This window comes from Brevibacterium moorei (genome assembly GCF_024580735.1).
GTDB classification, from domain to species: Bacteria; Actinomycetota; Actinomycetes; order Actinomycetales; family Brevibacteriaceae; genus Brevibacterium; species Brevibacterium moorei.
In genome coordinates this window covers 55,792-107,238 of sequence record NZ_JANIJX010000013.1, presented here as the reverse complement: position 1 = coordinate 107,238, position 51,447 = coordinate 55,792, and the positions used below count along the sequence as shown (strand labels likewise).

42 protein-coding genes (1 of these 42 only partly in view) are annotated in these 51,447 nt (G+C 65.9%); 17 read left to right on the top strand and 25 right to left on the bottom strand.

The window, feature by feature from the left end; all coding sequences use genetic code 11:
• Positions 1 to 102 precede the first annotated feature (102 nt).
• On the bottom strand, positions 103 to 2,196 hold the full coding sequence (locus NQ034_RS09995) for an alpha/beta hydrolase family protein (protein WP_257048629.1): 2,094 nt from the start codon (positions 2,194 to 2,196) through the stop codon (positions 103 to 105).
• 137 nt (positions 2,197 to 2,333) lie between these two features.
• Between NQ034_RS09995 and NQ034_RS09990 the strand changes: the two genes are divergently transcribed.
• Positions 2,334 to 3,428, top strand: a complete 1,095-nt coding sequence (locus NQ034_RS09990) for a glutathione S-transferase family protein (protein ID WP_257048628.1) — start codon at positions 2,334 to 2,336, stop codon at positions 3,426 to 3,428.
• A 99-nt stretch (positions 3,429 to 3,527) separates the two neighbouring features.
• Here NQ034_RS09990 and NQ034_RS09985 read toward each other — a convergent pair whose 3' ends face one another.
• The 3 genes from NQ034_RS09985 to sucC form a co-directional block, all read right to left on the bottom strand.
• Positions 3,528 to 4,724: a class I SAM-dependent methyltransferase gene (locus NQ034_RS09985; protein WP_257048627.1), complete on the bottom strand. Its 1,197-nt coding sequence runs from the start codon at positions 4,722 to 4,724 to the stop codon at positions 3,528 to 3,530.
• Between the two features lie 154 nt (positions 4,725 to 4,878).
• Positions 4,879 to 5,778: a succinate--CoA ligase subunit alpha gene (gene sucD, locus NQ034_RS09980; RefSeq protein ID WP_257048626.1), complete on the bottom strand. Its 900-nt coding sequence runs from the start codon at positions 5,776 to 5,778 to the stop codon at positions 4,879 to 4,881.
• A gap of 22 nt (positions 5,779 to 5,800) precedes the next feature.
• Positions 5,801 to 6,967, bottom strand: a complete 1,167-nt coding sequence (gene sucC, locus NQ034_RS09975; RefSeq protein ID WP_257048625.1) for an ADP-forming succinate--CoA ligase subunit beta — start codon at positions 6,965 to 6,967, stop codon at positions 5,801 to 5,803.
• 221 nt (positions 6,968 to 7,188) lie between these two features.
• On the opposite strand from sucC, the gene NQ034_RS09970 reads away from it, so the two are divergent.
• Together NQ034_RS09970 and NQ034_RS09965 are read left to right on the top strand one after the other, a co-directional pair.
• Positions 7,189 to 7,698, top strand: coding sequence for a MarR family winged helix-turn-helix transcriptional regulator (locus NQ034_RS09970; protein ID WP_257048624.1), 510 nt, complete (start codon positions 7,189 to 7,191; stop codon positions 7,696 to 7,698).
• 133 nt (positions 7,699 to 7,831) lie between these two features.
• The gene (locus NQ034_RS09965; RefSeq protein WP_257048623.1) at positions 7,832 to 8,629 is read left to right on the top strand and encodes a hypothetical protein; all 798 of its coding nucleotides are present in this window, start codon (positions 7,832 to 7,834) and stop codon (positions 8,627 to 8,629) included.
• A gap of 67 nt (positions 8,630 to 8,696) precedes the next feature.
• On the opposite strand, the gene NQ034_RS09960 is transcribed toward NQ034_RS09965, so the two are convergent.
• The 4 genes from NQ034_RS09960 to NQ034_RS09945 form a co-directional block, all read right to left on the bottom strand.
• The gene (locus NQ034_RS09960; RefSeq protein ID WP_257048622.1) at positions 8,697 to 9,305 is read right to left on the bottom strand and encodes a hypothetical protein; all 609 of its coding nucleotides are present in this window, start codon (positions 9,303 to 9,305) and stop codon (positions 8,697 to 8,699) included.
• Positions 9,302 to 10,408 carry an adenosine deaminase gene (locus NQ034_RS09955; protein ID WP_257048621.1) on the bottom strand — a complete coding sequence of 369 codons (1,107 nt, stop codon included), beginning with the start codon at positions 10,406 to 10,408 and terminating at the stop codon, positions 9,302 to 9,304. The genes NQ034_RS09960 and NQ034_RS09955 overlap by 4 nt, the downstream gene beginning before the upstream one ends.
• A 28-nt stretch (positions 10,409 to 10,436) precedes the next feature.
• The gene (locus tag NQ034_RS09950) at positions 10,437 to 11,603 is read right to left on the bottom strand and encodes an amidohydrolase (protein WP_257048620.1); all 1,167 of its coding nucleotides are present in this window, start codon (positions 11,601 to 11,603) and stop codon (positions 10,437 to 10,439) included.
• Between the two features lie 182 nt (positions 11,604 to 11,785).
• On the bottom strand, positions 11,786 to 12,901 hold the full coding sequence (locus NQ034_RS09945) for a mannose-1-phosphate guanylyltransferase (RefSeq protein WP_257048619.1): 1,116 nt from the start codon (positions 12,899 to 12,901) through the stop codon (positions 11,786 to 11,788).
• 391 nt (positions 12,902 to 13,292) lie between these two features.
• Here NQ034_RS09945 and sdhC point away from each other — a divergent pair, with 391 nt between their 5' ends.
• From sdhC to NQ034_RS09915, 6 genes are all read left to right on the top strand, one after another.
• Positions 13,293 to 13,670, top strand: coding sequence for a succinate dehydrogenase, cytochrome b556 subunit (sdhC, locus tag NQ034_RS09940; RefSeq protein WP_257048618.1), 378 nt, complete (start codon positions 13,293 to 13,295; stop codon positions 13,668 to 13,670).
• On the top strand, positions 13,670 to 14,122 hold the full coding sequence (locus NQ034_RS09935) for a succinate dehydrogenase hydrophobic membrane anchor subunit (RefSeq protein ID WP_257048633.1): 453 nt from the start codon (positions 13,670 to 13,672) through the stop codon (positions 14,120 to 14,122). Before sdhC ends, NQ034_RS09935 begins: the two co-directional genes overlap by 1 nt.
• 37 nt (positions 14,123 to 14,159) lie before the next feature.
• Positions 14,160 to 15,920 carry a succinate dehydrogenase flavoprotein subunit gene (gene sdhA / locus NQ034_RS09930; RefSeq protein ID WP_257048617.1) on the top strand — a complete coding sequence of 587 codons (1,761 nt, stop codon included), beginning with the start codon at positions 14,160 to 14,162 and terminating at the stop codon, positions 15,918 to 15,920.
• Positions 15,920 to 16,717, top strand: a complete 798-nt coding sequence (locus NQ034_RS09925) for a succinate dehydrogenase iron-sulfur subunit (RefSeq protein WP_257048615.1) — start codon at positions 15,920 to 15,922, stop codon at positions 16,715 to 16,717. Before sdhA ends, NQ034_RS09925 begins: the two co-directional genes overlap by 1 nt.
• A 191-nt stretch (positions 16,718 to 16,908) precedes the next feature.
• Entirely contained in the window at positions 16,909 to 18,090 is a 1,182-nt protein-coding gene (locus NQ034_RS09920; RefSeq protein WP_257048614.1) for a D-alanyl-D-alanine carboxypeptidase family protein, read from the top strand.
• A 25-nt stretch (positions 18,091 to 18,115) separates the two neighbouring features.
• A complete protein-coding gene (locus NQ034_RS09915; RefSeq protein WP_257048613.1) occupies positions 18,116 to 19,411 on the top strand; it encodes a D-alanyl-D-alanine carboxypeptidase family protein in 1,296 nt (431 codons plus the stop codon).
• 61 nt (positions 19,412 to 19,472) lie between these two features.
• On the opposite strand, the gene NQ034_RS09910 is transcribed toward NQ034_RS09915, so the two are convergent.
• Positions 19,473 to 20,624, bottom strand: a complete 1,152-nt coding sequence (locus NQ034_RS09910) for an App1 family protein phosphatidate phosphatase (protein ID WP_257048612.1) — start codon at positions 20,622 to 20,624, stop codon at positions 19,473 to 19,475.
• Between the two features lie 46 nt (positions 20,625 to 20,670).
• Positions 20,671 to 21,678, bottom strand: a complete 1,008-nt coding sequence (trpS, locus tag NQ034_RS09905; protein WP_257048611.1) for a tryptophan--tRNA ligase — start codon at positions 21,676 to 21,678, stop codon at positions 20,671 to 20,673.
• Positions 21,679 to 21,932: 254 nt separating this feature from the next.
• Between trpS and NQ034_RS09900 the strand changes: the two genes are divergently transcribed.
• The 7 genes from NQ034_RS09900 to NQ034_RS09870 all read left to right on the top strand — a co-directional run bounded on the left by NQ034_RS09900 (position 21,933) and on the right by NQ034_RS09870 (position 29,644).
• Positions 21,933 to 24,182, top strand: a complete 2,250-nt coding sequence (locus NQ034_RS09900; RefSeq protein WP_257048610.1) for a carbon starvation CstA family protein — start codon at positions 21,933 to 21,935, stop codon at positions 24,180 to 24,182.
• On the top strand, positions 24,179 to 24,421 hold the full coding sequence (locus NQ034_RS09895) for a CstA-like transporter-associated (seleno)protein (RefSeq protein WP_257048609.1): 243 nt from the start codon (positions 24,179 to 24,181) through the stop codon (positions 24,419 to 24,421). Before NQ034_RS09900 ends, NQ034_RS09895 begins: the two co-directional genes overlap by 4 nt.
• Before the next feature lie 128 nt (positions 24,422 to 24,549).
• Positions 24,550 to 25,587, top strand: a complete 1,038-nt coding sequence (locus NQ034_RS09890; RefSeq protein WP_257048608.1) for a nucleoside hydrolase — start codon at positions 24,550 to 24,552, stop codon at positions 25,585 to 25,587.
• Between the two features lie 98 nt (positions 25,588 to 25,685).
• Complete coding sequence (locus tag NQ034_RS09885; protein WP_257048607.1) at positions 25,686 to 26,516, top strand: histidine kinase; 831 nt, start codon at positions 25,686 to 25,688, stop codon at positions 26,514 to 26,516.
• On the top strand, positions 26,513 to 27,352 hold the full coding sequence (locus NQ034_RS09880) for an energy-coupling factor transporter transmembrane component T family protein (RefSeq protein ID WP_257048606.1): 840 nt from the start codon (positions 26,513 to 26,515) through the stop codon (positions 27,350 to 27,352). The genes NQ034_RS09885 and NQ034_RS09880 overlap by 4 nt, the downstream gene beginning before the upstream one ends.
• On the top strand, positions 27,345 to 28,856 hold the full coding sequence (locus tag NQ034_RS09875; protein ID WP_257048605.1) for an ATP-binding cassette domain-containing protein: 1,512 nt from the start codon (positions 27,345 to 27,347) through the stop codon (positions 28,854 to 28,856). The genes NQ034_RS09880 and NQ034_RS09875 overlap by 8 nt, the downstream gene beginning before the upstream one ends.
• Positions 28,857 to 28,906: 50 nt before the next feature.
• The gene (locus tag NQ034_RS09870) at positions 28,907 to 29,644 is read left to right on the top strand and encodes an ABC transporter permease (protein ID WP_257048604.1); all 738 of its coding nucleotides are present in this window, start codon (positions 28,907 to 28,909) and stop codon (positions 29,642 to 29,644) included.
• Positions 29,645 to 29,648: 4 nt separating this feature from the next.
• Here NQ034_RS09870 and NQ034_RS09865 read toward each other — a convergent pair whose 3' ends face one another.
• From NQ034_RS09865 to NQ034_RS09820, 10 genes are all read right to left on the bottom strand, one after another.
• The gene (locus NQ034_RS09865; protein WP_257048603.1) at positions 29,649 to 31,415 is read right to left on the bottom strand and encodes an LPXTG cell wall anchor domain-containing protein; all 1,767 of its coding nucleotides are present in this window, start codon (positions 31,413 to 31,415) and stop codon (positions 29,649 to 29,651) included.
• Positions 31,416 to 31,458: 43 nt separating this feature from the next.
• On the bottom strand, positions 31,459 to 32,868 hold the full coding sequence (locus tag NQ034_RS09860; protein ID WP_257048602.1) for an LPXTG cell wall anchor domain-containing protein: 1,410 nt from the start codon (positions 32,866 to 32,868) through the stop codon (positions 31,459 to 31,461).
• Positions 32,869 to 32,986: 118 nt separating this feature from the next.
• The gene (locus NQ034_RS09855; protein WP_257048601.1) at positions 32,987 to 36,550 is read right to left on the bottom strand and encodes a YncE family protein; all 3,564 of its coding nucleotides are present in this window, start codon (positions 36,548 to 36,550) and stop codon (positions 32,987 to 32,989) included.
• Positions 36,551 to 36,810: 260 nt separating this feature from the next.
• A complete protein-coding gene (locus NQ034_RS09850; protein WP_257048600.1) occupies positions 36,811 to 37,692 on the bottom strand; it encodes an ABC transporter ATP-binding protein in 882 nt (293 codons plus the stop codon).
• A complete protein-coding gene (locus tag NQ034_RS09845; RefSeq protein ID WP_257048599.1) occupies positions 37,689 to 38,789 on the bottom strand; it encodes a FecCD family ABC transporter permease in 1,101 nt (366 codons plus the stop codon). The genes NQ034_RS09850 and NQ034_RS09845 overlap by 4 nt, the downstream gene beginning before the upstream one ends.
• Positions 38,786 to 39,775: a FecCD family ABC transporter permease gene (locus NQ034_RS09840; RefSeq protein WP_257048598.1), complete on the bottom strand. Its 990-nt coding sequence runs from the start codon at positions 39,773 to 39,775 to the stop codon at positions 38,786 to 38,788. The genes NQ034_RS09845 and NQ034_RS09840 overlap by 4 nt, the downstream gene beginning before the upstream one ends.
• 68 nt (positions 39,776 to 39,843) lie before the next feature.
• The gene (locus tag NQ034_RS09835) at positions 39,844 to 40,893 is read right to left on the bottom strand and encodes a hypothetical protein (protein ID WP_257048597.1); all 1,050 of its coding nucleotides are present in this window, start codon (positions 40,891 to 40,893) and stop codon (positions 39,844 to 39,846) included.
• 5 nt (positions 40,894 to 40,898) lie between these two features.
• Positions 40,899 to 43,676 (bottom strand): hypothetical protein, encoded by a 2,778-nt coding sequence (locus tag NQ034_RS09830; RefSeq protein WP_257048596.1) that lies wholly within the window; start codon positions 43,674 to 43,676, stop codon positions 40,899 to 40,901.
• Between the two features lie 21 nt (positions 43,677 to 43,697).
• Positions 43,698 to 44,972 (bottom strand): ABC transporter substrate-binding protein, encoded by a 1,275-nt coding sequence (locus tag NQ034_RS09825; RefSeq protein WP_257048595.1) that lies wholly within the window; start codon positions 44,970 to 44,972, stop codon positions 43,698 to 43,700.
• Positions 44,973 to 45,235: 263 nt separating this feature from the next.
• The gene (locus NQ034_RS09820) at positions 45,236 to 46,057 is read right to left on the bottom strand and encodes an exodeoxyribonuclease III (protein ID WP_257048594.1); all 822 of its coding nucleotides are present in this window, start codon (positions 46,055 to 46,057) and stop codon (positions 45,236 to 45,238) included.
• 210 nt (positions 46,058 to 46,267) lie between these two features.
• Here NQ034_RS09820 and NQ034_RS09815 point away from each other — a divergent pair, with 210 nt between their 5' ends.
• Entirely contained in the window at positions 46,268 to 46,759 is a 492-nt protein-coding gene (locus NQ034_RS09815) for a GNAT family N-acetyltransferase (RefSeq protein ID WP_257048593.1), read from the top strand.
• A gap of 61 nt (positions 46,760 to 46,820) precedes the next feature.
• On the opposite strand, the gene NQ034_RS09810 is transcribed toward NQ034_RS09815, so the two are convergent.
• From NQ034_RS09810 to NQ034_RS09790, 5 genes are all read right to left on the bottom strand, one after another.
• Positions 46,821 to 48,161, bottom strand: coding sequence for an alpha/beta hydrolase (locus tag NQ034_RS09810; protein WP_257048592.1), 1,341 nt, complete (start codon positions 48,159 to 48,161; stop codon positions 46,821 to 46,823).
• Between the two features lie 10 nt (positions 48,162 to 48,171).
• Positions 48,172 to 48,963, bottom strand: a complete 792-nt coding sequence (locus NQ034_RS09805) for a heme ABC transporter ATP-binding protein (protein WP_257048591.1) — start codon at positions 48,961 to 48,963, stop codon at positions 48,172 to 48,174.
• Entirely contained in the window at positions 48,960 to 50,066 is a 1,107-nt protein-coding gene (locus NQ034_RS09800) for a FecCD family ABC transporter permease (protein ID WP_257048590.1), read from the bottom strand. The genes NQ034_RS09805 and NQ034_RS09800 overlap by 4 nt, the downstream gene beginning before the upstream one ends.
• A complete protein-coding gene (locus NQ034_RS09795; RefSeq protein ID WP_257048589.1) occupies positions 50,053 to 51,135 on the bottom strand; it encodes an ABC transporter substrate-binding protein in 1,083 nt (360 codons plus the stop codon). The genes NQ034_RS09800 and NQ034_RS09795 overlap by 14 nt, the downstream gene beginning before the upstream one ends.
• A gap of 186 nt (positions 51,136 to 51,321) precedes the next feature.
• Positions 51,322 to 51,447: the final stretch of a biliverdin-producing heme oxygenase gene (locus NQ034_RS09790; RefSeq protein WP_257048588.1), read on the bottom strand. Its footprint extends 447 nt past the window's final position; 126 of the gene's 573 nt are visible here — the last part of the coding sequence; its start codon lies beyond the right edge, outside the window; the stop codon is at positions 51,322 to 51,324.

The window sequence follows — 51,447 nt, the reverse complement described above, 5'->3', positions numbered from 1 at the left end:
GCTTTGAGGCAACGATCCCGAACCGGAACCACGACGGACCAGTCCATCGGCCGGCCGCCAGCACTCAACCAGGCAGCGCTCAGCCGCTCAGCCCGCCATTGCTCACCCCAGGGTCGCGGGCCTGTCCCAGGCGTACCCCAGCACGTGCTGGTCGACGAAACCCAGCACCGTCTCGTACCAGACCTGCGCATTGCCGCGGCCCATGATCCAGTGCGCCTCATCGGGGAAGAACAGGAAGCGGTGCTGTGTCTTCCCGGTCGCGTCCAGCGGCGTCCGCGATTTCGTCAGCAGATCGAACCACAGTTCCTGACCCTGGGCGATCGGCACCCGGTAGTCCCGGTTGCCGTGCGTGATGAGCATCGGCACCTCGATCCGCTCGCAGTACCGGTCGGCCGAGTACGTCTCGTACTGCTCACCCATCCCCCGGTCCCAACTCGAATTGTCCGAGGTCCGCGACTTGTGCTTGGCGCTCCACTGCGCGGCGTGGGTGACGATGCACTTGAACCTGTCCCCCGTCTGCCCTGCCACCCAGTTGGCCATATAGCCGCCGTAGGAACCGCCCAGCAGAGCTGTGGCGACCGAGTCGACATCCGGGCGGTCCCAGGCCGCCTGTGCCAGGGCCATGATGTCGGTGAACGGGCTCCCGCCGATCTCCTGCTGGCCACGGTCGATGAAGTCCTGGCCGTACCCGGTGGAGATCGCGGGGTCCGGCAGCAGCACCGCGTATCCGGCGGCCAGGAAGGGGCCCGGATTCCAGCGGAAGGACCAGGCGTTCCACGAACCCCACGGTCCACCGTGGACGAAGACCAGCAGCGGGTGCGGGCCGGCGCCCTCCGGCAATGCCAGCCAGGCCCTGATCGTGGTCCCGTCGGCCGCCGTCGCCCGGACCTCGTCCAGGGCACCGGGCAGGCGCAGGGCGGTGGCGGGGTTCGGCAGCCGGGTCACGGCACCCGTCGCCGGGTCGATGCGCACGGGCAGCGGCGCCTCGTCCACGGCCGAGGCCGCTGCCACCAGGGACGCCCCGTCGCCTGCCGCGGTCGCCGGCAGAACCTCCAGCCCGGAAAACGAGTGCCGCCCCTCTGGCCCTCCTGCCAACCGGCGCGGCGCTTCCTCGTCCACCCCGCCGATCCACACGCTGCCGCGCCCGTGATCGTCACTTGTGGCGACCAGCGTGTGCTCGTCGAGCCACACCGGATCGAACCAGAAATCGTGTGCCGGCCACAGCGGGGCCACAGCTGCCGTTTCCAGGTCCGCGAGCAGCACCTGCGCGCCCAGGCTCTGGTCCGGCGTCCAGCGCGATTCCAGCGTGAGCACGGCGCGGGTGCCAGCGAGTGAGATCTCCCCGGCCTGCACCGCATGGGTCGAGTCCCCGGCCAGCAGTAGCCGCGGCCGTGCGGCACCGGTCAGATCGACCAGGTGGACCTCGGAGGACTGCAAGTCGGTACCGCCGGTGGCCGCGCTGCCGATCGTGCGCTCCACCGTCACGAGCGCGCGGGTTCCGTCTGGGGCGGCCTTCCAGTTCAGCATCCGCCCGTGCGGCATCTGCGGATAGCTCAGCCGCGACACCTCGGGCGCAGCGGGGTCGATGACGGCCAGGACCTGGCGCGCGGGCCCCAGATCGGCGTTCCAGTAACGGGTCGGGAAGCCCTCGTGCATGATCGCCGAGACCTTCGCGTCCTTGCGCTCGGCACTCAGCGCCACGTGCTGCTCCTCGGTGGACGCCCCGGTGTGCAGCGGAACCTCGGCGATCACGGAGTCCCCGCGCACCTGCAGTGCGGTGAACCCGCCGGGGTGCACTGCCACGAGCCGGGCCTCGCCCCTGGCGGGCAGGACGAACAAGGCCGGATCGTCCGGCGTCGTGCCATCGGCGCCCTGGCGCTTGGCGGTGAAGTAAACCAGTCCGTCCGCGCCCGCTGCGACGGCTCCGACCGAGGCCGGGGGCCGGACCAGCGCGCGCACGCCGGTCGTCGCGGCGGCATCACCCCTACCGGACGGGGCTGCGGGAGCCGGGGCGGGGTGCTCGATGGTGCCGGCCACGGCCTCGGGGTCGATCTCGACCAGCCGGGTGGCATAGGCGGAACCGGCGGCGTCGAGCCCGGTGACGGTCGCATAGAGGCGGCCGTCGGGGCCGGCGATGAGCCCGCCCAGCCGGTCCGCATCGAGCATCCGGGTCAGGTTCGCGAGCGCTCCGGGCACCGGCGACGTATTCTGTGAGCTATCAGGCATGTGATTCGAATCATCTGACATACTGCGAGCCTATCCCGGAGCACCCACCGCGGCTTTAATTTAGGCTTGAACTATATTTGCGACAGTCCGAAGTCCGAGGAGGAACCATGGCAAACGGCGCATACGTCGAACCCGAATACAAACGCGATATGTCCTACATCACCGACCGGATCGTCACGGCCGACACCGCCGCGGACCTACAGGCCGACCCCGCCGCAGCCTTCGCGGACCCGGAGTCCAGCCACCTCTGGCCCGTCGCGGCCGGCCGCTACCGCCTCGTGGCCGCCCGCGCCTGCCCCTGGGCCAACCGCACCATCATCGTGCGCCGCCTACTGGGCTTGGAGGACGCCATCTCCCTGGGCATGCCGGGGCCCACCCACGACGCGGATTCCTGGACCTTCGATCTGGACCCGGGCGGTCTGGACCCCGTGCTGCGAATCCCCCGCCTCAAGGACGCCTACGAGGCCAGGCAGCAGGGCTATCCGCGCGGCATCACCGTGCCCGCCCTGGTCGAGGTGTCAAGCGGCAAGGTCGTGACCAACGACTTCCCGCAGATCACCGTGGACTTCTCCACCCAATGGCGCGAGTTCCACCGCACCGGCGCCCCCGATCTGCTGCCGGAGGAATCCGCTGCGGAAATGCTCGAGATCAACGACAGGGTGTTCCGCGATGTCAACAACGGGGTCTACCGCTGCGGGTTCTCCGGCTCCCAGGCAGCCTACGAGTCCGCCTATCAGCGCCTGTTCGCGGCCCTGGACTGGCTGGAGGAGCTCCTGGGCGAACGCCGCTATCTGCTGGGCCATCACATCACGGAGGCCGATGTCCGCCTCTTCACCACCCTGGTTCGCTTCGACCCGGTGTACCACGGACACTTCAAGTGCAATCGGCAGAAGCTCAGCGAATTCGACAATCTGTGGGCCTACGCCCGCGATCTGTTCCAGACCCCGGGCTTCGGCGACACGATCGACTTCGTGCAGATCAAACGGCACTATTACATCGTCCACACGGACATCAATCCCACTGGGATCGTGCCGGCCGGACCCGATCTGTCCAATTGGGGCGAGCCCCATGGCCGGCAGGCCCTGGGCGGTTCGCCCTTCGCACCGGGGGCCTCGGCTCCGGGACCCGTGCCGGAGGGCGAACGCGTCGATCCCGCACACAATCCGTTCATCGACCCGGCCACCGGCCTGGTCTCCCTTTAAAAAGTTCCACTACGACCCGAAATGTCGATATATCGGCATTTTCGGCCAAAATCGACAATTCAGGTTGTAGTGGAACTCTCCAGAACAGCGCAGATCGGCTCAGCGGCGGGCGGTGACCACCGTGAAACGCCGGTCGCGGGCCCACTGATCGGCCTGGCCGAATACCCGCGTGATCACAGCGCGGTGGCGCAGCACCGAGTTGAACACGCAGACCAGGGTGCCACCGGGCTTGAGCAGGCGGTGGGCGGATTCGATCATCCGCCGGGCCGGGTCGACGGTGAGCTTGGCCCCGTCGTGGAACGGCGGGTTGAGCAGCACCAGGTCGAAGGACCCGTCGGCCAGATCCGCGCCCGCGTCACTCTGCACGACCCGCGCGGCAACCCCGTTGGCGGCCAGCGTCGCCCTGGTCGATTCCACCGCGAATTCGGAGATATCCACGCCCACGGGTTCCCTGGGGTCCAGCAGCCGGGTGGCCGAGGCCAGCAGCCAGCCATTGCCACAGCCCAGATCCAGCATCCGGTCCTTGCCGCGTTCGGCCAGGTCCGCGCGGTGATCTGCCAGGGCCTGCACCAGCAGAGCCGAACCGGCATCGACCGAGGTCCCGCCGAAGGTGGCGCCGTGCGCCAGGACCGTGAAATCGCCCAGTTCCTCGGTCGGGCTGCGGCGCACCGACGACTGCGGGAACTCGGTGGGCGCCGGCAGTCTGTCGGCGGGCTTGGGATCGGAGCCCACCAGCATGCGCGACTTCGCCACGCCCGGGACCACGTCAACGGTGTCGAAGAACTTCCCGAGTTCGGTGTTCAGGGTCCGGCTCATGTGCTTCTCGCGGCCCACCAACATGAGTTCGAGGGCCACCGGAACCACCAGCTGCAGGTATTCGCGCAGCGCCAGCAGGGCCTTGGGTGCGGTCATCAACACCCGGTAGCGGGTGGGGCCAGCGGCTGCCACGAAGGACTTCAGGTCCTCCACGCTTTCGATCCGATGGGCGTCGACCAGGGGGAAGTCGGAGACTTCGTCCTGGAATACCGACACATCGGTCTTGCCCAATACCTGGGCCACACGGATCAGCGCACCGTCCTCATCGTCGTCGATGACCAGGAAGGGGTGCGATTGCCATTCGGCCTGCCGGGAGCCGGGGCGGCCGGACAGATCCAGCTGTCCGCTGGTCCGGCCGGCCAGGTATTCCTGGGTCAGTCGCGCCTTGGGGTATCCCGCCGGCCATTCCGGGTACGCCCTGCCCATGGCGAAGCTACTGGCTCCGAGGATTTTCGGTTCGGGAAGAAGAGACTGCGGCATACGACCATGGTAATCAGGCCCCCTACCTGGGGAAACCAAGGCAAGGAGCCGCTACGGCATATTGCCAAGCCTTTTGCGATAAAACAGAACGCCCCGGAAGGTACGGGACCCGTAGGGGTTCCGCACCTTCCGGGGCGCGCCGGGCTGCCGGGACTCAGGCGTCCAGCAGCTGCAGCATCAGCTGCGCGGTTTCGGACGGGGTCTTGCCGACCTTGACGCCCGCGGCCTCGAGGGCCTCCTTCTTCGCTGCGGCGGTGCCCGAGGAGCCGGAGACGATGGCGCCGGCGTGGCCCATGGTCTTGCCCTCCGGAGCGGTGAAGCCCGCAACGTAGCCGACGACCGGCTTCGTGACGTTCTCCTTGATGTACGCAGCGGCGCGTTCCTCGGCGTCGCCGCCGATTTCGCCGATCATCACGATGGCCTCGGTCTCAGGATCGTCCTGGAAGGCCTGCAGCGCATCGATGTGCGTGGTGCCGATGACCGGGTCCCCGCCGATGCCGATCGCGGTGGTGAAGCCCAGGTCCTTGAGCTCGTACATCATCTGGTAGGTCAGCGTGCCGGACTTGGAGACCAGGCCCAGCTTGCCCTTCTTGGTGATGGTCGCCGGGATGATGCCGGCCAGGGATGCCTCCGGCGAGATGATGCCGGGGCAGTTCGGGCCGATGATGCGGGTCTTGTTGCCGGCCTTCTGGGCGTACGACCAGATCTGCGCGGAGTCCTGCACCGGGATGCCCTCGGTGATGATGACCAGCAGGCCGATGCCCGCGTCGATGGCCTCGAAGGCGGCGTCCTTGGAGAACGCCGGCGGCACGAAGGCAACCGACACGTCGGCACCCGTGGCCGCCATGGCCTCGGCCACGGAGGCGAACACCGGGAGTTCGACGTCGGCGCCCGTTGCGTCCTTGTGGCTGACGGTCGTGCCGGCCTTGCGGGCGTTGACGCCGCCTACGACCTTGGCACCGGCGGCCAGCATCCGCGCGGTGTGCTTGGAGCCCTCGCCGCCGGTGATGCCCTGGACGATGATTGTGGAATCCTCGTTAAGGAAAATCGACATGTTTTCTTCCTCTTCTCAGGTCTTACTTGGCGGCCAGTTCGGCGGCCTTGTCGGCGCCGCCGTCCATCGTGTCGACCAGGGTGACCAGGGGGTTGTTGGCGTCGGCCAGGATCTTGCGGCCCTCATCGACCGCATTGCCGTCCAGGCGCACGACCAGCGGCTTGGTGGCCGCGTCGCCCAGGATCTCCAGGGCCTTGACGATGCCCTTGGCGACCTCGTCACAGGCGGTGATGCCGCCGAAGACGTTGACGAACACGCTACGCACCTGCTCGTCGCCCAGGATGACGTCCAGCCCGTTGGCCATGACCTCGGCATTGGCGCCGCCGCCGATGTCCAGGAAGTTCGCCGGCTTCACGCCGCCGTGCTTCTCGCCCGCGGAGGCGACGACGTCCAAGGTGGACATGACCAGGCCCGCGCCGTTGCCGATGATGCCGACCTGGCCGTCGAGCTTGACGTAGTTGAGGTCCAGCTTCTTGGCCTTGAGCTCCAGCGGGTTCTCCGCGGAGATGTCGCGCAATTCCTCGTGGTCGGGGTGGCGGAACGCTGCGTTGTCGTCCAGCGACACCTTGCCGTCGAGCGCAACGATGTCACCGGCGCCGGTCTTGACCAGCGGGTTGACCTCGACCAGGGTGGCGTCTTCGCCCACGAAGACGATCCACAGGCTCTGCAGCACAGGGATCAGCTTGGCGACGGTGTCCGCGTCGAAGCCGGCCGTCTCTGCGATTTCCCGGGCCTTGGCCTCGTCGATGCCGTCGATCGGGTCGACCGCCACGCGGGCCAGGGCCTCCGGGCGCTCTACCGCCAGCTGCTCGATCTCCATGCCGCCCTCTTTGGAGCACATGGCCAGGTACGTGCGGTTCGCACGGTCGAGCAGGACCGAGAAGTAGTATTCCTCGGCGATGTCGGCACCTTCGGCGATCATGACCTTGTGGGTCGTGTGGCCCTTGATGTCCATGCCCAGGATGTCCGTGGCGCGCGCCTCGGCCTCCTCCGGGGACTTTGCGACCTTCACGCCGCCGGCCTTGCCACGGCCGCCGATCTTGACCTGGGCCTTGACGACGACAACGCCGCCACCCAGTTCTTCGGCTGCCGACTTCGCTTCGGCGGGGGTGGTGGCGACCTTTCCGCGTAGCACGGGCACGCCGTGCTTTTCGAAGAGGTCGCGGGCCTGATACTCAAAAAGATCCACGTGTCTTCCTTACGTTTAGACGTCGGTGGGTATCACCTACCGGGTAATACTCTAAGCCCTTGGGCGCGCGGGCCAGGAGTCCGGCCCGTGAGCCGGACCACTACATCCCGTAGAATAGTCGGAGTCTCCCTGAAGCTTCATATACGAACATTCGATCAGCAAAGGGATTTCATCAAGATTCTTTGTTGGCAAGTATCTTGATCACAAGATACTATTTCCCCATGGAATCCACGCAGGACGAGGTCGATCGCATTGTCGGATCCTGGCGCCGCGAGGCACCGGGATTGGACGTCACACCCATGGAGGTGCTCTCCCGGGTGTCCCGCCTGGCCCGCCAGCTGGACCTGGCGCGCAAGTCGACCTTCGCCGCCTACGGTCTGGAGCTGTGGGGCTTCGACGTGCTGTCCGCCCTGCGTCGTTCCGGTTCCCCCTATGAGCTGTCGCCGTCGGCTCTGATCGGCGAGATGATGGTGACGTCGGGGACCATGACCAACCGGATCGACCGGCTGGTCTCCCTGGGCCTGGTCGAACGCCGCCGCTCCCCCCATGATCGACGCGGGGTCCTGGTGCGCCTGACGCCGGCCGGACTGGAACGCGCCGAACACGCCCTGGCCGATCTACTGGTCCAGGAGACCGCGCTGCTCGACGACCTCACGCCCGCCCAGCAGGCCAAGCTGGCAAGCCTGCTGAAGACCCTGGCCCTGGGCTTCGAACGCCCGGCCGAGGACTGACTCCGCTGGGATCCACCACCTCCGCGGGCACACGCCCCGCGGGCCCCGTAACCGGGCCGGGACCTCGCGGTCGGCGGGCGGATAGACTTGGCCCCGACCCAGCTCCGCACTTCCCCTAGGTTGAAGGTTTCTCATGTTGCGCTCCACCTCGTCGGCACAGACCGGCCGCCTCACCCGGGTGCTGGCCGCCTGCACCCTGGGCCTGTCCATCTGGGCCCTGGCCGGCTGCCAGACCGCCGCGGGCGAACGCCCCAAGGGTCAGCCGACCCCCGTCGTCGACGACACGATCTCGGTCAGCCCCGAACCGGCGCAGACCGTCGCCAAGCCCTCCGGCACCCCGGAGGTGGCCCTGGTCGACACCACCCCGGGCGGGGCGCAGAAGTCCGATCCACTGTGGCAGGCCCTGGCCAAGGCCGCCGAATCCGGGAATCCGGCCTATTTCAAGGTCTATGTCCACGTCGGCAATCCCCCGGCGGCCAAGGGTTCCGTGACACTCACCTCCGATACCCCAGACAGCGTCAGCGTCACCGTCGACGCCGCCGCCGTGCACAAGCAAAAGGCCGCGCAGTTCTACCTGTTGCAGGGCACCTTCGACGTGTCCAAGACCGCGGAATCGGCCTACTCACTCAAGACCAAGAGCACCGATGAGATCAAGGGGCTCAACCCTTCGGGGCCGGCCGCAGCCGAACGCTGCAGCAGCGACGATGCGATCGACCGGATCCAGCAGGCGGCGGACACTCTGGCGGACAATCCCTCCAAGCGCGAGGAACTGCGCCTGCAGTGGGCCGCCTCCCCCGAGGTCTGGTGGGGTATCCAGCTGACCGCCGAGAGCCTGCGGGATTCCAATGGCGATGCCGCGGGCGACTATCTGACCGAGGCCTGCGAACCCTATCTGCCCGACGACGAGGGCGGCGAACAGGGCGAGGACTAGCCGCGCCCGGCACAGCTGCAGGCGATACGGCTAGGGGCGGCACAGCTGCGGGCGACGCCCGGCCCCGCTAGCCCCGCTGTGCCGCTTCGTCCTGGCGGGCCAGTTCCGCCTCGTAATAGCGCAGCGTGGCCGGCAGGAAGGTGCCGACGAGCACCAGTGCCGCCGGCACGATGACGATCAGGCCCGCTGCAAGATTGCCCAGCACTCCGGAGAACCCGGTGAGCACCAGTAGCACCTGCCAGGCGGTCGAGGCCGGACGGGCCCAGCGGGCACAGCGGGAGAAGGCCCTGGCCATCGCGGCGATACCGGCGCCCAGGATGATGAATATCATGGCCAGGGCCAGCGTGCTCGCCAGGTTCTGCGCTCCAGTGGCCAACTCCAGGACGATCAGCGCGATGGCGAACACGATCATCTCGGCGGCCTCGAGCAGCAGTCCGGTCAGGGCCAGCCTGGCGGTGCCGGGCAGCCGGCGGCGCACCCGGGCGTCCGCGGCCCGCTTCGCCTGCTTGCCGGCGTGCACCTGGGCCGGCGTCCGAGTGGCCGCCGTCGCCTTCTTCCGCAGTTCGAGCCGGCGGATCCGCTCCGCACGACTCAGCCCGGGCTCATCGGGGTCCGGCAGACTGGCCGGATCCTGCGGGTCGGACGGCTCCTGCGGGCCGGCGGGATCGGAACTCACAGCTCCACCCGTTCGAACCCGGGGATGACGACGTCCTCGAGCAGCCGCTCCCTTTCGTCCAGCGGGGCGAAGGCGGCCGAAAGCGCGTTGGCGGTGGCCCATTCGAGGTCGTCGAGGTCCCAGCCGGCGTGATCGACCAGCCCGCGCATCTCGCGGGAGACCGAGGTGGCCGACATCAGGCGGTTGTCCGGATTGATCGTCACCGCATACCCCAGGTCCTTCAGGCCCGTGACCGGGTGCGACGAGATGGACCGAGCGGCACCGGTCTGCACATTGGACCGCGGGCAGACCTCCAACGGAATCTGCTGGTCGAGCACCCAGGCGGCCAGCCGGCCCAGGGAGCCCTGGCCGTCGACGACGTCCATGTCCTCGACGATGCGCACCCCGTGGCCGATCCGCTGGGCGTGGCAGGCGGTGATGGCCGAGTGCAGGCTGTCGAGGCCCGCGGCCTCACCGGCGTGGATCGTCACCGGCATGCACTCGGAGTGGAGGTAGTCGAAGGCGCGCCGGTGGTCCGCCGGCGGGAAGCCGTCCTCGGGCCCGGCTATGTCGAACCCGGCCACCCCGGTGTCGCGATGGCGCACGGCCAGTTCCGCGATCGCCAGGGAATTGTCGTTCTGGCGCAGCGCGGTGAGGACCTGGACGGTGTTGAGCACGCGGCCGGCCTCGGCCACGATCGCCTCTCCCTCGTCCAGGCCCCGTTCCACGGCGGCCACCGCGGCGTCCAGGTCCAGGCCCGCGCGCAGGTGCTGTTCGGGTGCCCACCGGACCTCGGCATAGCAGCAGCCGTCCGCGGCGGCGTCGATGACGTATTCGCGGGCCACCCGGGTCAGCGCATCGGCCGTCTGCATGACCGCCACCGTGTGCTCGAAGGTCTGCAGGTACTTCACCAAGTCGCCGGAGTCGGCCGTCTTGCGGAACCACTGGCCCAGTGCGGGCGCATCCGCGGTGGGCAGTTCGTGGTCCACCGCCGCGGCCAGTTCGATGATGGTCTGCGGTCGCAGGGCCCCATCCAGGTGGTCGTGCAACGACACCTTGGGCAGGGCCAGGATCGGGTCGTGCGCGTCTACGCCGGACGGCGCGGGAAATAGCTCGGTATCCACATCCCCAACTCTAGCCGCCTCGGCCCGCTCAGCTGCCCAGGTGGGCCAGGGCGATCGCCGTATAGACCCGGACGGCCACGGGAAGGGCCGCCTCGTCGACCAGGTAGTCGCCCTGGTGGATGTCGAAGGTGTGCCCGCCGGGGGTGCGCGTGCCCAGGCGGATCAGCGCGCCGGGGCAGTGCGTGAGGTACCACGCGAAGTCCTCCCCGCCCATGGACTGCGGGGTCAACTGCACGCTGGACGAGCCCAGTTCGGCGCGGATCGCGGCCTCGGCCACGGTCACCTCGTCCTCGGTGTTGACGGTGGGGGGCGAACCGCGGCGGTGCTCCAGGTGGACGGTGACGCCGTAGGGCCCGGCGATCCGTTCGACCAGCTCGGGCAGGACCTCGGCGACCTGGTTCCAGCCGTCCACGTCCAGGGCCCGCAGGGTGCCGTTGAGGGTGCCCTCGTCCGGGATCGCGTTCGGCGCGTGGCCGGCTTCGATATGGCCCCACACCAGGGAGATCGCATGGCGCGGGTCGATCAGCCGCGACAGGGTCGAGGGCAGGTCGGTGACCAGTTTGCCCAGTGCGTAGACCAGGTCCTCGGTCAGATGCGGGCGCGAGGTGTGGCCCCCGCGGCCATTCAACCGGATGTTGACGGTGTCACCGGCGGCCGTGATCGGGCCGATCCGCGAGCCGACCTTGCCCACGTCGACATTGGGGTCGCAGTGCAGGGCATAGCAGCAGGGCACATCGTCCAGAACGCCCTGTTCGATCACCCGCATCGCACCCGAGGGAGTGACCTCCTCGGCCGGCTGGAAGATCAGGCGCACCCGCCCGCCCAGGCCGCCGGGCCGGCTCCGCTCGATGCGATCCAGCACCAGGGCAGTGCCCAGCAGACTGGTCAGATGGACGTCGTGGCCGCAGGCGTGGGTCACGCCGGGGGTGGTCGAGGCGAAGGGCGTCCCGGTCAGATCGTCCAGCGGCAGCGCGTCGATATCGGCGCGCAGTGCCACCTTGAGTTCGCCGGTTCCCACCTCGACCACGGCGCCGGTGGGCTCGAGCCGACGCGGGGACAGCCCGGCGGCCTCGAGCCGGGCGACGATCGCGTCCGTCGTGGCGAATTCCTGAAAGGACAGTTCCGGATGGGCGTGGACGTTGCGGCGGAACTCCACCAGCTCGTCGAGCAGGGGCGCCAGCTCTTCTTCAATCAATGCGTTCGGTCCTGTGGGGCTATCGGGGGCGGCGGGGCGCACGGGGTGCGCTGGATATTCCGATCCTACGCCGAGGCCGCGCCCGGGTGCCCCGGTGCTGTCACCGGGCGCAACCTCGGCCCGGGGCGCTCGCGCCCGCGAGTTACCGACCCGCCGGGCGGCGGGTCGGAGCGCCACGGCGGCTACAGCACGTCCGGGCGGCCGGTTTCGCGCAGCGTCTCGACGACGCGTTTAACACTCTGCGCGTGCGTGCGCGAGGCGACCAGCAGGGCATCGCCGGTGTCCACGACGACCACGCCCTCGAGGCCGACCACGGCCACCACCTTGGGCTGGTCGGTCATCACGATGCCCGAGGACTCGACCTCGACGACCTGCGCGCCGGTCTGAGAGGAGATGAGTTCGACCTTCGTCTGCTCGCCGGCGATCGGCTGGCGCAGCTTGGCCACCGAGTCGAAATCACCGACGTCGTCCCATCCGAAGTCACCCGGCACCACGATCACGCGGCCGGCCGCGGCGGCCGGCTCGGCCACCACGTAGTCGATCGACTTCTTCTCCAGCCCGGGCCAGACCTCGGCCAGTACCGCCGTGCGCTCCGGGGTGTCCCAGGCATCGGCGATTCGACGCAGGGCCATGTGCAGGTCCGGCGCGTGTTCGGCGAACAGGTGCAGCAGCGCATCGGCGCGGGCGATGAACATTCCGGCGTTCCAGCGGTACCGCCCGGAATAGGTGTACTTGCGGGCCACGGAGGCGTTGGGCTTCTCCACGAAGGCCTTGGCCCGCCGTGCGGTCGGGGCGCCGGGCAGGTCCAGCACGGGGCCCGTCTGAATGTAGCCGTAGGCCGTCGAGGGGAAGGTGGGCGTGATCCCGATCGTCACGATGTCCCCGGTGGCGGCCGCCGCGACGGCCTGTTCGATCACGTGCTGGAATTCGCAGGCGTTGGTGATCGAGTGGTCGGCGGAGAAGGATCCGACCACCGCGTCGGGGTCGAGGTCGTGGATGAGCATCGCCGCCAGGCCGATCGCGGCCGCCGAGTCCCGGGGCGAGGGCTCGCTGACGACCCGGTCCGCGCGCAGGCCGGGCAGCTGCTCGCGCACCGCGGCCACATGCGCATCCCCGGTGACGACCCAGGTGTGCGCGGGATCGACCAGCGGCTCCACCCGGTCCCAGGTCGCCTGCAGCAGGCTGCGGCCGGTCCCCAGCAGATCGTGGAGGAACTTCGGCGAGGACTGGCGCGAGAGCGGCCACAGGCGCGTGCCCGACCCGCCGGCCGGGATGATGGCATGAAGATTGGCGATCATAAGTCCATCCTTACACACGTGAATACGTAAGATCCCGGAATGCCGCGCGCCCCGGTCCGCCGGGCCCCGGCCCGATACCTCTGCAGGGTGATTTGGACAGCTGAATTCGACGCGTTGTAGAATTACGGCACAGCCCGAGCACGCCCCGGATCACAGCCCTCGCAACACACGCCGACGGGTACACGGGCGGCGTCCGAGCGCATTTAGAGAACTGGTTCGTGCGCTATTTATGGTTTTGAGACGATCCGTCTTAAGAAACCAAGCAAACACCCAGCGTTTTCGCAGTTGGCAGGCGACGCAGATCTCCTTTGGCTCCGCTAACTGGAATGCGCTAAACCCAGGGCGTACCTTCACGGAGTAACCAACCTTTCTGACTCTCCTGGAGGATCCCGTGGCTAAAGCGTCGACGGGCACCCTGTACCGAGGACATGAGGGGATGTGGTCCTGGGTCGCACATCGCGTCACGGGCGTCGGCATCTTCTTCTTCCTGCTGGTCCACGTGCTCGACACTGCACTCGTTCGCGTCTCGCCTGAGGCATACAACGCCGTTATCGGCACCTATAAGACCCCGTTGATGGGTCTGGGCGAAATCGTTCTTGTCGCAGCCATCGCATACCACGCGTTCAACGGCCTGCGCGTCATCATCGTCGACTTCTGGAAGGGCGGCCCCAAGAACCAGAAGAAGCTCTTCTGGATCATGATGGTCGTTTGGCTGATCATCATGATCGGCTTCGTTCCCCGCCAGCTCATCCACACGTTCGGAGGCTGATCCACGTGACGACGACAATTCCGGCACCGCGGACCGAGTACAACCGCCACAAGGCAACCCGCAGCAAGTTCGAGATGTTCGCATGGCTGTTCATGCGCGTCTCCGGCGTGCTGCTGATCGTCCTGATCTTCGGCCACCTCTTCGTCAACCTCTGGATGGGCGAGGGCGTTCACGCCATCGACTTCGGCTTCGTCGGCGGCAAGTGGGCCAATCCGTTCTGGCAGATCTGGGATCTGGCCATGCTGTGGCTGGCCATGCTCCACGGCGCCAACGGTGTGCGCACCATCATCAACGACTATGCGGAACACACCGGCACCCGGAATGCACTGCAGATCATCCTGGTGGTCGCCGCGGCGATCATCCTCATCCTGGGCACGCTCGTGATCTTCACGTTCGATCCGTGCCCCGCCGGTGCCGATCCCAGCCTCGTCGCCAGCTTCTGCAAGGCCTGAGGCCCGGACCAAAGTTTCGCAAGGAGAATAATCACCTATGCAGGTACATGACTACGACGTCGTGATCGTCGGTGCAGGTGGCGCCGGCATGCGTGCGGCCATCGAATCGGGGCAGCGGGCGCGCACGGCGGTTCTGACGAAGCTCTACCCCACGCGTTCGCACACCGGCGCGGCCCAGGGCGGCATGTGCGCCGCGCTGGCCAACGTCGAAGAGGACAACTGGGAATGGCACACCTACGACACCATCAAGGGCGGTGACTACCTGGTCGACCAGGACGCCGCCGAGGTCATGGCCAAAGAGGCCATCGACGCGGTTCTCGACCTGGAGAAGATGGGCCTGCCCTTCAACCGCACCCCTGAGGGCAAGATCGATCAGCGCCGCTTCGGCGGCCACACCCGCGAACACGGCAAGTCGCCCGTGCGCCGCGCCTGCTACGCCGCGGACCGCACCGGTCACATGATTCTGCAGACGCTGTACCAAAACTGCGTCAAGCACGGCGTGGAGTTCTACAACGAGTACTACGTGCTCGACCTGATCATGACCGAGGTCGACGGCGTCAAGCGCCCCGCCGGCGTCGTGTCCTATGAACTGGCCACCGGCGAAGTCCAGATCTTCCGTGCCAAGTCCGTGGTCTTCGCCACCGGCGGCTTCGGCAAGATCTTCAAGACCACCTCGAACGCCCACACCCTGACCGGTGACGGCGTGGGCGTGGTCTACCGCAAGGGCCTGCCCCTGGAGGACATGGAATTCTTCCAGTTCCATCCGACGGGCCTGGCCGGCCTGGGCATTCTGCTGTCCGAGGCCGCCCGCGGTGAGGGCGCCGTGCTGCGCAACTCGGACGGTGAGCGCTTCATGGAGCGCTACGCCCCCACCATCAAGGACCTCGCCCCGCGTGACATCGTGGCCCGGTCCATCGCCAACGAGGTCCGCGAGGGCCGCGGCTGTGGTCCCAACAAGGACTATGTGCTGCTGGACCTGACCCACCTGGAGCCCGCGCACATCGACGCGAAGCTGCCGGACATCACGGAGTTCGCCCGCACCTACCTGGGCGTGGAGCCCTACACGGAGCCCGTCCCCGTGTTCCCCACCGCTCACTACGGTATGGGCGGCATCCCGACCAACATCGGCGCCGAGGTCCTGCAGAACGCCACCGACATCGTCCCCGGCCTCTACGCCGCCGGCGAATGCGCCTGCGTGTCCGTGCACGGCTCGAACCGCCTGGGCACGAACTCGCTGCTGGACATCAACGTGTTCGGCAAGCGCGCCGGCGTGGCCGCAGCGGAATACTCCAAGACCGCCGATATGCCGGAGCTGCCCGAAGGCGCCGCCGACTTCGTCATCGACATGGTCGAATCCATGCGGACGTCCAACGGCACCGAATCGGTCGGCCAGATCCGCCGCGAACTGCAGGAGACCATGGACACCAACGTCCAGGTGTTCCGCACCGACGAATCTCTGCGCACCGCGCTGGCCGACATCGAGGCCCTGCGCGAACGCTACAAGAGCGTCGGCATCCAGGACCGCGGCAAGCGCTACAACCTGGACATGCTCGAGGGCGTCGAACTGGGCTTCCTGCTGCAGATCGCCGAGGTCGTCATCGTTGCAGCCCTGCACCGCAAGGAATCGCGTGGCGGTCACGCCCGCGAGGACTTCCCCAAGCGTGATGACGTCAACTTCCTCAACCACACCATGACCTACCGGGATGAGGATTCCGTGGCCGAAGGGGTACCCGGCATGCGCCTGGGCACCAAGCCCGTCGTCATCACCCGGTACCAGCCGAAGGAGCGTAAGTACTGATGACTGCAAATCCTGAATCCGCGATCGCGGAGCCGGCTTCCAAGATCGAGCTGCCCTCCCACGTCTCCGGTGAGGGCGGCGAGATCCCGTCGTTCGACTGCACCTTCAAGATCGCCCGGTTCGATCCCGAACAGGATTCGGAACCGCACTGGGAAGAGTACAAGGTCACAATGTACGGCACGGACCGCGTGCTGGACGCCCTGCACAAGATCAAGTGGGACATGGACGGTTCGCTGACCTTCCGCCGGTCCTGCGCGCACGGCGTGTGCGGCTCCGATGCCATGCGCATCAACGGCCGCAACCGCCTGGCCTGCAAGACCCTGCTGAAGGACCTGGACACGTCCAAGACCATCACGGTCGAGGCCATCAAGGGCCTGCCGCTGGAAAAGGACCTGATCGTGGACATGGAACCGTTCTTCCAGTCCTACCGCGAGATCATGCCCTTCCTCATCACCTCGGGCCACGAGCCCACGCGTGAGCGGCTGCAGTCGCCCGAGGACCGGGCGATCTTCGACGACACCACGAAGTGCATCCTGTGCGCATCGTGCACCTCGTCGTGCCCCGTGTTCTGGACCGACGGCCAGTACTTCGGTCCGGCCGCCATCGTCAACGCGCACCGTTTCATCTTCGATTCGCGTGACGAGGGCACCGACCTGCGCCTCGAGGTGCTCAACGACAAGGAAGGAGTGTGGCGCTGCCGCACCACCTTCAACTGCACCGAGGCCTGCCCCCGTGGCATCCAGGTGACCAAGGCCATCTCGGAGGTCAAGCAGGCCCTGCTGGCCCGCGCCTTCTGATCGCCTGATCCACCCGTGCCCATAGGCGCGGGTGGCTCCACAAATGCACGTGTGGCCCGAAAACTCATGAGTTTTCGGGCCACATCTGTCTTTGTGGAGCCACTCGGGTACCACCGAGTGGTTTGTGGGTTTCGGGGCGCGCCGGGGCGGGTTCGAACGCCCGGACGCCACCCCGTCCTAGACTCGGGGACGTGAGTCTTCCCCCTTACACACAGCGCAGCCATGTCCGCTCCGACCCCGCCGCCGAGGCCCCTGCCGCCACCCGCGGCACCCGCACCTCGGGTAGCGCCGCCTCGGACGCCGGCGGACTCGCTGCCCGTGACACGTTCGCCCGCCGCCGCGGCCTGGCCTGGCTGGCCGCGTGCCTGGCGACCGCGATCGTGCTGGTCACCGGTGCCGTCCACGCCCCCGATCCCGCCGAGGCCGCCAAACCCCGCGGTGTGCCATCGGTCGATGCCAGTTCGTACATCATCGGCAGTCTGGACACGGGCAACGTCCTGGCCGCGCGCAATCGCAACGACCAGATGCGTCCGGCTTCGACGCTGAAACTGCTGACCGCGCTGGGCCTGGCGGACTACTACAAGGACAAGAAGACCCGGATCAAGATCAGTAAGGCCACTGCAGGGGTCGAACCGACGAAGATCGGCGTCAAGGCGGGCTACTCCTACACCGCCGACCAGCTGTTCCACGCGATGCTCATCATGAGCGCCAACGACGCCTCCCAGGCCCTGGCCCAGGGTGCGGGCGGCACCAAGAAGGCCATGGCGATCGTCAACGCCAAGGCCAAGCAGATCGGCATGAAGAACACCGTCGCGAAGACCCCCAACGGTCTTGACGCGCCCGGCCAGCACGTCACCGCCAAGGACATGATGGTTCTGGCCAAGCACTTCACGCAGAATAAGTACCTGATGAGCGTGGTGAAGAAGACCTCGTACACCTTCCCGGGCGGGGTCAAGTACAAGACCAAGGGCGGCAAGCAGGTCGTATCCAAGCGCTCGGGCTCGCAGAAGATCTACTCTCACACCAAGATCGCCGGCTTCATCAAGGGTGGGCAGGGCCTGAAGAACGGTTGGACCTCCAAGGCCCTGGGCACCTTCGTGGCCGTGGCCAAGCGCGGTGGCAAGAGCTATGTCGTCGTCATCCTGCATTCATCGGACCAGCCCCGCCGCCCGGCGATCGACATGCTGGACTGGGCCTTCACCCACAGGTCCGCCAGCGTCGGCAAGGTCGACTTCAAGAAGCTCGAGCAGAAGCCCAAACCGAAGCCGAAACCGAAGCCCACCCCCACGCCGTCCAAGGCGCCGGCGCTCTCCCCGGGGACCACCGACGACAATGCCGGACCCAACCATCTGACGGGCGGTGTCTCCCAATAATCCGTCCGCCCCGTAGAATCGGCCTGTGTTGCGCAATTCCCTGAACCACTCGCGGCGTCGGACCCTGGAACCGACCCGTCTCCGGTCGGCCCGAGTGGCACTCTGCCTGCTGCTGGCCCTGCTCCTGACGGCCCTCGGCTCGCTCGGATCCGCTCCGGCGCAGGCAGTGCCCAAGCCGGACCCGCAGGCCACGACCAGTGCGAAGCCGGAGGGCAAACGGGATAAGCAGGGCATGTACGTCACCCCCAAGATCGCCGATGGCAGCGCGGCACCGCGGCTGTGGGCCGAGTCCTGGATGGTGGCCTCCCTGGACTCCGGGCAGGTTCTATCGGAGAAGGACCCGGAGAAGAAGCTCTGGCCGGCCTCCGTGCTCAAACTGTTGACCGGCCTGGCGCTGATCGACCAGTTCCCCACCGCAGCCGATCGCGAGAAGAAGTACAAGGCGACCCGCGCCGAGGAGAACGTCGACGGCACCAGGGTGGGCCTGGAGGCCGGGCACAGCTATACGATCGACTCCCTGTTCCACGCCATGCTCATGATGAGCGCCAATGACGCGGCCTACGCCCTGGGTCAGGCGGCCGGCGGGCAGGCCAAGGGTCTGGCACTGCTGAATAAGAAGGCGCGTGCCATCGGGATGACGGGGACCACTGCCAAGACCTTCAACGGGCTCGACGCCAAGGGCCAGGCAATGACCTGCCACGACCTGGTGGTGCTGGCCAAGCACTTCACACAGAACAAGTACCTGATGCAGGTCGCGGGCACCACCAATTACAGGTTCGACACCGGGCTGTCCGACAAACAGAAGAAGACCCAGGCGAAGAAACAGGCCAAGGCGAAGAAAGCAGGCAAGACCTTTACGGGGACCCCCGCGTTCATGGAGGTTTCCAATCACACGAAGATCGCGGGCGTGGTGCCCGGCGGCCTGGGGTTGAAGAACGGCTACACGATCAAGGCCAGGGGCTCATTCGTCGCAGTGGTCAAGCGGGGTGGCAAGACCTTCGTCGCAGCGATCCTCAAAGCCACCGACCAGCCCCGACAGCCGGCGATCGACATGCTCGACTGGGCGTTCAAACAGACCGCGCCCAAACCGGTCGACACCATCGACTTCGAGGCGATCGACCAGTCGGTCGCCAAAGTCGGCCCCATTCCCACGGCCCAGAATCCTGCGGGTGCCGCGGCCCAGAACCCGGCCGACAATCGCGTCTTCGGGGACTCCGCTGCCCTGTGGGGCGGCGGATTGATGTTGGTCATCGTGGTGCTTGGCATCGGCTTCATCGTGGGCAAGCGGATGCGCCGCGCCTCCCGCGCCCGCCATCGCTGAGACCGCGCCGAACCAACCGCCGAACCGCACCCATGACCCGGGCCGCCGCCTCTGAGATCCCCTAGATCCCGGAGATGATCCCGCGTTCGGTCAGTTTCGAGGCCAGGCCCGCGCCATCCGGGGCGTAGACCCAGGGAACGCCCGCGCCGCGGCCCTCGAACTTGGACACACCGCCCACCCAGACCGCCTCCGACGGGGTGAGCTCGCGAATCGCCACGGCGGCGACGTTCTGCGGGTGGTTCTCCGCGAACTCGGCGTAGATCTCCTCGTCGTGCTGCCCGTTGTCGCCCACCAGCAGCCACTTCATATGGGGGAATTCCCGGGCCAGGCGCTCCAGGGAGTTGCGCTTGTGTTCCACCCCGGACCGGAACATCCGGGTGTTCGTGGGGCCCCAGTCCGTCAGCAGCAGGGGGCCGGCGGGATACAGGTTGCGCGACAGGAAGCGCTTGAGCGTGGGTGCGACGTTCCAGGCCCCCGTGGACAGGTAGAACATGGGAGAGTTGGGCCGCATGTAGATGAGCCGATCGTAGAGCACCGACATTCCGGCAACCGCAGACCTGGCGTGTTCGGACAGGATGAAGCTGTTCCAGGCCGCCAGCATGGGCCGCGGCAAGTGGGTGACCATCACAGTGTCGTCCACATCGGAGACGATCCCGAAGCGCTGCTCGGACCCGACGATCGTGGCCGTGGCCGTGTCGATCTTGGAACCCTCGGTCCACATCTGGAAGTCGATGTGGCCGGGCCGGAAGTCACCGGGGATGACCGCGTCGATCACCCCGCCGCGGTCGGAGGTCACCATGTGCTCGACCCCGTTCACGCGGACCCAGGCGGTCTCCTCTGCCAGGGGCACGTTGACGAAGGACCGCCACCCCCTGATCGAGGCCTCGCGGTCAGCAGCCGGCTGCCCGTCCTTGGTCAGCACCATACGGGCCAACACTCGCATCGAGGATTCCGAGCCATAGGAGTCATAGGCGATGACGGTGCGCTGCCAACCCGACTTGTAGGCCCGGCCCCTGGCCCAGGAGTGGAAGCCGTCCTCGACGCGTGCGGCGGTGTGGGCGACCTCGGGTGCCAGATTGCTGGGGCCCGTACCGCGGCGCGCCGTCCGGGGCAGCTTGGGCAGCCGGGGCAGGCTGCGGTTCTGTTTTCCGGACTCGGGCGCGGACCCGCTTCCCCCAACGGCTTCCGTGCCATCCTGTTCGTGCGCACTCATCGCATTCCTCCCCACGGTCCTCCCCTATTGCCGGCGCCGGGCCGGCTTAGAGGAACCCGACCTTGGTGAAGGCGTCGCGCAGGGTGACGTCCGCGATGGCCGCGGCCTTGGCCGCACCGGCGTCCAGGATCCGGGCGAGTTCGCCGCGGTCGGCCAGCAGTTCCGTGGTCCGCTCCCGCACCGGGGTCAGCTTCTCCACCGCCAGATCCGCGAGCGCGACCTTGAGGTGACCGTACATCTTGCCATCGAACTGGGCGACGATGTCGTCGATCGACTCACCCGAGAGCGCCGAGTAGATGCCCAACAGGTTCGACACACCGGGCTTGGCATCACGGTCGAAGGCGATGACGGTGCCATCGTCGGTGACCGCCGACTTGATCTTCTTGGCCACGGACTTCGGTTCGTCCAGGATGTTGATCAGGCCCGCGGGGCTCTTGGCCGATTTGCTCATCTTCGAGGTCGGGTCCTGCAGATCGTAGATCTTCGCGGTGTCCTTGGGGATCCCGGGTTCGGGGATCGTGAAGGTCGTTCCGAAGCGCGTGTTGAAGCGTTCGGCCAGGTTGCGGGTCAGCTCCAGATGCTGGCGCTGGTCCTCGCCCACCGGGACGATGTCGGCCTGGTACAGCAGGATGTCAGCTGCCATCAGCGCCGGATAGGTCAGCAGGCCCAGGGACACGCGTTCGCCCTTGGCCGACTTGTCCTTGAACTGAGTCATTCGCTGGGCCTCCCCCAGCGAAGCGGTGCATTCGAGGATCCAACTCAGCTGCGCGACCTGCGGCACCTGCGACTGGACGAACAGGGTGGAGCGTTCCGGGTCCAGGCCGGCGGCGATGAACTGCGCGGCGGTGATCAGCGTGCGCTCCCGCAGCTGGGCGGGGTCCTGGTCGACGGTGATCGCGTGCATGTTCGCGATGAAGTAGAAAGCGTCGTGGTCCTCCTGGAGGGACACGAACTGCTGCAGGGCGCCGATGTAGTTGCCCAGATGGAGGGAGTCGGAGGTCGCCTGGATACCCGACAGGGACCGGGGGAGCTGAGAGGTTTCACTTACCGTCATGGTCCCATTCTGCCACCTGGAACGGACACGCCCAGAGTCGAGGCCAGACCATGACTCGCCTCACACCCCTGCGTGTTGCTGGTGACTCAGCTGTGTGAACGATTAGAATCAACGGCACACGACGGGCCGCACCATCCCACCAGCGCCCCGTCGCCGCCTTCGCGCGGGCACATATCCCACAAGGACCGACCCGCAGCCTGAACGGGCGCAGACACAACCAAGAACATCGGACGCTGTACGAAGGAGCACAGACCATGTCCGTCAACGTCGAATACGTCAAGACCGACGACGACCACCCACCGGTCGCCGTCATCGAGAAACCCAAATGGACCCCGGGGCGCATCGTCCTGTGGGTCGTCATCGCGCTCATCGCCGCCGTCGGCTGGGTGATGATCGCCTTCGTCCGCGGGGAGAACCTGAGCGCCTCGTGGTTCATCGCCGCCGCGGTCGGCAGCTATCTGATCGCCTACCGCTTCTATGGCAAGTACATCGAGTGGAAGATCTGCCGGCCCGACCCCAAACGCGCGACGCCGGCCGAGGTCAACAACAACGGCCGCGACTTCACCCCGACCGACCGCCGCGTGCTGTTCGGCCACCACTTCGCCGCGATCGCCGGCGCGGGCCCCCTGGTGGGTCCCGTGATGGCCGCACAGATGGGCTACCTGCCCGGCACCCTGTGGATCATCCTGGGCGTCATCGTCGCCGGTGCCGTGCAGGACTACATGGTGCTGTACTTCTCGACCCGCCGCAATGGCCGCTCGCTGGGCCAGATGGCCCGTGACGAGCTGGGCAATGTGGGCGGCATCATCGCCTCGATCGGCATCCTGCTCATCATGATCATCCTGATCGCGGTACTGGGTCTGGTCATGGTCAACGCCCTGGCGGACTCCCCCTGGGGCGTCTTCTCCATCGCGATGACCATCCCGATCGCCCTGTTCATGGGCGTCTACATGCGCTACATCCGCCCCGGCAAGGTGCTGGAGACCTCGATCATCGGCATCGTGCTGTTGCTGGCCGCGATCGCCGGCGGCAGCTGGGTCAACGCGAGCCCGTTCTGGCACGACTTCTTCCTGCTGGACAAGACCACCCTGGTGTGGTGCGTGATGATCTACGGCTTCTTCGCCGCGATCCTGCCCGTGTGGGTCCTGCTGGCCCCGCGCGACTACCTGTCGACGTTCATGAAGGTCGGCACCATCGTGCTGCTGGCCATCGGCATCATCATCGTCAACCCCGTCGTGCAGATGCCCGCCGTCACGGACTTCGCGTTCAACGACAAGGGCCCGGCCTTCGCCGGTGCGCTGTTCCCGTTCCTGTTCATCACGATCGCCTGTGGCGCCCTGTCCGGCTTCCACGCGCTGATCAGTTCGGGTACCACGCCGAAGATGGTGGAGAAGGAATCGCAGATCCGCCTGATCGGCTACGGCGGCATGCTCACCGAGTCCTTCGTGGCGATCATGGCCCTGGTGGCCGCGGTCAGCCTGGACAAGGGCATCTACTTCGCGATGAACGCCGCCGAACCGCTGACCGGGGGCACCCCGCAGACGGCCGCCGACTTCGTCAACAACAACCTCGGCCTGGACCATGTGTCGACCAGCGCACAGGAACTGGACCAGGCGGCCAAGGACGTCGGCGAGAACACCATCATCAGCCGGACCGGCGGCGCGCCCACCCTGGCGATGGGCATGGCGCACATCCTGCACAATGTCATGGGCGGGCCGGCCATGATGAGCTTCTGGTACCACTTCGCCGTGATGTTCGAGGCGCTGTTCATCCTGACCACGATCGACGCCGGTACCCGCGTGTGCCGCTTCATGCTCTCGGACTTCCTGGGCAACTTCATCAAGCCGTTCAAGAACCCCTCGTGGATCCCCGGTGGTCTGATCACCACCGCGATCGTCATCGCGGCCTGGGGCGGCGTGTTGCTGATGGGCGTGACCGATCCCCTGGGCGGCATCAACACGCTGTTCCCGTTGTTCGGTCTGTCCAATCAGCTGTTGGCCGCGATCGCCCTGTCCGTGGTCTGCGCGATCGTGTGCAAGATGGGCAAGGCGAAATATGTGTGGATCCCCGGCATCGCGCTGGTCTGGGACCTGGCCGTGACCATGGCTGCGTCCTGGCAGAAGATCTTCGACTCCCGCCCCACGGTGGGCTACTGGTCGCAGCACTTCACGTACAAGAACGCGCTGGCCGACGGCAAGACGGAACTGGGCACCACCAAGGGCGTCGAGGCGATGGAGGCCGTTGTCCGCAACACCTTCATCCAGGGTTCACTGTCCGTGCTGTTCGCGGTCATCGTGGTGCTGGTCGTGATCGTCACGCTGATCAAGAGCTACCAGGCGATCCGCGCCGGCTCCCTGCCCACCAGTGAGGAGCCCTTCACCCCCACCAAGACCTTCGCCGCCGCCGGCTTCATCGACACCAAAGCGGAGAAGGAACTGCAGGCCCAGTGGGACGAGTACAACGTGGCCCACGGCATCAAGACCCACGACGGGCACGGCGCATGAGCGCCGAGGCCACGCCCAGCTTCCGCTCCCTGCTCGCCCGGGCGTGGGCCCGGGTGGGCCGGGCCGCGGGGTTCGTCCTGTGGTATGCCCGCGAGGTCTCCGGTGAGAACGGCTACAAGCACTACCTGGACGCCTATGTGGCCAGGCACGGCTGTTCCCACGGGGCGATGACCGAACGCGAATACTGGCGGGACAAAACGGACCGCCAGGACCGCGAGCCCCAGGCCCGCTGCTGCTAGAACCCGCCCTCCCGCCGACCCGTCAAAAAAGTTCGAACTTCCTCCGGGGATTCGCACTTCTTTGACGGGTCGGCGCAGTTTGTGAGGCCCCAGGGAGGATATGGGAGGCCCCAGGCACAATAGAGGCTATGCACGCACCGAAGATTCCCCTGTTCCTGGACTGCGATCCCGGCATCGACGACGCCATCGCCCTGGGCTACGTTCTGTGCCGGCCCGATGTCGACCTGGTGGGGGTCGCCGCCAGCGGCGGCAATGTGCCCACGGCCCAGGTCACCGCGAACGCCCTGGGCTGGCTCGCCCTGGCCGGCGACACCTCCACCCCCGTCCACCCGGGCTCGGACCTGCCCCTGGCCCATCTGTCCGGCGAGCGCACAGGCGATCCCGTCTACGCCGATGACACCCACGGCCCCACCGGCGCCGGCTATGCGCAGCTGCCGGAACATACGGCCCCCAGCCCGGTGTCCGCGGCCCAGGCCTGGGTCGATGCGGCACGCGCCCATCCGGGGGAACTGATCGGTGTGGTGATCGGACCCGCGACCAACCTGGCCCTGGCCCTGGACATCGAGCCCGAACTGCCCCGTCTGGTCCGCCGCCTGTTCATCATGGGCGGGGCCTTCAACTACCGCGGCAACACCCACCCGACCACCGAGTGGAACGTCACCTTCGATCCCGAATCCACCGCCCGGGTGATCCGCGAGTTCGGCACCAAGGCGCCCGTGCTGCCGGTCATCGCGCCGATCGAGGCGACCGAGGCCGTGGTCATGACTCCGCAGCGGCTGAACATGGTGCTGCGCTACGAGCACGGGGCCGGCTGGCACGCCTGGCTCGAGCAGCTGGCGCAGGCACTGAAGTTCTACTTCGAGTTCCACCAGTGGGACGGCCACGGTTATCTCGCCCACATCCACGATCCCTTCGTGGTGGCAGCGGCACTCGCCTGGGCCCACTCCGCCCCCGCGGCCTCGGCCCCCGCGCCCATCCCCTGGTCGCGCACCGCCACGACTGCCGCCGATGTGGAGCTGACCGGTACACTCACACGTGGCGAAACCGTCGCGGATTGGCTGGGACGTTGGGATAGGCCCGACAACCTGGAGATCATCCGGTCGATCGACTCCGAGTCGTTCATCGCCCATCTTCTGACCACCCTAGGCAAAGGACCCAAGGCATAACCATGTCGACTTCACCCCACCCCCGGCCCACCGATAGCGCATCTGGGCAGGGGCCCGCCGCACCGACGGGTCCCGGAGAAACCACAGAAAACACCTCAGTGAACACCTCGAGCCCCGCCCCTTCCTCGGCCCGCCGGACCTGGTCGCTCGTGGCCATCGGCCTGGGTGCGGCCGTCATCATCGGCACCTACATCACCGTCCTGCTCACCCAGCCGGCCACCCTGTCCACCGACCTGGGCAGCGCAGCGCTGGGCGTCATGTGCGGCTATCTGCTGGGTGGCGTGCTGATCGCGGCGGGCTCCCTGGCCTTCATCCCCGCGACCACCTTCGCCATGATCCCCGTGGCCATCGCCCTGAACGTGGTGCTCGGCGAGATCGTGGGCAAGCTACCCATCCCCCTGTATCTGGATTCGATCGGCTCAGTCCTGGTGGGCGTGATGGCCGGCCCCGCCGCCGGCGCGCTGACCGGCATCCTGTCGAACCTCATCTGGGGCCTGACCCTGGGCCCGTCGACCATCGCCTTCACCGCCGGTGCCGCCTTCGCCGGCGCCGCAGCCGGCTGGGCCGCCCGGACCGGGGCCTTCAAACGCATCTGGACCGCCATCATCGCTGGCCTCATCGTCGGTGTGCCGGCCGGGGCGATCGGCGCGCCAGTGGCCGCCTATATCTACGGCGGCGGCCTGGGTGTGGGCACCGGCGGGGTCGTCGCGACCTTGCAGGCCGCGGGCCTCGAGGTCGTCAACGCGACCACCATCCAGTCCCTGGCCTCGGACACGATCGACAAGGCGCTTATCTTCCTGCTGGCGTTCCTGGTCCTGCGCTCCCTGCCCCAGCGGATCCTGCGCAAGGCACCCTACGCCCGCTTCTCCCAGCGGGGCGGTGCCTCCTCCCAGCAGGCCGGCGCCTCCCAGCGCACCGCGCACCGGTGACGCCACAGCCCGCCCCCGCGAGCACTCCCACGACCGCCCCGCGCCTGCACCCGGCCACCCAGGTCCTGGCCACTCTGTGCGCCCTGTTCCTGGTGTTCGGCGTGTCATCGCCGCTGGTGCCGGCCGCCGTGATCGTGGCGGCGGGCTGCGTGGCGGCCGCGTCCCGCTCCGTGCGCCTGCGCACCTGGGCTGCGACCCTGGCGTTCGTGTCCCTGCCCGTACTGGTGATGACGCTGATCATCCAAGGGCTGTTCTATCCCGGTGAGCGGGTCACGGTGCTGTGGAGCGCCGGGCCCGCGCACATCACGGTCGAGGGCCTGGCCATCGCCGTGCAGTTGTGGCTGCGGGTGGCCGGCACCGTGGCGGTCAGCGCACTGTTCGCCCTGGGCTCGGATTCCGCGCGGCTGTTCGACGCGCTGGTGGCACTGCGCGTGCCCGTGCGGATTGCGCAGGTCTGCGCGTCCGCCCTGGGCCTGGCAGGGCAGTTGGGCGCGCAGACGCGCGCGCTGTTGGCCGCCCACCGTGCCCGAGGCTGGGACACCTCCCGCTTGCGCGTGCGCCTGACGCTGTTGCCGGGACTCCTGGCCGCGCTGTTCACCGGTGCGCTGGTGCAGATGGATCAGCGTCAGGTGACATTGGCCCAGCGTGGGCTGGGGCATGTGTCGGGGCCGGGAGCGCGGCGTCCGGGATCATTGCAGGACCATGCCGATTCCCCCGTGCAGCGCGCCTGCCGGTGGATCATGCCGGTCCTGGTGCTGGCCCTCATCATCGCGTCCTCGGCCCATTTGCTGCCGCTGCCCACTGCCACCCGGATTCTGGAGGTCCTCGGTGTCTGAACCATCCACGCCCTCCGGCACAGCACCGAACGCCGCAGCGGGCACAGCGGCCGGCATCGGAATCGTGCTGCGGCCCGGCGAATACCTGGCCGTGCTGGGTCCGCGCGGCGCCGGCCTGTCCACCGTGTGTATGAGCGCCTGCGGGATCGACCCCGAACCCCACCAGGAACCCTCCGCCGGGCAGGGCTTCACCGATGGTCCGGGCCAGGCGGTCGCCCGGCACCCGGCCTGGGGCATCCCGGTGGGCGTCCCAGCCGGCCAGGCGGCAATGCTCGGCGACGATCCGGAGGCCCAGCTGACCGGGATGACCAGCCTGGTCCGCGACGAGGTCCAGCTACCCCTGCGCCTGCACGGTGGGGCCAAGCCGCGCAGACGCGCCGCGGCCCAGTGCGAACGCCTGGGGATCACGGAGTTGTGGGACCGCCGACTGGATACCCTGTCCGGTGGGCAACGCCAGCTGACAGCGCTGGCGGGCCTGCTGACCCTGGAGCCGGTCACCCTGGTGCTCGATCAGCCGTCCCTGTCCCTGGACCGGGTGGGCCGGGCGCGCCTGGCGCGGATCCTGCGCGAACACTGCACGCGCGGCGGTTCTGTGCTGGTCACGGGCCATCAACACGACGAGGTCACCGCCGCGGCCGGCCGCACGCTGTTCCTGGAGGCGGGTCGGATCACCGGCGAGGTCTCCGGCCGACCCACCGACGTGTTGTTGGCGGACCACGGGGTCTGGAGCATGCTGGAGGCGGACGTAGCCGGCCCGGCCCAAGCTGCAGACTTCTCCCCCACGGGGCCGCTGGGTCCGAGCGGCGGGGATGCGAACGCTGCACAGGCAGAACCACTTCTGCGCATTGAGGATTTGACCGTTTCACGTGGCACACACACGATCCTCGATCAGGTGGGTCTCAGCCTGGGCGCGGGCCAGGTGCTGGCCCTGGAGGGACCCAACGGCATCGGCAAGTCGACCCTGCTGCGGGCCCTGGCCGGCATCCTCGATACCGGAGCGCGGGTGTCCGGGCACATCCTCTTCAGTCCCTCACGCCTCGACCTGGCACAGTTGCCGGCCCATCTGCGCGCGGCCCATCTGGCCTGGGTGGGACAGGATCCGTCCGCCCAGCTGTCCACAGCGAGTGTGCACGCCGAACTGGTCCGCGCCACTCCGCTGCCTCGCCTGCCGCGCAAACAGCGGGCCGAGGCCAGGGCCCAGCGCGTCCAGCAGGCCGAGCAGGTGGCCGAACGGATCGGCCTGGCCGATCAGATGGACGTCCATCCCCATGATCTGGGGCCGGCGCAGCGCAAGGACCTGGTGATCGGCACGGCGTTGATGCTGGGGGCGCGGATTCTGCTGCTCGACGAACCCACCCTGGGCCGCGATCGGGCCGGGATCATCGCGCTGACCGCTTTGGTCGAGGAGTTCAGCGCGGCGGGCGGGGCCGTCATCCTGACCACCCACGATCATCGATGGGCCGCTACCGTGTCATCGCACCGGGTGGACCTGGGCGCGGTGTAGAACCGGCTGCCTGTGAGAATAGGGGGCATGCCCACCTCCCAGGAGCACCCATGAGCGTCACCAGTCCCCTCCACGTGATCATCGCCGTGGTGGTCCTGGCAGTCTTGACGACCGTCTTACTGTCCGTCTTTCAGGGAGCGCCCCGCTGGTCCCAGCTGTGGGCGGTGGTGCGCGGGGCGGTTCAGCTGGCACTCATCAGCCTGATCCTGGGCACGGTCATCACCAGCTATGTGTGGATCGCCGCGGCCCTGCTGGTTATGTTCACGGTGGCCTGGACGACCGCGACCCGCAGGATCGGCTGGTCGGGCCACCACGTGGCGGTGATGGGGACGGCGATGGCAGGTGGTGCGCTGACCAGTCTGCTGGTGATCTTCGGCAGTGGCGCGGTGGAGTTCTCCCCACGGTATCTGCTGGCCCTGGGTGGGATCATCATCGGCGGGTCGATGACGGTGGCCACCCTGGCCGCCCGCGGCTACCGCCAGTCGCTGGCCGACCATTGGGCCGAAGTCGAGGCCTGGCTGGCACTGGGCGCGACCGAGGCCCAGGCGGTCCGCCGGATCGCGCGGTTGGCCGTGGCGAATGCGCTGGTACCCAATACAGATCAGGCGAAGACCACAGGGCTGGTGACACTGCCAGGGGCCTTCGTGGGGGCGATCTTCGGCGGCCTGTCACCACTGCAGGCCGGCCAGTTCCAGATTCTGGTCCTGGCCGGCCTGCTGGCAACGGGCAGTATCACCGCGATCACCGTGGTGACGGGGCTGCGGCGTCCGCTGCGCCGCCCCGCATAATCGCCTACTGGCGCTTGCGACGACGGGCCAGAATGACGGCCACTCCGCCGATGAACAGCAGTGCGAGTCCGACACCGGCTGCGGTGAGTTCCATGCCGGTGCGCGGCAGGTCCCCACCGGTCTCGGTTTCACCACCGGCCTGCGGATCATCGCCTCCCGCATCACCGGAGCCGTCCGAGCCGTTGGTCCCATCGGTGCCGTCGGTCTCGTCATCCCCGACGACCTCATCGCCAACGACCTCGAACTTGCCCTTGTAGGTCTTGCCCCCAGCTGTCACATTGACCGTGTAGGTACCGACATACGCTTCAGGAGTCGCCGGGTTGTTACCGAATATGCTCCATTTGGCAACACCATCGGTTCCGACGTCGATCTTCTTGGCCTTCGAAGGCTTGACGGCCTTCGGACCCTTGACCGTGTAGGTAACCGAAGTGCCGGATTCCTGCTCAGTGAGTTCTGCGGATACGCCCTTGTCCTGATTTACGAAGTCGTCGGTGCCGAGTGTCTCTGGGGTCAGCGAGAACTTGGCTTCGACCTTGGACGGGGTCTTACCCTTGACCACTTCGAACGTATCCGTATAGTACTTACCGCCGGCTGTGACATTGACACCGTACTTGCCGACCAGATCGTCCGCGGTTTTCTCTGCGGAGAGTACACCGAAGATGTTCCAGGAGGCAGTCTTATCCTTGCCGACGGATACCGCCTTGGACAGGGCCTTCTTTCCGTCAGGCGAAACGACATCGTATGTCACGGTATCGCCCGGTTTCTGCTCAGTCAGAGTGACGAGCACACCTGGAACCTTTTCCGCGGCCGCCGACTCGGTATCGGAGGCATCCGCCGTGGACTTTTCAGCAGCCGCGGCTTGAGCCTTGGGAAGCACTTTGGAGCCGCCCCCTGCGGGATCGGTCTCACCCGCCGAAGTGGTGGCTTCGCCCGCAGGTTCCGTCTTCCCCGGGGCCTTGTCATTGGTAGGAGCCGAGGAAGGCGTCTGGGTCGGCTGCACAGCGTCCTTATTCACGAACTCATCGGTGCCGATGACCTTCGGATCGATCGTCAGAACCGCTTTAGGATCCGGCTTCGTCGATTCCGTTGGCTCAGACGATGGGTTCTGGGAAGGTGCCGGAGATGTGGGGGCGTCGGTGCTCGGACCAGTAGACGGCTCGGGCTTGGGCCAATTTGGCGCAGGCCAATCATCGGGCATCTCAGAGACGATTTCGAATTCGACCCGCACACCACGGATATTGTCCGAGTCCACAATCGAACCGGTCAACAGGTTGATTGTATGCTTCTTCCCGACCTCCCACACGACCTTCTTCTTGTTATTGTCCGCAGTCAACAACTCGAAATCATGCGACCAGGAACCATCCTCGTTAGCCAGGAAAGCATCCATCGTGTCAGTCGGCAAGGTCTCCAAGCCATCCGGATCCAGCGGCTTCTTAGTCGGACGGTAGCCACCGCCCTCATCGTACTTCTGCGCGATGAACGACGGCTCACCCTTCTTCGACGTGAAACCCCTACCCTCAATGTGCAAAGGCTGACCAATTTTGACCTTCATGGGGATCGTCACGGTCGCACCATCGGCGCACGTCGCGTAGTAATAATGCCCATCATTCGTCAGCTCACCAGGCTGACCTGCAGGCGCACCACAGTTCTTACCCGCTTCATCGCCCACAGCCAAAGCACTGCTCGTACCCAAGGTCACGGCACCGCCCAAGGCAAGCGCCAGCGCAAGACCGGCTCCGGCCAGTCGAGCTCCCAGCTTCGTGTTTCTCATTCTCTTCCCTTCGACGGTGCCGTGTGGACTCCGTTTTTCTTGCTCAGTCCTGCTTGCGACGGCGGGAGACCATCACGGCCACACCACCGACCAGCAGCAGGCCCGCACCGATGCCTGCGGCGGTCAGTTCCATACCGGTCTTTGGCAGGTTCCCGGCATTGTCGCCGTCGTCATTGCCCGTGGAATCATCGCTGCCTGCGGAGTCATCCGAACCGTTGTCACCGGAGCCGTTGTCACCGGAGCCGTTATCCTCGGCGCCGCTGTCCCCGTTACCGGAGTCGCCAGAACCGTTGTCGTCACCGGCACTGCTATCACCGTTGCCATTGTCATCGGCTCCGTTGTCACCGTTGCCGTTGTCATCGCCCTCGCCCGGCTTCGGATCCTCGGCGGTCACGGTGAACGAGGTCGACAGGTTCTTCTTGTCCAAGGCCTTGACCAGTGCTTCGTCCTTGGAGTCGTACTCGACGCCGACCTTGTACTCGCCGACGTAGCTCTCAGGATGTGCAGCATCCGTACCGTAGACGATCCACTGGGCCTTCCCGTCCTTGTCGACCGTGACAGTCTCGGTGATCGGCTTGACGCCATCGGCCGTGCGCGCAACATTGAACGTGATCTCGGCACCGGGCTTGAGCCCGGTGGCGGAGAGGTTCACGCCCTTGTCCTTGTTCGTGAAGTCCTTCGCCGAGATCTTCTGCGGCGTCGCCGTCAGGGCAACCTCCTCTGCCGGGGCGTCCGTGGGCTTCGGATCCTCGGTCGCAGTCTCGCTGGGCTCAGGGGACTCCGGCTCAGTCGGATCCTCGGTCGCAGTCTCGCTAGGCTCAGGGGACTCCGGCTCAGTCGGATCCTCGGTCGCAGTCTCGCTGGGCTCCGGGTCCGGCTCGTCGGCAACGATTTCAAACTCGACCCGCACACCACGGATATTGTCCGAATCCACAATCGAACCGGTCAGCAGATTAATCGAGTGCTTCTCCCCGACCTTCCACTCGACCTTCTTCTTGTTATTGTCCGCAGTCAACAACTCGAAATCATGCGACCAGGAACCATCCTCGTTAGCCAGGAAAGCATCCATCGTGTCAGTCGGCAAGGTCTCCAGGCCATCTGGATCCAGCGGCTTCTTAGTCGGACGGTAGCCACCGCCCTCATCGTACTTCTGCGCGATGAACGACGGCTCACCCTTCTTCGACGTGAAGCCCGTACCCTCAAGATGCAGAGGCTGCCCGATCTTGACCTTCATCGGAATCGTCACGGTCGCACCATCGGCGCACGTCGCGTAGTAATAATGCCCATCATTCGTCAGCTCACCAGGCTGACCTGCAGGCGCACCACAGTTCTTACCCGCTTCATCGCCGACAGCCAAAGCACTCGTGCTCAGCGCCACGGTACTGCCCAGGCCTAATCCGGCGGCGAGGACGATTGCCCCCAGCTTCTTTCCGGAGATGTTCTTCAGTTTCACGGCTGTCCTTCCATCGATGAACCGCTTTGCTGTCTGTGTTTACATGCACCCCAGGCCCGGGGGATCGCTCCCCCGGGCCTGCGGTACTTCAGTCAATCCGCGTCAGCAAAACCGACTGTCAGATTTCCTTGTGGCGACGCCGCGAGATCGTCACCGCTGCGCCACCGACGATCAACAGGGCGGCGCCTGCGGCGATCGCCGCGCCGATCTGCGCACCGGTCACGGGCAGCTTGCCGTCGTTGTCATCGCCGGCTTCGTTGTCCGAACCGCCGTTGTCACCGGAACCGTTGGCGTCATCCGAGCCACCATTGTCGCCCGAACCGTTGGCGTCATCCGAGCCACCGTTGTCGCCCGAACCGTTGGCGTCATCCGAGCCACCGTTGTCGCCCGAATCGTTGTCGTCACCGGAACCATCGGTCGGTTCGTCCGTGGGCTCGTCGCTCGGATCCGGATCCGGCTGCGAGTCGTCGGCCTTGGCCTCGAACCGCTGCAGCAGGTCACGAGCATCGGGCTCGTCGCCCTCAGCCTGTGCTCCCGGTGCCGGAGTGCCCTCACGCGGGCCGCCCTTGCTGACGCCGAAGATGTGGCCTTCACCGTCAGACATGACGTGGTTGGCGTTCTTCAGGGCGTCCAGCGTCTGCACCTCGTTGCCCTTGACGTCGTACACCGTGACGGTGCCGGCGGTACGGTTGGACACGTAGAACCAGCCGCTCTTCGCATCGAAGGCCGCGTTGAGCGAACCAGCGGCAACTTCGTTGCCGTCGGCGTCCTTGGCAGTCAGCTTGACCGACTTGATCAGCTTGCCGGACTCAGCGTCGACGAAGACGACCGAGGTGTCTGCCGAGGCCTGTGAGGCAATCGCCAGCGTCTTGGACTTCGGGTCGAAGGCGATTCCGGAGGCGGTTTCCACCTTGGCCGGGATGTCCTTGTAGGCGACCTTGCCCGTGGCCGTGTCCAGCACCGCATAGCGTGCCGAGTTCATGCTCGGGATGTAGGCCGTCTGCGAGGCCTGGTCGAAGGCGATGGACATCGTGTAGAAGTTGTCTTCCACCTTGATGGTGTCCAGCTGCTTCAGGGTCTTCGTGTCGAAGACCGCGATGCCGTCGGTACCGATCGTGACATAGGCCTTGCCGGCCTTCTCATCGACCTGCACGTCGCGACCGTGGGCGGCGGATCCGGATTCGAACTGCTTGATCAGTTTGAGCGAGTCCGCATCGTAGACGGCGACGCTGTTCTGGCGGGTGTTGGTCACCCATACGGTGTTGTTCGTCTCATCGACATCCACACCGTAGACGGCGAACCGAGCACCGGCGCGGTCACCGCGTTCGCTCGGATCCGCCGGAGCGTTGACTGCCTTCTGAACCTGCAACGAGTCAGCGTCCAGCTTGATCAGCTTGGATTCCTTAACCGGCGGGCGACCCACAGCCGTGGTCGCGTAGATCGCGTTGTTCTTCTTGGAGAACGCCGTCTGGTAGAAGCCACGCGAAACCGCGGTCTCCTTGCCGATGATCTTCGAGGACTCGTCCGTGGTGCCAGGAACGTCCACGACCGGGGATTGCTTGACCTCGTCGGTCGCGTCCTCTGCCGTCAGGTTGTCGTAATCGATGGGCGCGGCTTCGAAACGCTGCAGCAGGTCCTTGGACTCGCCATCGCGGTTGCCGCCCTTGCTGACGCCGAAGACATGCCCAGCGCCATCTGCCATGACGTGGTTGGCGTTCTTCAGCGCGTCCAGCGTCTGCACGTCGTTGCCCTGGTTGTCGTACACCGTGACGGTGCCGGCGGCACGGTTGGAGACGTAGAAGAGCTTCTTCGTAGTGTCGAAGGCCGCGTTGAGCGAACCAGCGGCGACATCCTTGCCGTCAGCATCCTGGGCAGTCAGCTTGACCGACTTGATCAGCTCGCCGTTTTCGGCGTTCATGAACACCACGGACGTATCCGCGGAAGCCTGCGATGCGATCGCCAGGGTCTTCGACTGCGGGTCGAAGGCGATGCCGGAAGCCGACTCGACCGTCGCCGGGATGTCCATGTAGTCGAGCTTGCCGTTGGCCGTGTTGAGCTTGGCAACGCGCGCCGAGTTCATGCTCGGGATGTAAGCGGTCTGCGAGGCTGCGTCGAAGGCGATGGACATCGTGTAGAAGTTGTCTTCCACCTTGATGGTGTCCAGCTGCTTCAGGGTCTTCGTGTCGAAGACCGCGATGCCATCGGTACCGATCGTGACATAGGCCTTGCCGGCCTTCTCATCGACCTGCACGTCGCGACCGTGCGCAGCAGAGTCCTTGGGGAACTGCTTGACCAGTTCCAGCGTGTCTGCGTCGTAGACAGCGACCGTGTTCTGGCGGGTGTTGGTCACCCACACGGTGTTGTTCGCCTCATCGACGTCCACACCGTACATCGCGTACCGGGCACCCTCCTGCGGGTTGCCTTCCTTATCGGTGGCCTTGGCGTCGATCGGCGCGTTGACGGCCTTCTGCACCTTCAGCGAGTCCGCGTCCAGCTTGACCAGCTTGGATTCCTTGACCGGAGGGCGACCCACAGCGGTAGTCGCGTAGACCGCATTGTTCTTCTTCGAGAACGCCGTCTGGTACAGACCCTGTGCGAAGGAGGTTTCCTTGCCCGCGATCTTGGAGTCCTTGGCCGTGGTGCCAGGGACGTCGGCGACGGCGGTCTGGGCCTTCTTGACCTCGTCGGTCACGTCTTCGGCAACAGGAGTTTCTTCCGAGGGATCTTCGGCCTTCGTCACGTTGAAGGTGTGACGAGAGGGCTTGCTCACGTCACCTTCGACGATGCTTCCGGACAGGACCTGCAGGGTGTGCTTCGATCCTTCCTTCCACTTATCAGAGACAGGAGCTTCCTCGGCGTCTTCCTGCTGGTCTTCGCTCGTCGAGTTGTCCGCAGTGGGCATCGGGATCTCGATGGACCAGTCGCCGGTCTTTTCATCGGCCTTGATGGCAGCCCAGACGCTACCGCGCTTCAGATCGCCGGGGCCTGCAGTTCCGTCTTCGGGAGCGTCGAGGACATTACCGTCGGCATCCTTGTAGACCTCGATCTTCTCGCCGTCGACGTCGATGTCACCGGTGCGCCAGACCTGACCGCCGTCCAGCTTGAACGCGATGGTCGGCGCCATCTGACCATTGGCATTGGGCTTCTCGTTCAGCCAGCTCTTGCCGGTGACCTTGAGCTTGCCACCTTCGGCAACCGTAGTGGGAACGTCGATGGTGGGTTCAGCTGCGGGAGCGTCTGCTTCCTTAACGGAGAACGTTACATGCTGTGAAGAATTAGGCGACAGGACTCGGAACCAATGATCGCCGGCTTCCAGGTCCGACGGCAGGGCGAGCTCTTTCGTGAATTCTCCCTTGTCATCCGAATCAACGGCGTAGATGACATCATCGCCGTCCTGCTTGTATGCGCCGTCATCGATCTTCACCGACAGCTCGTCGTTTGCGGCGAAACCGGTGCCCTTAAGCGTAATCTTGCCGCCCGCTTCGACAGCTGTTTCACCGTCAATGGACAGTTTCCCCTGGCCGCTGTCGGGGCGCGGCTGTTTGGCCTCGGCCGCAGCAGCGGGAGCAGACAGGAAATCGATAGGGGCGGTTGCCAGCGGGACGCCGGCGCCGACGGCCACGGCCAGGCTGAGCGCGCCCAGGCGCTTGCCGGCCTTGGTCGGGATCGGATTGAACTTCACGGAAACCTCCGGTAGGTGAGCTGGTGCTCGTGTACGTGATGCCAAGCGACACAACATAGAACAGGTCCAGGTCAGGCTCGCTTTGCGCACCTTAGGCTTGGCTACATTGAACCTTAACAGCGCCTGAGGGTTTGAGCAACGTTTCATGACTCAAATACCCCTGCATCTGTTCGGATGGAAGCTGATAGAGCAGGCGAAATTGGTTGATTTATTGCGGTTCAGACAGCAAACGGCTCGATTTTCTATGAGCCGAATTACATTTACCGGCGTCTCGCGAAGCGGGACAGTGCCGGCACAATCAGGGGTGTCCCGGAAGCGGGATCGTCGATCACACTGCAGGACAAACCGAACACGGACTCGATGAGTTCGGCCGTGACGATGTCGGCCGGCCTACCCTGGGCGATCAGTTCCCCCTGGCGCATGAACACCACATGGGTCGCGTAGCGGAATGCCAGGTTCAGATCGTGCAGCACGACCAGAACGGTGCGACCCTCCGCGTGCAAGCGCGCAGCCAGGTCCAGGACCTCGATCTGGTGCGTGATGTCCAGGTATGTGGTCGGCTCGTCCAACATCAGGATGTCGGTCTCCTGCGCCAGCACCATGGCGATCCACACGCGTTGGCGCTGGCCACCGGACAGGGCGTGCACGGGGCGGTCTGCGAATTCCGCGACGAAGGCCGACTGCAGAGCGTTCTCCACCGCGATCTCATCGGCCTCGCTCCACTGCCGCATCATCCCCTGGTGCGGGTAACGGCCCCGGGCCACCAGGTCTGCGACGGTGATGTCCCCGGGCGCGGTGGACTGCTGGGGCAAAAGCCCCAGGTGCCGGGCAACTTCCTTCGAGTTCATCGCATGGATGTCCTGCCCGTCGAGCAGAACGTCGCCCTGGGTGGGTTTGAGCACGCGCGCCAGGGACTTCAACAGGGTCGACTTGCCACAGGCGTTGGGCCCCAAGATCACGGTCAGCTCATTGGCCGGAAGATCGAAGTCGACGCCCTTGAGCACCTTGTGATCCCCGTACCCCACATGGATGCCCCGTGCGGAGATCCGCGGCGGCAGCGGCTCGGGCAGAACCGCGGTTGCAGCGGTGTTGGGTGCTTCGGAGGCCGAGGATGCGTACGGGTCCGTGTTGTCGATGCTCATAGGGTGCCTCTCCGGTATTCGATGAAGAGCAGGAAGATCAGATAGATGCCGCCGATCGAGGACGTCACAATGCCCACGGCGATCTCATTGGGGGCGAAGATCCGCTGGGCGATGACATCGCAGACCGCCACCAGCAGTGCGCCCAGCATGGCCGAGGTGCCGATCGCGGCCCCGGAGGTCCGCGCCAGCCGCTTCGAGATATGCGGGGCCGCCAGCGCGACGAAGGCGATGGGACCGGCGACCGCAGTTGCCAGGGACACCAGGACCACACCGATCACCAGGGTCATGGCGCGTACCAGTCCGGTGGGCACGCCCAGACCCGTCGCAGGTTCATCGCCCATGGGCAGCATCGACAGGGGCTTGGACAGCCACAGCAGGAAGGGAATGCAGATGATGAGGACCGGCACCAGCCACATCAGGCTGCTGAACGTCATACCGTTGAGCGAACCGATGTTCCACTGCTGGGCGTCCTGTGCGGCCTCCAACGGAGCTTTGACCAGCAGCAGACTGTCCACAGCCTTGAGCGCTGCGGACACGCCGATGCCGATCAACACCATCTTGAAGCCGGGTGTGGCCAGGCCCCCGGCCAACAGGGAGATCAGAATCGCGGCACCCACACCGCCGATCAGTGCGCCCAGCGGGGTCTGGATTCCGGATCCGCCGAACACGATGATCGCCAGGATCGCCCCGGTCGATGAGCCTGCGGCGAAGCCGATGATGTCCGGGCTACCCAGCGGATTGCCCGAATAGATCTGGAACAGGGCACCGCTGATACCCAGGGCCGCGCCCACCAGAAGGGCCGCCAGGGCACGGGGCAGGCGGACGTATTGCACGAAGTAGTTCGCCAGTCTGTCCGAGGACGTGCCGAACAGACCCTCGATCGACTGCTTGATCGACAACCCGTAGTCACCGATCATCAGCGTCGCGATGAACACCGCGACGGCCAGGACCAGGACGGTCAGGCTCACCAGCAGGGTGCGTGCCTCGAACCGCAGGCTCAGGGGCCCGAGGCGAAAGACCGTGAAACGGCTGCCCCTCCGCGCGACGCCACGCACTGCAGCGGACTGTTCGGTCACCGGTGGTTCCTTGATGCTCATGACCTATCCAGCCCCTTGGACTTGCGCACGATGAGAATGAAGAACGGAGCGCCGGCCAGGGAGGCGATGATGCCCACCTGGATCTCCGCCGGCGCCACGATGACGCGGGCCAGCACATCCGACAGCAGTAGCCAGGCAGCACCCAGCAGTGCCGCCAGGCCCAGGCTCCAGCCCAGGGAGTCCTTCATCAGCTTGCGGGCGATGATCGTCACCGCCAGGCCGACGAAGGTCAGAGGGCCTGCGATAGCCGTCGCCGCTGCGGAGAGCAGCGTGACAGCGATGAGCGAAACGGTCCGGATGGTCCCGACCTTCACGCCCAGGCCGATCGCGGCTTCGTCGCCCAGGGCCAGGGCGTTCAAGCCCGGAATAACTGCGAAGGAGACCGCCAGGCCCACGACGATGACGATCAGCGGAATCCACAGATCGGCGTAGGCCTTGCCCTCCAGGTTGCCGGCGACCCAGTAGCGGAACTCGTTGAACACCGCCTGGTTGCCGGAGATGATGGTCTGCGTGATCGCCGTGAGCGCCGCGCTGATCGCAACACCGGCCAGGGCCAGGCGGACCGGCGAGGCCCGATGACCGCCCGCGATGCCCAGCAGGTAGACGCCTGCGGCGGCCAGGCCCGCGCCCACGAAGGACGCGATCATATTGACCCCCGGCGTCATGATGCCCGTAATCGCTGCGGACAACACCACGGCGACCGAAGCGCCTGCGTTGATGCTCAGAATGCCGGGTTCGGCCAGCGGGTTGCGGGTCAGCGCCTGCATGATGCAGGTCGCCGCGCCCAACGCCAGGCCGACCACCAGGGCTGCCACGCTGCGCGGTAGCCGCAGGCCCCTGATCACTTCCGAACCGTCCGCGGCGGATGAGAAGAGTGCCTTGACCACCTGGATCGGGTTCATCATGTTCGAGCCCAGCATGATCCCCAGGATCACCGCCACGAAGATGACGGCCAGGGCGATGATGACATAGACGGCCCTGAGCACATGGGTACGCGCGCGGACCGCTCGCGCCGCCTCTTGGCGGGCAAGTGCGGCCTGCGAACGGCGCGGGGCTACTCCGGCTTGTGCTGGGAAGGGTCCGGCTGCGCCGGAGGAACTGGACCCTGTGATTTTCCCGGCGTCTCCCCTGTCTGCGGACCGCCGAAGGGATAGGACTTGGCCGGATGGTCGCCGCTGCGCGTCCACACCGGTTCGGTACCAGGTGCCGGCGCTGCCTGAACCGCAGCCCGTTGGGGCCGGGCCAGGAATGCGACGCCCATGGTCACCACGGCGAGGAAAGCCAGCATGATCCCGATCAGGCCCATCCAGGGGAAGGAATTGTCCCGCTTGGACAGTTCCCCGGCCAGGAGTTCGTTCTGCTTGCCCAGTTCCTCGACGGCCTTCTGGTCCTCGGCGCTGCCGGCCTGCGGCGCGGCTCCCGCCTGACCGCCGGCTGCGCCCGGCACCTGGGCCTGGTTGGCCCCCGCCTGCGGCGCATTCGCCGCCGGCGCCTGCGTGCTATTTCCCGATGAACCCTTGCTGCCACCACCGACCACGGTGGTCTTCTTGGTGGTCGTGCCGCTATTGCCGCTGCCGTTATTGACATTGGCATAACCGCCGGCCTTCGACTTCTTGCCGGTGGTGTTCGCGCTGCCGGTCACAGTGAAGTTGGGACTACGGTTCGTGTAGCCCTTGGATCCCTTGCCCGGCACGGTCTCAGACGCCAGGAAGCGCATCCAGTGACTGCCATTGGCCAGGTCCGCGGGAATCTTGACGGATCCGCTGACGGTCCCGGATTTGGGGATCTTCTGCTGGTGAACCACGCCCTGGCCCTGGATCGCCTGGTCACCGTCGCTGCTGCCGCCGTCGTCGAACTTGACGTAGACGGTCTCACCGCCGGGGTAGCCGCGCAGGGTGAAGTTCACCCGGCCGCCGGCCCGCACCGATTTAGGGGAGATCGTTGATTTGGTACCCGGGGTGTTCGGCTGAGCGCCGCCCGGGGGCAGGGCCTGAACCGGACCGGCCATGATGACGGACGCCAAGGCGACGGCCAGGGCCAACAAGATGGCCCCGATCCATGTTCCCGGCAACCGCTTTGCGGATGGCCTATGTGCGTTGTCCATGTGCTTCACCGCTTCCTATTGCGAGCCACTGCGATTGCCACGACGGCACCGGTGCCCAGCACCAGCACACCTCCGGCGGCCATGAGAAGAATGTCGTTCCATTTCAGATTCGAGGGCGAATAACCCTTGCCCAGGTAGTCGGACAGGTTCGCCCCTGCTACCCCGGCCCCGCGTTTGAGCGGCAACTGAGCCCAGCCGGCCAGTTCGCCCTTCCGGTTCGCCAGGACCAGCTGGTAGTCCCCCTCGGGCAAGTTCGTCACGTCCAATTGGATCTGGCTCGCGGTATCCACCTGCAGCCAGCCGATCGGGGGCTTGCCCGGATAGATGTAGAGGTAGACCCATTCCCCCGGGGGCACATCCTTCCCCATTTTCAAGGTGACCAGATTGCCGTTGATCTTGCCGGTTACCCCACCGGTATTGTCCTGATTGAGTTCCTCAACGGAATCGATCGGCGAGTCCACGGGCTTATCCGGCATCGGGATGCTCTCCACCGGTTCGGCCGCCTCCCCGGCGCCATCATCCTGGTAGATCGTCTCCTCCACGACGGTATTGTCACCGCCCTGGACATCGTTGGGTCCGTCGTTCGCCGCGTTCGCGCCGGCTTCAGTCGAAACCTGATCGACTCCGTCCAACGGATTCGTGATCCGTGTCCAGCCGACTACATTGGGATCCTTCGGGTCGTCTGGTTCCTCGCCTTGGAGCACCACATAGAACGTGCCCTCCGGTAGCTTGGATTGTGCGTACTTCACGTCCAAGAAACCGGAACCGCCCATCTTCAGCCACCGGTGGTCGGTGTGCGGGTAGACCGCGGATCCGTACTGATCGTAGAGCGTGATGAATGCGTAGTCCTTCGGCTTCATCCTGGCGCTGTAACCGGTCAGCATTCCATCGGTGTGGAAGGCCCGGAATCCATTCTTATTGGACTTCTTGAGTTCTGTTCCCGGGTCAACCATGAGCGGAGCCAGCGCGGGAATACACGCTTCGACACAGAACTTGTTCGTGTCCACGGCGCGCACTGTCGCGTTGTCTTTGGTCGAGCCGGTCAGCAGACGCATCTTGTGAATGCCCCGGTCGAAACCGCCGCCGTTGTCCTTGCGGAAGACCGTCCCTTTGCCCTTGTTGGCCTTCTTCGGCAGAGTCACCCAGGTATCGATCTTGCCTTCGGCATTGTTCACATCGATGACCCACCAGACGCTGTCCAGCGTCAGTGCCTGATTTCCCTTGAGCTTAACGTAATCACCCTTCTGCCTGGCATAGGGACCATTCTTATCCCCATCGAGCTTGATAGCAATACTGGCGCCACCGGATTCTGGGTCAGAACGGTTATTGCACCACCCCATACCGGTCACGTGAACCTTCTTGCCATATCCGGCCTTAGGGTACTTATCGTTCCCCTGTTGTTCGACTTTGATTGTGGGGGATTTCAGATCAGTGGTGCAGACCTTGGTGTTCGGATCCAGGTCACCCTTGTACTTCTGACCGTCAACGATCACAGGTTCTGAGGTCATCGAGTGAGCGGTGTCATTTCCCCCGCCGCTGAAGAGTGTGACAGTCAGCTTGGAACCACCCGTTACCAGCGAGTTCGATGTCTTTCCCTTCGGGAGGTTGTCCTCGGTTGGCAACGGGATATCCGCCTTGAACACGCCAGCGGGGGTATCGCCTTCGGCCTCGTTCGCCTTGATCTTGAGCAGGGCCTTGTCCGTACCGTCCTTCTGGGCAACGAATGCGAAGTCCTTGCCGGTGCGCCCTTCACGGGAGTTCAGTCCGAGTTTCACTGTCGCGGGAGACTTCCCGTCCTTGGTCTGCCACATGATGCCGTGCACGTGTACCGAGTTGTTCTGCCCGGCCTTTGTCGACACGGTCTCTTTCACACAGGCCTGGGCCACCTGGCCGTTCGCTACGTGCGACAATCCGGTCCGGCTTTCCCCGGCCGCACAATTAATGCTAGTGGTGCCCTTCTTCACAATATTGATCGTGTAGCGGGTCTTTGCAACTGGCTGAGCCGTATCGCCAGGAAAGATATTCCCAGATAGAATTTGAATGGTATGCGTCGACCCTGCCTGCCACTTGTCCGAAATGGCAGGTTCATCCGGATCTTCGACTTCGTCAACGCTGGTAGAGTTCGATTTTGTCGGCATCGCGAAGGTGATAGACCAGTTTCCGGTTTTGTTGTCGCCTTTCGTAGCGGCCCAGACACTCGCTCGCTTCAAATCGCCGGGTCCACCTGTACCACCGGGCGGATCATCCGACGGTTTACCATCCTTCTTGTAAACAGGAATGGTGGTCGCGCCGTTCTTATTGTCCGGATACTTCACCGGGAACTTGATAGAGCCCGTACGCCAGACCTGACCGCCGTCCAACTTGAAAGCGACCGAAATTCCCTTGTGCCCGGCTGAGTTCGGCTTCTCATTCAACCAATTTTTACCGCTGAGGGTAATCTTCCCACCCTCTTCTGCAATGGGTGGGACGTCAATCGAAGCGTCCTTGCCGGCAAAGGGCTGCACACTCTTCGTAGCACTCTGCGCCGAGGACTTCACACCGATCCCGCCGGCGGGGCCCTGATTCGCGGCGGCCGCGGTCGTGGCCGGCGCCTGTTCCTGCGTATCGGCGGGACCAACCTGTTCCGATGAGCCCTGCGGGTCGGACCCCAGGGCTCCTACTGCGGCTTGTGCGGGCAGTCCACCGAAAGCTCCCATGGCGATGAGCGCCAACCCTGCCAGGAAAGCAAGGGCGACGATGAGCCTGGGACGAGTGAACGCGTTGTGAAGTCTGCGAATCATCATTCTCCAATTACCGCGCAGGCCTCAGCCCGGCACGACGACATTGCTGTTCTTCTTGCCCGGTGGGATCGGGGTACTGCCTCCACCATCGCCGGGATCTATTGAGGGGGAATCTTCGGAACCGTCGGCCCCGGGTGGCACGTCCTCGCCCGATCCGCCGATGCCGGACTCGTCGCCACCAGCGTCATCGGCCCCGGCCGAATCTCCTTCGGGCGCCTGATCAGTGTCGGCTGCGGGCGCATCGCCCACCGTTCCCCTGCCCTGGCCCTTGGCGTCCTCCTTGATCATGAGGTCTTCGACGTTGTCGACGATCGCGTTCATCAGGTAATAGCTGCCGGTGGACGTCCACATCGAACCGTCGACGGGGAACACGTGGTTCTGCCCGAAGGCCTGCAGCTTGGAGAACCCGGGGGTTCCGGTGGCCGTGCGCAGCTGTTCCTGCCCTGCGGCAACATCCACACCGCCACCGGCATTCGGGTTGCTGATCGAAGCGCCGCCCAGGCTGCCGAAGTACATATAGTCCGCGTCGATGTCCTTGATGTTCTCCAGGGACACCGGTTCGGAATGGCCGCGGCCCTCCGTGTCCTGGTTCTTGGGCCGCTTCATCCCCATATCGGTCAGCGCCTGGCCAGGAGGCAGCTCCTTCAGGATGAGCGAGGCGGAGCCGCCCTCCCACCGGACGATCGAGTACGTCTTGTCCAGCAAACCCTTGGACTTCAGCTCGCCGGAGACTTCCTTCGTCCGCTTGTCATAGCCGGAGATCAGGGATTCCGCCTTGGCCTCCTCGTTGAGGGCCTTCGCGGTCAGCCGGAAGTTGTCCTTCCACGGGCCGCCGGCGTAACCGGTGTAGACCAGGGGCGCGATCGCCGCGAGCTTGTCCAGAGCCTGTTGGTTGTTGTTGATCGAGGTTCCGTCCACCAGGATCAGATCGGGCTTGGCCGCGCCGATCTTCTCGTAGTCCGGATTGGCCACACCGCCCAGGATCTCCAGGTCACCGCCCTTGACGGCCTCGCCTTTGTCCTTGAGGTAGTTCGACACCGTCGACTGACCGCGACCGGAGACGATCCCGATGGGCTTGGCGCCCAATGCCAGTGCGGCATCGGTGGTCGGTTCGCTCAGGGTCACAACCCGTTTGGGCTTCATCGGCACGTCGATCGACTTATCGTCCACGTCCTTGATCGGTCGCGTGGGGCCCGAAGCGTCCAGTTCCATGTTTCCGGAACAACCTGTCAGGGCGACCATGGCCACCACAACCGAGGCCGCGAGGGCGCCCAGCGTGTGCTTGTGGGGATAGCGCATCGTTTAAAACAACCTTAAAGAAAACATAGCTTTGCCTCAGAAGAGTATCACCCCGCTACGCTATTAAGGTCAACCGATCTTCCGTAAATCCCACAGCTGTGGCATACCGCTATACATCGGTCTTACAGCACCCTGACCAGTCACTACCCAGGGGTGCTTCAGGCACGCAAAAGCCCCCGCCGGAATGCAGAAGACCCGGTAACAGCGTCACCGGGTCTTCTGCGGAACCAGACGGGGGCTACCCGTTCAGACAGTGGCGCCGGCTACACGGCGGCCGGCCCAGATATGTCGTATTTCACATTGAGTGGCGCATGATCGCTCCACCTTTCCGCATAGCTGTCAGCCCTGTCGATGGAGAACGCCTGGGCGGATTCTGCGAGCGCGGGAGTGGCCATGTGGTAGTCGATCCGCCAGCCCGCATCGTTGTCGAAGGCCTTCCCACGCTGGGACCACCAGGTGTAGGGCCCGGGGACCTCGCCGGCCAGGGACCGCTGCACGTCGACCCAGCCGATGTCATCGGCGTCGAAGAAACGGTCGAAGTAGGCGCGTTCCTCAGGCAGGAAGCCGGCCTTCTTCCTGTTGGCCTTCCAGTTCTTCAGGTCCAGTTCGGTGTGGCAGACATTCAGGTCGCCGGTGACCACTGCGTAGTCGGCATGTTCGGCCAGCTGCGGCATCCGGGCGATCATCTGGTCGAGGAAGTGGTACTTGTCGACCTGTTTGGGGGTGTCGACCTCGCCGGAGTGCACATAGGCACTGACCAGGGTCAGGAGTTTACCGTCGGACAGTTCGAAATCGGCCTCGAGCCAGCGGCCGGCGCGGTCGAAGTACTCATCCCCGTTGCCGATCCGCACGTCCTTGGCCGGCACCTTCGACAGGATCGCAACTCCGGCCCGGCCCTTGGCCTCGGCATCGGCGGAGTAGACGTGCCAACCCAGGGGTTCCAGCAGGTCGGGGGCGATCGGATTGGCCGCGCGGACTTCCTGCATGGTGATGAGGTCGGAGGTGCTGGTCGTAAGCCACGGTTCCATGCCCTTGCGCATCGCGGCGCGCACGCCGTTGACATTGACGGTACTGATTCGAAGCATGGCCCCATCATGTCATGGCAAATGCTCAGCAATCGGAGACTGCACCGACGAGGCCACCCGGCGCTATGCTGGAATCACCCGGGCAACCGAGACGGACGTCACTGAGACGCAGGTCATAGTCGACTCCGGGTGATCATGACATTTTCAATTTCGACGCCAGGTAGAAAGCGCTACAGTTGTAAGCACCACTGACATTCATGAGGAGCAGCCATGGCCGACACCCAGACCTACGATCAGTCCCACCTGCGGATCAGTCCGTTGGACGAGGTCGATCCCACCGAACTGCGCGACTTCCTCGTCTCCACCCAGAAATCCTTCTGGGGCGCCCGTGACCTCACGGAGGACTTGGACGCCTACTGGGTTCGCCAGCTGGGCGGATCCGGTCTGGTCGCCAGGTACCAGAACGAGATCGTGGGCTATCTGCTGGGCGTCATCCCGATCAACGGACCTGCCTACATCCACCTGGTCGCAGCCCGCGACGACTTCCGCCACCACGGCGTCGGCCGCCAGCTTTACAACCGCTTCATCGACGATGCCAAGGGGCTGGGAAAGGACGAGGTCCAGGCCACCGCGTTCCAGGACAATGTGGGCGCCATCAGCTTCCACACCTCGGTGGGCTTCGAGGGCGAACTCATCGCCAACTACGCCGGCCAGGGAATCCCCCGGGTGTTGTTCACCCTGGGCCTGAACAAGGACTCCTGAACCGCATAGCGGATGCGCTGGGGCCGGGATCGATCATTCGATCCCGGCCCCAGCGTTGTTTTCAGCGCAGGAGTTCTGCGGCCTGGGCGATGCTGTGCGGAATCCACCAGGACCAGTCGTGGCCGCCGGACACAGCCGTGACCGCGGGCCCCACCTCCAGTCCCAGTCCGCCCAGCTCTGCGTGCAGGCGGGCACAGCGCGCCACGGCGTTGCCCTCGAACCGTCCGGCTGCGAGCCGCAGGCGGATCCGGGCCGAGGCCGCACCCGGCTTCCGCTGACTCTTCGGCACCGCCCCTCGTGCGAGCGCCCGGGCCAGCAGCTCGGCGAAGTCCCCCTCCGGATAGCGCCACAGTGACGGCGACTGCACAATCCCGGTCCCGCAGGCACCGGGGTCCGCGGCCAGGGTGAAGAGTGTGGACAGCCCGCCGAAGCTCGAGCCGGTGACTATGCGCTGCAGTGGATCGCGGCTGATCCGCACCCGGCCGGTCCCCGGCGACTCCAGGCCCGTATTCAGCAGGCGGGGCACCAGGGTCCGCGCCACCCACTGCGCACGACCGCCCGGCACACCCAAGACCTGCGCCCGGTTCGGCCCCGACTCGACGAACACCGCTGTGACCGGTGGCAACAATCCCGCTTCCACCGCTGCGGCTAGGAACCGCGGGGTGTCGTGGTTCCGCACATGTGCTTCGCCGTCGAAGAACACGATGAGCGGCGTTTCCCGGGTGCCCGCCGAGGACGCGGCCCACCACCAGACCGCGGGTCTGCCATCCATGTCACCGGGGCCCTTGCCCGGCGGGCCTATAGGGCCGCCGGTGTCATCGCCCAGCCGATGTACCTGAACATGCTCGGGCCAGGACTCGGGTGTGAGAAACAGATCGAGGACCGGATGTGCAGCCGCGTTAACCACCGGCACACAGATCAGGGATGTTCTGGCCCCGCCCTTGACCGTCAGCCTGCGCGGATTGGCACAGTCGGCGGACATCCGCACGTCCGGGTGCTCCAGGCGTTTGAGTCCGGTGGTCCACCAGGGAGGATCGGCCCGCCCACGGTACTCGGCGAAGCGGTAGCCGGCGATCCAGTCCGCGGGTGCTGCGACCTCGGCGGCGAACCAACCGGTACCGCCCACCGGATGCAGGTCCAGCGCATCGACGGGGTCCGGGTTCCACCAGCCGCTGGGGGCCAGGGCCACGGCCCGGGCATCCGGGGCGAAGTGAAGGAAACGGACCCAGACCTGCGTCCCGGCCGATCCCTCGACCGGGCCCAGGACCTCGGGTGCGGAGCTCGGCACATCGTGCAGCAGGGCCGTGAGGGCGCGACTGCGCACGGGCACGCGATGCACTGCACGCGGCCGCGGGCCCGGGCTCCACGGATCGGATGCGGCAACCGCCTCGGCGTCGGTCATTTCGAAGTGCTCATTTCGGCACGATGACCAGTTGGCCGGAATCCGGTGAGCGGAAGACCTCGACGGGGTGACCGTAGAGCTGCTCGATCCGCTGTGCGGTCAACACCTCCTCCGGTGTCCCATCGCCGGTCAGGTGACCGCCCGCCAGCATCAGGATGCGGTCGGCATGGCGCGCGGCCTGGCCCAGGTCGTGCACGATCGCCACGACGATCGCCCCGCTGTGCGCCAGATCCTTGGCCGCCCGCATGACGTCCTCCTGGTGCTTCAGATCCAGGGCCGCCGTCGGTTCGTCCAAGAGATAGATCGAGGTGTCCTGGGCCAGGGTGCGGGCGAAGGCGGTCCGCGCCATCTCACCTCCGGACAGGGTTGTGACATCGCGGTCGGCCAGGTGCGTCACCTGTGCCCTGGCCATCGCCTCGGCCACGATCGCATCGTCGGCAGCGGACTTGGGATGGGGCAGCCGGCCCAGTTCTACCAGCTCCCGCACGGTGAACCCGAAGGTCGGATGCTGCTCCTGCTCCATCACCGCGCGCACGCGGGCCAGCTCGCCGGCGTTCCAGTCGTGCGGCGCATGCGGCCCGATCAGCAGTTCACCCGCCGAGGGCCGCAGATTGCCGGCCAGCACATTGAGCAGGGTGGATTTACCCGCGCCGTTGGGTCCCACCACCGCGATGAGCGAGGGTTCCTCCACGGCGAAGCTGATGTCGCTCAGCAGTGCGCTGGAGCCCACGGTGAAGCCCAGCGACTGTGCACGGATCGGATGCAGTTCGCGGGTCCTCCGCGGTTCGGCCGACGGGCTCATGGCCGCCCCTCCCTCGAACGCAGGACGAGGAACAGGAAGAACGGCGCGCCCAGCGCCGATGTCAGCAGGCCGATCGGGACCTCGGCCGGGGGCGCGACGGAGCGCGCGATCGTATCAGCGACGACAAGCAACAGGGCGCCGGTCAGTGCCGACAGCGGCAGCAGGCCGCGGTGCGCTGGGCCGGTGAGCAGCCGCACCACGTGCGGGACCACCAGGCCCACGAAGCCGATCGTGCCTGCGAAGGCCACCGTGACACTGGTCAGCAGGGCCGACAGGATGATCAGCCAGCGCCGCACGGACACGACGTTGAGGCCCAAATAGTACGCCGAGCGCTCCCCCAGGGTCAGCGCGTCCAGTTTGCGGTGCATCAGGCACAGCACGATGACGCAGACGATGACCACCGCTGCGCCGACCGCCAGCTTGGTCCAGTCGATGTCGTCCAGTGAGCCCATCTGCCAGAACACCACGGACTGGAGCTTCTCGTCATCGGCGAGGAAGGTCATAAAGCCGGTGATCGCGGAGAACCCCGCGCCCACCGCGATGCCCACCAGCAGCAGGCGCGAAGTCCCGTAGCCCCTGCCGGGGCGGGCCAGGGTGTAGATGATCGCCACGGCCAGCAGGCCGCCGCAGAACGCCGCGGCCGGGACCAGCCACTGGTAGAGGCCCGCGCCCACCGAGGACAGCAGCACAATCGCGACGACCGCGCCGGTCGAGGCGCCACCGGACACCCCGATCACGCCTGGATCGGCCAGCGGGTTGCGGAACAGACTCTGCATAACAGCGCCGCTGACGGCCAGAGCGGCCCCGGTCAGGGCACCGAACAGGATCCGCGGCAGGCGCAGGCTCATCACGACCGAGGTCTCCAGGGCCGGCTGCTCACTGCCGAATCCGAAGAACTTGTGCGCGATGATCTGCACGGTGGTACCCGGGGAGATCTTCACCGGGCCGATCCCCACCGACAGCACGATGGCCACGATGACGGCCACCACCATGATCGGCAGGCCCACCCCCAGGGACAGGCGCCGGGCGCGACGCGAGTCAGAACCGGCTACCACGCCGGCGGATGTGGGTTCAGGTGCCGGGTGTAGCTCAGTTGGAGCCATCGGCCAGGGCCTTGCCCAGGGCCAGCGCGCCCGCGCCGATGGCTGGACCGCTCACGGAGATCTGCTCACTGGGCATGACGTAGATCTGGTTGTTCTTGGCAGCAGGGGTGTCGGCCAGCGTGGGGAAGGCCTGCAGGAAGCCCTCGGCGCCACCCCATTCCTCGACGTCGCCGGTGCCCATCACGATGACATCGGGCTTGGCGTCCAGCAGACCCTCCTTGCTGAACTTCACGGAGTACCCGCGCAGTCCGGCCTGTTCGCCCACGGAGGTCGCGCCGATCGCCTTGACGATGTCCGCGCCGGCCGTGCCGCTGCCGACGACCGCATTGGCCCCGCCGGCACCGTTCGAGGTGACCTGCAGGATCTTCTTGCCCTTCAGCTTGTCCTTGTAGGTGGCTGCTTCCTTCAGCTGATCGCCGACCTTCTGGGAAACTTCCTTGGCGGCTGCGTCGGCACCCACATAGGATCCGACGTCGGTGATCTTCTTGGTCGTCTCCTCCTGGTCGCTGTAGACCGCTGCGCTCACGCCGGCCTCGCGGAACTTCTTGGCGACCTGCCCGTGGCGGTCCACGTTGTCGCCGATGAACATGGTGCCCTTGACGGACAGCAGGCCCTCGACACCGGTCTTCTGCGAGTATTCGAAGTGTTCGGGCGCGTTCTTGGCCGTGGGCGTCACCGAGTTCTGCGGTGCCGCGTAGACCTTGTCGGACAGACCCAGGGAGTCCAGAATGCTGACCACGCCGTCGCTGGCTGCGATGATCTTGCTGGCGTCCTTGACCTCGACGGTCTCGCCGGTACCGTCCTTGACCTTGACGGGGAGTTTGGGTTCGGCCTTGGCGGAGGGAACCTCGCCGCCGGCCACATAGTGCCAGCCTTCGGGGACGTTCTCCTGGCCCGCTCCCTGGGACGCGGCGGAGCCGGAGGCCTCCGATCCGCTGCCGGAGCCCTGCGCACCGCAACCGGTCAGCAGGAGGGCCGCGGTGGTCCCCGCGGCAGCCAGGGTCAGGATGTTCCGGGTGCGCAGGTTCCGGACGGACTTAGAGGCGCGCATCTGAGTAAGGGCGAACATGCCTCCAGACTATTAAGGTAGCCCTTTGATCACAAGCGATCCTGCCGATTTGAGGCACAGCCCACACATGTAGTCAATACACATACTACGAGGTCAGGCGGCCATGCCGCGGGCCACGCCCAGGTCGTGGAACACCGCCTGGTTGAGCTTGTAGCCCAGGGCGGCCTCCTCGATGAAGGCGTCTTGCTACTCCGGGGTCAGTGCCGCAGAATCCAGGCGGTCACGGTAACCGTCCTTGAACACCTTGGGCTTGGAGATATCGGGGAAGGTATACATATTGAGCGCCTCTGAGTCCACACCGTAATGCCGACC

Coding starts and splice junctions, on each gene's coding strand:
- NQ034_RS09800 (WP_257048590.1), bottom strand. CDS start 50,066: ATGGCTCCAACTGAGCTACACCCGGCACCTGAACCCACATCCGCCGGC.
- NQ034_RS09895 (WP_257048609.1), top strand. CDS start 24,179: ATGAGCGCCGAGGCCACGCCCAGCTTCCGCTCCCTGCTCGCCCGGGCG.
- NQ034_RS09815 (WP_257048593.1), top strand. CDS start 46,268: ATGGCCGACACCCAGACCTACGATCAGTCCCACCTGCGGATCAGTCCG.
- NQ034_RS09830 (WP_257048596.1), bottom strand. CDS start 43,676: ATGATGATTCGCAGACTTCACAACGCGTTCACTCGTCCCAGGCTCATC.
- NQ034_RS09890 (WP_257048608.1), top strand. CDS start 24,550: ATGCACGCACCGAAGATTCCCCTGTTCCTGGACTGCGATCCCGGCATC.
- NQ034_RS09865 (WP_257048603.1), bottom strand. CDS start 31,415: ATGAGAAACACGAAGCTGGGAGCTCGACTGGCCGGAGCCGGTCTTGCG.
- NQ034_RS09825 (WP_257048595.1), bottom strand. CDS start 44,972: ATGCGCTATCCCCACAAGCACACGCTGGGCGCCCTCGCGGCCTCGGTT.
- NQ034_RS09990 (WP_257048628.1), top strand. CDS start 2,334: ATGGCAAACGGCGCATACGTCGAACCCGAATACAAACGCGATATGTCC.
- NQ034_RS09810 (WP_257048592.1), bottom strand. CDS start 48,161: ATGACCGACGCCGAGGCGGTTGCCGCATCCGATCCGTGGAGCCCGGGC.
- NQ034_RS09985 (WP_257048627.1), bottom strand. CDS start 4,724: ATGCCGCAGTCTCTTCTTCCCGAACCGAAAATCCTCGGAGCCAGTAGC.
- NQ034_RS09820 (WP_257048594.1), bottom strand. CDS start 46,057: ATGCTTCGAATCAGTACCGTCAATGTCAACGGCGTGCGCGCCGCGATG.
- NQ034_RS09835 (WP_257048597.1), bottom strand. CDS start 40,893: ATGGACAACGCACATAGGCCATCCGCAAAGCGGTTGCCGGGAACATGG.
- NQ034_RS09910 (WP_257048612.1), bottom strand. CDS start 20,624: ATGAGTGCGCACGAACAGGATGGCACGGAAGCCGTTGGGGGAAGCGGG.
- sucD (WP_257048626.1), bottom strand. CDS start 5,778: ATGTCGATTTTCCTTAACGAGGATTCCACAATCATCGTCCAGGGCATC.
- NQ034_RS09945 (WP_257048619.1), bottom strand. CDS start 12,901: ATGATCGCCAATCTTCATGCCATCATCCCGGCCGGCGGGTCGGGCACG.
- NQ034_RS09965 (WP_257048623.1), top strand. CDS start 7,832: ATGTTGCGCTCCACCTCGTCGGCACAGACCGGCCGCCTCACCCGGGTG.
- NQ034_RS09925 (WP_257048615.1), top strand. CDS start 15,920: ATGACTGCAAATCCTGAATCCGCGATCGCGGAGCCGGCTTCCAAGATC.
- NQ034_RS09850 (WP_257048600.1), bottom strand. CDS start 37,692: ATGAGCATCGACAACACGGACCCGTACGCATCCTCGGCCTCCGAAGCA.
- NQ034_RS09795 (WP_257048589.1), bottom strand. CDS start 51,135: ATGTTCGCCCTTACTCAGATGCGCGCCTCTAAGTCCGTCCGGAACCTG.
- NQ034_RS09845 (WP_257048599.1), bottom strand. CDS start 38,789: ATGAGCATCAAGGAACCACCGGTGACCGAACAGTCCGCTGCAGTGCGT.
- NQ034_RS09870 (WP_257048604.1), top strand. CDS start 28,907: ATGAGCGTCACCAGTCCCCTCCACGTGATCATCGCCGTGGTGGTCCTG.
- trpS (WP_257048611.1), bottom strand. CDS start 21,678: ATGACGGTAAGTGAAACCTCTCAGCTCCCCCGGTCCCTGTCGGGTATC.
- NQ034_RS09805 (WP_257048591.1), bottom strand. CDS start 48,963: ATGAGCCCGTCGGCCGAACCGCGGAGGACCCGCGAACTGCATCCGATC.
- sdhA (WP_257048617.1), top strand. CDS start 14,160: ATGCAGGTACATGACTACGACGTCGTGATCGTCGGTGCAGGTGGCGCC.
- NQ034_RS09900 (WP_257048610.1), top strand. CDS start 21,933: ATGTCCGTCAACGTCGAATACGTCAAGACCGACGACGACCACCCACCG.
- NQ034_RS09970 (WP_257048624.1), top strand. CDS start 7,189: ATGGAATCCACGCAGGACGAGGTCGATCGCATTGTCGGATCCTGGCGC.